General features: G+C 43.4%; 56 protein-coding genes and 1 pseudogene (1 of these 57 running past the window's edge). 22 read left to right on the top strand and 35 right to left on the bottom strand.

Annotated elements, in window-relative coordinates:
- On the bottom strand, positions 1 to 455 hold the 5' portion of the coding sequence (locus tag BIY37_RS00645) for a transposase (RefSeq protein ID WP_070065917.1). 106 nt of this gene lie to the left of the window's left edge; 455 of the gene's 561 nt are visible here — the first part of the coding sequence; it begins with the start codon at positions 453 to 455; its stop codon lies off the left edge, out of view.
- 375 nt (positions 456 to 830) lie between these two features.
- Here BIY37_RS00645 and BIY37_RS00640 point away from each other — a divergent pair, with 375 nt between their 5' ends.
- The 8 genes from BIY37_RS00640 to rsfS all read left to right on the top strand — a co-directional run bounded on the left by BIY37_RS00640 (position 831) and on the right by rsfS (position 9032).
- Positions 831 to 2309, top strand: a complete 1479-nt coding sequence (locus tag BIY37_RS00640; protein WP_070065938.1) for a B12-binding domain-containing radical SAM protein — start codon at positions 831 to 833, stop codon at positions 2307 to 2309.
- A gap of 38 nt (positions 2310 to 2347) precedes the next feature.
- Entirely contained in the window at positions 2348 to 2680 is a 333-nt protein-coding gene (locus BIY37_RS00635; protein ID WP_070065916.1) for a hypothetical protein, read from the top strand.
- Positions 2681 to 2805: 125 nt separating this feature from the next.
- Entirely contained in the window at positions 2806 to 3651 is an 846-nt protein-coding gene (locus BIY37_RS00630) for an ABC transporter ATP-binding protein (RefSeq protein WP_070065915.1), read from the top strand.
- Positions 3652 to 3678: 27 nt separating this feature from the next.
- A complete protein-coding gene (locus BIY37_RS00625) occupies positions 3679 to 4959 on the top strand; it encodes an ABC transporter permease (RefSeq protein WP_070065914.1) in 1281 nt (426 codons plus the stop codon).
- 3 nt (positions 4960 to 4962) lie between these two features.
- Positions 4963 to 5778: a hypothetical protein gene (locus BIY37_RS00620; RefSeq protein ID WP_070065913.1), complete on the top strand. Its 816-nt coding sequence runs from the start codon at positions 4963 to 4965 to the stop codon at positions 5776 to 5778.
- A gap of 72 nt (positions 5779 to 5850) precedes the next feature.
- A complete protein-coding gene (locus BIY37_RS00615; protein ID WP_201789363.1) occupies positions 5851 to 8280 on the top strand; it encodes a sodium-translocating pyrophosphatase in 2430 nt (809 codons plus the stop codon).
- A gap of 121 nt (positions 8281 to 8401) precedes the next feature.
- Positions 8402 to 8659 carry a zinc ribbon domain-containing protein gene (locus tag BIY37_RS14200; protein WP_143299107.1) on the top strand — a complete coding sequence of 86 codons (258 nt, stop codon included), beginning with the start codon at positions 8402 to 8404 and terminating at the stop codon, positions 8657 to 8659.
- Positions 8631 to 9032: a ribosome silencing factor gene (gene rsfS, locus BIY37_RS00610; RefSeq protein ID WP_230402399.1), complete on the top strand. Its 402-nt coding sequence runs from the start codon at positions 8631 to 8633 to the stop codon at positions 9030 to 9032. Before BIY37_RS14200 ends, rsfS begins: the two co-directional genes overlap by 29 nt.
- Here rsfS and rpsU read toward each other — a convergent pair.
- The gene (rpsU, locus tag BIY37_RS00605; RefSeq protein ID WP_070065912.1) at positions 9029 to 9298 is read right to left on the bottom strand and encodes a 30S ribosomal protein S21; all 270 of its coding nucleotides are present in this window, start codon (positions 9296 to 9298) and stop codon (positions 9029 to 9031) included. The two genes, rsfS and rpsU, sit on opposite strands and share 4 nt — an antisense overlap.
- Before the next feature lie 129 nt (positions 9299 to 9427).
- Between rpsU and trpD the strand changes: the two genes are divergently transcribed.
- The 3 genes from trpD to BIY37_RS00585 all read left to right on the top strand — a co-directional run bounded on the left by trpD (position 9428) and on the right by BIY37_RS00585 (position 11844).
- Positions 9428 to 10450 carry an anthranilate phosphoribosyltransferase gene (gene trpD / locus BIY37_RS00600; protein WP_070065911.1) on the top strand — a complete coding sequence of 341 codons (1023 nt, stop codon included), beginning with the start codon at positions 9428 to 9430 and terminating at the stop codon, positions 10448 to 10450.
- A 351-nt stretch (positions 10451 to 10801) separates the two neighbouring features.
- Positions 10802 to 11314: a helix-turn-helix domain-containing protein gene (locus tag BIY37_RS00590; protein WP_080324748.1), complete on the top strand. Its 513-nt coding sequence runs from the start codon at positions 10802 to 10804 to the stop codon at positions 11312 to 11314.
- Between the two features lie 35 nt (positions 11315 to 11349).
- Positions 11350 to 11844 (top strand): IS630 family transposase, encoded by a 495-nt coding sequence (locus BIY37_RS00585; RefSeq protein ID WP_230402394.1) that lies wholly within the window; start codon positions 11350 to 11352, stop codon positions 11842 to 11844.
- A gap of 113 nt (positions 11845 to 11957) precedes the next feature.
- Here BIY37_RS00585 and BIY37_RS00580 read toward each other — a convergent pair whose 3' ends face one another.
- The 14 genes from BIY37_RS00580 to BIY37_RS00520 form a co-directional block, all read right to left on the bottom strand.
- Positions 11958 to 12191: a hypothetical protein gene (locus tag BIY37_RS00580; RefSeq protein ID WP_201789362.1), complete on the bottom strand. Its 234-nt coding sequence runs from the start codon at positions 12189 to 12191 to the stop codon at positions 11958 to 11960.
- 160 nt (positions 12192 to 12351) lie between these two features.
- Entirely contained in the window at positions 12352 to 12618 is a 267-nt protein-coding gene (locus BIY37_RS14195; protein ID WP_420886175.1) for a group II intron maturase-specific domain-containing protein, read from the bottom strand.
- Positions 12619 to 12739: 121 nt separating this feature from the next.
- Positions 12740 to 13123: a hypothetical protein gene (locus BIY37_RS13620; protein WP_070065906.1), complete on the bottom strand. Its 384-nt coding sequence runs from the start codon at positions 13121 to 13123 to the stop codon at positions 12740 to 12742.
- Positions 13124 to 13383: 260 nt separating this feature from the next.
- Positions 13384 to 13809: a VanZ family protein gene (locus tag BIY37_RS00570; RefSeq protein WP_070065905.1), complete on the bottom strand. Its 426-nt coding sequence runs from the start codon at positions 13807 to 13809 to the stop codon at positions 13384 to 13386.
- Entirely contained in the window at positions 13793 to 14464 is a 672-nt protein-coding gene (locus tag BIY37_RS00565; RefSeq protein WP_070065904.1) for an NYN domain-containing protein, read from the bottom strand. Before BIY37_RS00565 ends, BIY37_RS00570 begins: the two co-directional genes overlap by 17 nt.
- Positions 14458 to 15744, bottom strand: coding sequence for a dihydroorotase (locus BIY37_RS00560; protein WP_070065903.1), 1287 nt, complete (start codon positions 15742 to 15744; stop codon positions 14458 to 14460). The genes BIY37_RS00565 and BIY37_RS00560 overlap by 7 nt, the downstream gene beginning before the upstream one ends.
- A 60-nt stretch (positions 15745 to 15804) precedes the next feature.
- Positions 15805 to 16449, bottom strand: coding sequence for an endonuclease III domain-containing protein (locus BIY37_RS00555; RefSeq protein WP_070065902.1), 645 nt, complete (start codon positions 16447 to 16449; stop codon positions 15805 to 15807).
- A complete protein-coding gene (locus tag BIY37_RS00550; protein WP_070065901.1) occupies positions 16442 to 17413 on the bottom strand; it encodes a GSU2086 family protein in 972 nt (323 codons plus the stop codon). The genes BIY37_RS00555 and BIY37_RS00550 overlap by 8 nt, the downstream gene beginning before the upstream one ends.
- A 26-nt stretch (positions 17414 to 17439) precedes the next feature.
- Entirely contained in the window at positions 17440 to 17610 is a 171-nt protein-coding gene (locus BIY37_RS00545; protein WP_070065900.1) for a 4Fe-4S binding protein, read from the bottom strand.
- Positions 17611 to 17622: 12 nt separating this feature from the next.
- A complete protein-coding gene (lpxK, locus tag BIY37_RS00540; protein WP_070065899.1) occupies positions 17623 to 18642 on the bottom strand; it encodes a tetraacyldisaccharide 4'-kinase in 1020 nt (339 codons plus the stop codon).
- Between the two features lie 124 nt (positions 18643 to 18766).
- Positions 18767 to 19402 (bottom strand): HNH endonuclease, encoded by a 636-nt coding sequence (locus BIY37_RS00535; protein ID WP_070065898.1) that lies wholly within the window; start codon positions 19400 to 19402, stop codon positions 18767 to 18769.
- Positions 19403 to 19524: 122 nt separating this feature from the next.
- Positions 19525 to 20358, bottom strand: coding sequence for a bifunctional hydroxymethylpyrimidine kinase/phosphomethylpyrimidine kinase (gene thiD, locus BIY37_RS00530; RefSeq protein WP_070065897.1), 834 nt, complete (start codon positions 20356 to 20358; stop codon positions 19525 to 19527).
- Positions 20355 to 21194 (bottom strand): MBL fold metallo-hydrolase, encoded by an 840-nt coding sequence (locus tag BIY37_RS00525; protein ID WP_070065896.1) that lies wholly within the window; start codon positions 21192 to 21194, stop codon positions 20355 to 20357. Before BIY37_RS00525 ends, thiD begins: the two co-directional genes overlap by 4 nt.
- 188 nt (positions 21195 to 21382) lie before the next feature.
- Entirely contained in the window at positions 21383 to 21799 is a 417-nt protein-coding gene (locus BIY37_RS00520) for an EamA family transporter (protein ID WP_070065895.1), read from the bottom strand.
- A gap of 363 nt (positions 21800 to 22162) precedes the next feature.
- Between BIY37_RS00520 and BIY37_RS14190 the strand changes: the two are divergent.
- The 10 genes and pseudogenes from BIY37_RS14190 (at position 22163) to BIY37_RS00470 (ending at position 37875) form a co-directional block, all read left to right on the top strand.
- Positions 22163 to 24948 (top strand): annotated as a pseudogene (locus BIY37_RS14190) (type I restriction endonuclease subunit R).
- A gap of 4 nt (positions 24949 to 24952) precedes the next feature.
- Positions 24953 to 25090 (top strand): hypothetical protein, encoded by a 138-nt coding sequence (locus BIY37_RS13280; RefSeq protein ID WP_179129180.1) that lies wholly within the window; start codon positions 24953 to 24955, stop codon positions 25088 to 25090.
- 379 nt (positions 25091 to 25469) lie between these two features.
- Positions 25470 to 26858: a restriction endonuclease subunit S gene (locus tag BIY37_RS00510; protein WP_070065894.1), complete on the top strand. Its 1389-nt coding sequence runs from the start codon at positions 25470 to 25472 to the stop codon at positions 26856 to 26858.
- Between the two features lie 415 nt (positions 26859 to 27273).
- Positions 27274 to 27735, top strand: coding sequence for an IS200/IS605 family transposase (tnpA, locus tag BIY37_RS00500; protein ID WP_070065892.1), 462 nt, complete (start codon positions 27274 to 27276; stop codon positions 27733 to 27735).
- A 634-nt stretch (positions 27736 to 28369) separates the two neighbouring features.
- Positions 28370 to 29860 (top strand): type I restriction-modification system subunit M, encoded by a 1491-nt coding sequence (locus BIY37_RS00495; RefSeq protein WP_070065891.1) that lies wholly within the window; start codon positions 28370 to 28372, stop codon positions 29858 to 29860.
- A 108-nt stretch (positions 29861 to 29968) separates the two neighbouring features.
- The gene (locus BIY37_RS00490) at positions 29969 to 31225 is read left to right on the top strand and encodes a DUF2130 domain-containing protein (RefSeq protein ID WP_070065890.1); all 1257 of its coding nucleotides are present in this window, start codon (positions 29969 to 29971) and stop codon (positions 31223 to 31225) included.
- A 60-nt stretch (positions 31226 to 31285) separates the two neighbouring features.
- A complete protein-coding gene (locus BIY37_RS00485) occupies positions 31286 to 32728 on the top strand; it encodes a PD-(D/E)XK nuclease family protein (RefSeq protein ID WP_070065889.1) in 1443 nt (480 codons plus the stop codon).
- Entirely contained in the window at positions 32700 to 34784 is a 2085-nt protein-coding gene (locus tag BIY37_RS00480) for a PD-(D/E)XK nuclease family protein (RefSeq protein WP_179129189.1), read from the top strand. The genes BIY37_RS00485 and BIY37_RS00480 overlap by 29 nt, the downstream gene beginning before the upstream one ends.
- Positions 34785 to 35491: 707 nt before the next feature.
- Positions 35492 to 36718, top strand: coding sequence for an MFS transporter (locus BIY37_RS00475; RefSeq protein WP_420886176.1), 1227 nt, complete (start codon positions 35492 to 35494; stop codon positions 36716 to 36718).
- A 455-nt stretch (positions 36719 to 37173) separates the two neighbouring features.
- Positions 37174 to 37875 (top strand): DUF2959 family protein, encoded by a 702-nt coding sequence (locus BIY37_RS00470; protein ID WP_070065886.1) that lies wholly within the window; start codon positions 37174 to 37176, stop codon positions 37873 to 37875.
- 28 nt (positions 37876 to 37903) lie between these two features.
- Here the strand turns inward: BIY37_RS00470 and BIY37_RS00465 are convergent, their stop codons facing one another.
- The 15 genes from BIY37_RS00465 to BIY37_RS00395 all read right to left on the bottom strand — a co-directional run bounded on the left by BIY37_RS00465 (position 37904) and on the right by BIY37_RS00395 (position 53375).
- The gene (locus tag BIY37_RS00465; RefSeq protein ID WP_070065885.1) at positions 37904 to 39367 is read right to left on the bottom strand and encodes an NADH-quinone oxidoreductase subunit N; all 1464 of its coding nucleotides are present in this window, start codon (positions 39365 to 39367) and stop codon (positions 37904 to 37906) included.
- 224 nt (positions 39368 to 39591) lie between these two features.
- Positions 39592 to 41154: an NADH-quinone oxidoreductase subunit M gene (locus BIY37_RS00460; protein WP_080324744.1), complete on the bottom strand. Its 1563-nt coding sequence runs from the start codon at positions 41152 to 41154 to the stop codon at positions 39592 to 39594.
- A 65-nt stretch (positions 41155 to 41219) separates the two neighbouring features.
- Positions 41220 to 43148: an NADH-quinone oxidoreductase subunit L gene (gene nuoL / locus BIY37_RS00455; protein ID WP_070065883.1), complete on the bottom strand. Its 1929-nt coding sequence runs from the start codon at positions 43146 to 43148 to the stop codon at positions 41220 to 41222.
- 7 nt (positions 43149 to 43155) lie between these two features.
- Entirely contained in the window at positions 43156 to 43458 is a 303-nt protein-coding gene (nuoK, locus tag BIY37_RS00450) for an NADH-quinone oxidoreductase subunit NuoK (protein WP_070065882.1), read from the bottom strand.
- 1 nt (position 43459) lies between these two features.
- Positions 43460 to 43969 carry an NADH-quinone oxidoreductase subunit J gene (locus tag BIY37_RS00445; protein WP_070065881.1) on the bottom strand — a complete coding sequence of 170 codons (510 nt, stop codon included), beginning with the start codon at positions 43967 to 43969 and terminating at the stop codon, positions 43460 to 43462.
- Between the two features lie 134 nt (positions 43970 to 44103).
- Positions 44104 to 44529: a NuoI/complex I 23 kDa subunit family protein gene (locus BIY37_RS00440; RefSeq protein WP_070065880.1), complete on the bottom strand. Its 426-nt coding sequence runs from the start codon at positions 44527 to 44529 to the stop codon at positions 44104 to 44106.
- Between the two features lies 1 nt (position 44530).
- Positions 44531 to 45526, bottom strand: coding sequence for an NADH-quinone oxidoreductase subunit NuoH (gene nuoH, locus BIY37_RS00435; RefSeq protein ID WP_070065879.1), 996 nt, complete (start codon positions 45524 to 45526; stop codon positions 44531 to 44533).
- Entirely contained in the window at positions 45523 to 45807 is a 285-nt protein-coding gene (locus BIY37_RS00430; protein WP_070065878.1) for a hypothetical protein, read from the bottom strand. The genes nuoH and BIY37_RS00430 overlap by 4 nt, the downstream gene beginning before the upstream one ends.
- A gap of 26 nt (positions 45808 to 45833) precedes the next feature.
- The gene (locus BIY37_RS00425) at positions 45834 to 48473 is read right to left on the bottom strand and encodes a molybdopterin-dependent oxidoreductase (protein ID WP_070065877.1); all 2640 of its coding nucleotides are present in this window, start codon (positions 48471 to 48473) and stop codon (positions 45834 to 45836) included.
- A gap of 1 nt (position 48474) precedes the next feature.
- Complete coding sequence (locus BIY37_RS00420; protein WP_070065876.1) at positions 48475 to 50322, bottom strand: NADH-quinone oxidoreductase subunit NuoF; 1848 nt, start codon at positions 50320 to 50322, stop codon at positions 48475 to 48477.
- A gap of 5 nt (positions 50323 to 50327) precedes the next feature.
- A complete protein-coding gene (gene nuoE, locus BIY37_RS00415; RefSeq protein ID WP_070065875.1) occupies positions 50328 to 50837 on the bottom strand; it encodes an NADH-quinone oxidoreductase subunit NuoE in 510 nt (169 codons plus the stop codon).
- A gap of 29 nt (positions 50838 to 50866) precedes the next feature.
- Complete coding sequence (gene nuoD / locus BIY37_RS00410; protein WP_070065874.1) at positions 50867 to 52021, bottom strand: NADH dehydrogenase (quinone) subunit D; 1155 nt, start codon at positions 52019 to 52021, stop codon at positions 50867 to 50869.
- A gap of 35 nt (positions 52022 to 52056) precedes the next feature.
- Positions 52057 to 52563: an NADH-quinone oxidoreductase subunit C gene (locus BIY37_RS00405; RefSeq protein WP_315850098.1), complete on the bottom strand. Its 507-nt coding sequence runs from the start codon at positions 52561 to 52563 to the stop codon at positions 52057 to 52059.
- A complete protein-coding gene (locus tag BIY37_RS00400) occupies positions 52564 to 53031 on the bottom strand; it encodes an NADH-quinone oxidoreductase subunit B (protein WP_070065873.1) in 468 nt (155 codons plus the stop codon).
- Positions 53022 to 53375 (bottom strand): NADH-quinone oxidoreductase subunit A, encoded by a 354-nt coding sequence (locus BIY37_RS00395; protein ID WP_070065872.1) that lies wholly within the window; start codon positions 53373 to 53375, stop codon positions 53022 to 53024. Before BIY37_RS00395 ends, BIY37_RS00400 begins: the two co-directional genes overlap by 10 nt.
- A gap of 217 nt (positions 53376 to 53592) precedes the next feature.
- Here BIY37_RS00395 and BIY37_RS00390 point away from each other — a divergent pair, with 217 nt between their 5' ends.
- Entirely contained in the window at positions 53593 to 53886 is a 294-nt protein-coding gene (locus BIY37_RS00390) for a hypothetical protein (RefSeq protein WP_070065871.1), read from the top strand.
- Between the two features lie 101 nt (positions 53887 to 53987).
- Here the strand turns inward: BIY37_RS00390 and BIY37_RS00385 are convergent, their stop codons facing one another.
- The 4 genes from BIY37_RS00385 to BIY37_RS13735 form a co-directional block, all read right to left on the bottom strand.
- A complete protein-coding gene (locus BIY37_RS00385) occupies positions 53988 to 54563 on the bottom strand; it encodes a transposase (RefSeq protein WP_070065870.1) in 576 nt (191 codons plus the stop codon).
- The gene (locus BIY37_RS00380; RefSeq protein WP_143299105.1) at positions 54553 to 54741 is read right to left on the bottom strand and encodes a hypothetical protein; all 189 of its coding nucleotides are present in this window, start codon (positions 54739 to 54741) and stop codon (positions 54553 to 54555) included. The genes BIY37_RS00385 and BIY37_RS00380 overlap by 11 nt, the downstream gene beginning before the upstream one ends.
- 475 nt (positions 54742 to 55216) lie before the next feature.
- Positions 55217 to 56950, bottom strand: a complete 1734-nt coding sequence (locus BIY37_RS00370; RefSeq protein ID WP_070065867.1) for a carboxypeptidase regulatory-like domain-containing protein — start codon at positions 56948 to 56950, stop codon at positions 55217 to 55219.
- 526 nt (positions 56951 to 57476) lie between these two features.
- Positions 57477 to 57671, bottom strand: a 195-nt coding sequence (locus BIY37_RS13735) for a hypothetical protein (protein WP_230402390.1), incomplete at its 5' end; no start/stop codon positions are given.

Here is a 57671-nt window from a genome sequence, read left to right as displayed (position 1 = left end):
CGTATCCAGAGCAACAAGTTATAGATCAGTTGTGCGCACAACTGATACACTCCGTTTGCAAGAAACTCGCCTGCCGGAAGGTGGCCGGAAAACTTATTCGTAAACTGGCAAATTCTTTTCTCATTCGTTCCCCGCTTCGCATGGGTCTTCATAAGCTTCTGCCAGGCATTCTCAGTCAGTGCCTCAAGATAGCTTCCCCCTACAAAGGTGTTGGCAGAAAGAGCCAGAATATACCCAGGTTCTTGATTCCCATACTCTCTTTCCTTGACACGAATATGATTATCCAGTATCTTGTATATGATATAAGCCTCTGCCATCACGTAATGAGGCAAAAGTTTTGTGTGGATGATCAAGGACTCATGGGTCACTTCCAACCGTATCATACGACCAGGCCGAATACTCAGGTGAAGACCCTTTTTAAGCTTTTTCGAAATCTCAGTTTTCACCTTTTGCATGAATTGGCCTTCTATGGATTAGCACCTGTCTTTGTCAATAAATGTATGCCTTCCATGCTTTTTTCAATTATTATTTTCAAGTTATGTCTTCGGCTACAGGGTGGCATGGACAAACTTGTTTGTCCATGCCACCCTGTAACCCGCTTAAGTAAAATGAAAATTCCTATACAATAAATTTATCGTTGGATCAAGGTCACGGCTTAACAAGAAATTTCCCGAGCGGATAAAATTCAGAAAGAAGTGATTCGTGTGCCAGTTACACCATAGAACAAAATCATGAGGCGTTTGTTTACGGCCTTCCACGGAGACCGTTTTTATAATAAAGCAAAATTTTTTTTACCGCTCATTGCTGGGCGAGAATGTGAAGGAAGCATAATGAATGTACTATTGATATACCCTGAGTTCCCGGATACATTTTGGAGTTTCAAACACGCACTTAAGTTCGTACGCAAAAAGGCCTCCTTTCCGCCACTGGGTCTTCTGACTGTCGCCGCGATGCTGCCGGCAGAGTGGTCAAAGCGCCTGGTTGATGTCAATGTGGCAAGGCTCACGGATGAGAATCTGGCATGGGCGGATTATGTGTTTATCAGCAGTATGGTGGTGCAAAGAACTTCGGCGCAACACATCATTGCACGTTGCAAGAAAGCTGGCGTCAAGGTGATTGCCGGCGGGCCTTTATTCACGAGCGAGCACGAGCAATTTAAGGATGTCGATCATTTCGTACTTAATGAGGCAGAGCTAACCCTGCCACCCTTTTTGGAAGATCTAAGTAATAATTGTGCCAAGCGTGTATACAGCACATCCTGTTTTGCTGATATTCGCGAGACACCGGCACCTCTTTGGGAGCTGGCCAACCTGAAACAATATGCCTCGATGAGTATACAATACTCGCGGGGTTGTCCATACCACTGCGAGTTTTGCAATGTAACGGCCTTGTTTGGGCGAAGTCCGCGCACCAAAACTACGGAGCAAGTTATTGCTGAGGTGGACAGTTTCTATCGCCTGGGGTGGCGCGGACCGGTGTTCTTCGTAGATGATAATCTCATCGGAAACAAAAAAAGACTCAAGGACGAATTGCTTCCCGCTTTAATCAAATGGCAAAGCGAACATGTGCCGATACCATTTAACGCGGAAGTCTCCATCAACCTGTCCGACGATGAACCTCTGATGCAAATGATGTCCGAAGCGGGCTTTGATACGGTTTTCGTCGGAATTGAAACGCCGGATGCTGATGGCCTGGCAGAATGTAACAAAAAGCAGAACAAGAACCGCAACCTCGTTGAAGACGTAAGGCGTATTCAGCGGGCGGGACTGCAGGTACAAGCAGGCTTTATCGTGGGCTTTGACAGCGACACGCCATCCATTTTCCAGCGGCAAATTGATTTTATCCAGAAAAGCGGAATTGTGTCGGCAATGATTGGTCTGCTTCAGGCCCCGGCGGGGACAAAGTTATATGAACGTCTGAAGCAAGAAGGACGATTGCTTGGACAGATGTCAGGGGATAATGTAGATGGCACAACAAATATAATTCCTACTATGGATGCCGATATTTTGAGGGATGGATATAAAAGGATTTTGAGACACATTTATTCTCCTGAAAGCTATTATCAGCGTATAAAGACCTTCTTCCGGGAATATAAGGCGCCTAAGATTAAAGTTCGATTTACATTTAATCATATACTGGCCTTATTTCGTGCCATCTATCATCTTGGTATTGTTGGTAATGGGCGCACCCAGTTTTGGAAACTCTTGCTATGGACGTCCTTTCATCGTCGTGAATTATTACCACTATCCGTTACCCTCGCAGTTTATGGATACCATTTCCGCAAGGTCAGCAAATTACATGTCCTTTGATCCTAAAAGGTTCGGCCTGATTCGGAGATGTAGAATGAATGCAAAAAGAAAGTAGACATTGCGGGCGAAGCAAAGCAATTCAGGTGCCGGGGATTGCTCCGGACTGTCGCCCTGGCAATGACACTTGCATGTATACGTATCTGTTACGTTTATCATCGATCGCCTGGTACGATTTATATCGGATTTGTGTTGATTTGAAAGCCGATTACCTTGATGACGGGTACGATATCTGCCACGTTGGCTTCATGACACCCGTACATCACACGGATGAACATGGGAGAGAATGTCTTTTCCGTGAGATAAAACCAAAAATCAAAAACCTTGATCCAAACACCGCCACAAAACGCATCTTCGGCTCACATTTTTATTGAGTTTGAAATCCCTTAACTTTAAATATCATTTGACTTATCCACTACTTTTGATTACATTAGCGTAGCGTTTATCCTATATTTTAATAAATACGTATTATTTTTTAAGGCGGGAAATTAAGAACTCTTTGGATAGTTACGCAATTAGGGCAGAAGGACTTACAAAGGTTTATAAAGATTTCTGGAGACGCAAAAGTACCTCCGCCTTAACAAATCTTAACTTAACGATCGAGAGGGGAGAAATATTTGGATTACTTGGTCCTAATGGGTCGGGTAAAACAACTACGATAAAATTATTTCTTGGCCTCCTCTTTCCCACCAGCGGCAAATCCTGGGTGTTGGGCTACCCTTCGGGTAATTTAACGATTAAAAGGAACATAGGTTTTTTACCGGAGGAGTCGTATTTATATAAATTTCTCACCGCCGAGGAAATTCTCGATTTTTATGCAAAGCTCTTTGATATTGAAAAAAAAGAAAGAAAACGGAGGATTGACGCATTAATCCATGAGGTAAAGTTGGATCACGTTCGCAAACGGCCACTAAGTCAATACTCAAAGGGAATGTTGCGAAGAATAGGGCTTGCGCAAGCCTTGATCAATGATCCGGAATTAGTAATATTGGATGAGCCGACGAGTGGTTTAGACCCCATGGGTAGCCGGCAGATGAAGGATCTTATTCTGGATTTTAAACGGCGAAAAAAAACCGTTGTTCTTTGTTCTCATTTATTAGCTGACGTGCAGGACATTTGTGACAGGATCGCCATCTTCAATAAGGGTGTTTTGCAAGTAGCAGGAACCGTAAGAGAGCTATTATCCCAAAACGATGCTATCGAATTTGTGATTAAAAATCTTTTTAATGACGACATTGAGGCAGTAAAGGCTTTTATTGAGAGTAGGAAGGGAACTGTTTTGTCCATCAAACATCCGTCATCTACCTTGGAAGATTTATTTATAAGCATTATTCAGCGTCGTTGACAGATAGCTCTTTACCCTGAAGTTCTGATGATTCGAACCATTGCTATCCATACACTTCGAGAATCATTTCGAAAGAAAACGCTCCACGTCCTGATTGGGCTCGGTATTCTTATTATGGCAATTTTGCCGGCTATCCCAACGACGGATGAGCCGGATGCAAGGATTAAAATGGCCATGGTCGTGTTCTTTCAGGTGGTAGTGCTCTTATGCATTACAGGAGTAATCCTTCTTTCTGCCACAGCATTACCGCACGAAATAGAGGACAAGACCATCTACGGTATTTTATCAAAGCCTGTGTCACGGTTAAAACTTGTTGCGGGCAAAATAACAGGCTTTGTCCTGTTATCCGCGCTCCTTTTGGTAATTTTGAGTTCGTTCAATCTCGTTTCTATTCAATACCGTGCATCAAATGTGCCGGAAGAATACCGCGGTATATTAAAGGCGAGGACGGAGTTTGCCGCATCGCATTTTTCTATTCAGGGCAAGTTGCACCATGCACGCCAGGGAATCGCATGGATTGCAGGGGGAAGGTCTGGGGTTGCACTGTGGAGTTTCTCTGATATTAAGAAAACCCATACGAATACTTCCGGTCTTGATGTAGAGTGTAATCTAAAACTCGAAAGTGATCGGGGGTTCATTGACACGATCCCCTTGATGATAACGGTAGAGGATGGAATTGTAGGTTGCGGAAAAACGGAAGTCAGATCCGCTCAGATCGATAAACCATTTGTATTGAAAATAGATCCTGAACGTGTCCTGAAGAATGATACTCTGAATATTTCGATTTTCCCCATCCTTCCCACGGATTATATTGGTGCTACACAAATGGATGTTAAGGTATTTTCGACCCAACAAGGTTTTGTGTCGAATTATGGAAAAGCCGTTATTATTACCTTTTTGAAATTTTTGCTGATCATATCCATTGCGGTAATGGGATCGACCTATCTATCGGCTCCGGTGAGTATTGCAGCAGCGTTTGTTGTGTTCTTATGCGGGCATATACTAGAATTTATCAAAGACTTCTCCTTACTCATTCAAGATCATCATGCGCATGAACATGCCGTACCCGGTGCGCTGAAAACCCCCAATATTCTTCTGGTTTATGTGGATCACCTTATCAAAAAACCTTTGGAATGGATTTGCTTAATTTTACCAGATTTTAAAAGATTTGATGGCTTGAAGTTTCTCTTAAAAGGCATCAACATCCCTTTAGAAACTGTTGTAGTTTCTTTTGGGTATGCTGTCGTATATGCCGGTATTTGCCTTTTTCTGTCCGCTATTATTTTAAAAAAAAGAGAGTTTTTCTAAACCTTGGGTCACCAAAAGAGGAACGTTTTTTTATTGCTTTTGCTGTGTGGTATTTTTTTGGTAAATGTATGGACTGCTTCTTTCCGCAATACATCGGGAGTCAGCAGGCCACGTTACGATCCAACGGAAAGCATTCCATTGCTTCTCATGGGAGGTTTTCGGGGAATTGCGGTAGATTTTCTCTGGGCAAGGGCCATTGCCCGGCACGAAGAAAAAAAATACTATGAACTTTTAACCGTGAACAATCTTATCGCCAAATTACAGCCGAATTTCCCCGCGGTTTGGGTTTTTCAGGCATGGAATATGGCATATAATATTGCCAGTGAATGGGATGCTCCGCAAAGCAAATGGAAATGGATATATTTAGGCTTAAACTTTGCAAAGAAAGGGGCTGTAAAGAATCCCGATAACGGAGACCTTTTCTTTGAGCTGGGGTATATGTATTTCCATTTATTTGATCAACGATTTTTCAAATATGCACCGTATTACCGTGAACAGTTAAAGAAAGAGGCGGGTGAAGACAATTACGAAGAGGCTCTTTATTGGTTACGGCAATCTCTTTTGCATACCCAGAAATTACGTAATGTTCTGGCAGTAGAAAGAACCATTTGCCATGTCTTGTGGCATGCGGCATTATGTGCTGAAAGGGAAGAAAACCTTGACATGGCGCTTCAATATTGTGAGTCAGCCATGCAAGAATGGAAAAAATATCATACCAATCATCCGGAAGATGCCTCGACCAATATCCCCGAGTTGATTCACATGATTGAGAAGAAAAAGGATTTTCTCCAAAGCATGTCAAAAAAAGACACGTGGTAGGAGTTATGGATACCTTGTAACTTAACAGAAAAAGATATAATTAGAAAACAGAAAGGAGAATGATGTAAGCTGATGAATAGTTTTTTACATAAACCGATTTTTAAAAATACCAGGGTTAGCATTATCATGATACTGTTAATGTTAACGACCTTGGTCTGTGGAGTATCAAAGTCGGGGTTATTATCCCGCAGCGCACATGCCCAAGGCACCGTAAAGAGTGACGAAAATAAACCTCAGTTTGATCTTGGAGAAGCTACTCAAAAAGAAAGACCGTTGTTTGAACTGGAAGGTACGGCGGCCTACAAGAAAACGAATGAGCAAGCCCATGCCATACCCAAATTGTGGTGGATTGCACCGATTGGCGCACTGTTCGCCCTCTTTTATGCGAGGAAGTTTTACAAGGAAGTTATGAAGTCGCCCGATGGCAATGACAAAATGAAATTGATCGCCGGGCACGTCAGAGAAGGCGCCTATGCCTACCTGAAGCAACAATACAAAGTTGTAAGTATATTCTTTATCGGCGCTTTTCTTGTTCTTCTTTTAATCTCCTTTGGATTGCATGCCCAATCGAAGGTTGTTCCTTTTGCTTTTCTATCCAGCGGTTTTTTGTCGGGTCTTGCCGGTTTCCTGGGTATGAAGACCGCCACCAGCGCAAGTTCAAGGACCGCAGAAGGCGCACGAAAATCGTTGAACCAGGGTCTCCAGGTTGCATTTAGAAGCGGCGCTGTCATGGGACTTATCGTGGTTGGTATGGGACTACTTGATATTTCTTTATGGTTCTTTGTCTTCCGCAAATTTACCAACGTTTCGTTGCTTGACATGGCCATGATGCTGCCATGCTTTGGCATAGGCGCCAGTTCCCAGGCCTTGTTCGCAAGGGTAGGCGGCGGAATATTCACCAAAGCTGCCGACGTGGGAGCCGATTTGGTGGGTAAAGTAGAAGCAGGTATACCCGAAGACGACCCAAGAAACCCTGCCACCATTGCAGATAATGTAGGCGACAACGTCGGCGACGTAGCGGGAATGGGAGCAGATCTGTATGAATCCTATTATAACTCCATGTTGGCCTGTGCGGCGCTGGGTGTAACTGCTGGTCTCGGTATTGCCGGGATGGTTGTTCCTATGATTTTGGCAGGACTCGGCATCTTCCTCTCTATTATAGGAATTTACGCGGTTAAAACAAAGGAAGAGGCATCCCAGAAAGAACTCCTGAAGGCGTTGGGAAAGGGAATTAACCTCAGTTCAATTCTGATTCTGATTTCATCCGCCGTAGTTATCAAGGTCATGCTGCCCCAAAATTTCGGCGTATGGGGTTCGATTGTGACCGGGCTAATAGCGGGTGTTATCATTGGCAAGGGTACAGAATACTACACCTCTTCCAATTATTCACCAACAAAGGGTATTGCCGGACAAGCAAAGACGGGCCCTGCAACAGTGATTATTGACGGCATCGCCACTGGCATGATGTCTACAATTATCCCCGTCATTACCATTTCTGCAGCAATCTTATTAAGCTATGCCTTTGCTGGCGGTTTTTCAAATATTTCACTTGGCCTTTACGGTATCGCCATTGCAGCAGTGGGTATGCTTTCCACCTTGGGATTAACCCTGGCAACGGATGCGTATGGACCCATTGCTGATAATGCCGGCGGTAATGCGGAAATGAGCGGTCTTGAGCCTTTTGTCAGAGAGAGGACAGATGCACTCGATGCATTAGGAAATACAACGGCAGCAACAGGAAAAGGTTTTGCAATCGGTTCTGCTGCGCTCACGGCCATGGCGCTGATTGCCTCCTTTGTCGAACAAATAAAGGTGGGACTGGAAAGATCAGGGGTCACGGTCATCCAAATTGCTGGTACATCAATGGATTTAGCCAGTGCAAAATTATCTGACCTCATGAATTACCTGGATGTTACCTTAATTAACCCAAAAGTACTTATCGGCTTATTTATTGGCGGTATGTCGTCGTTTGTCTTCAGTGCCATAACAATGAAGGCTGTAGGCCGTGCTGCAGGTAGCATGGTGGAAGAGGTAAGAAGACAATTCAGAGAAATCGCCGGAATCATGGAAGGAACGGGAAAACCCGATTATGCAGCCTGTGTGGCAATCAGTACGAAAGGAGCACAGCGTGAAATGTTTGTCCCTTCTCTCCTGGCCTTGCTGGTACCTATTGTTTCTGGCTTGGTGTTGGGTGTGGCCGGAGTGATAGGGCTTTTGGCTGGCAGTTTGACAGTAGGCTTCCTGCTGGCAGTCTTTATGGCGAATGCCGGCGGGGCTTGGGACAATGCGAAAAAGTACATTGAAAGTGGTGCCGGAGGCGGAAAGGGCTCATCTGCGCACAAAGCGGCTGTTGTTGGTGATACGGTGGGAGATCCCTTTAAAGACACATCAGGTCCGTCCTTAAACATTCTGCTGAAACTTATGTCCATTGTGTCGGTTGTCTTTGCGGGAATTATCATTAAATTTTCACCCAAAATAGGCGCCTTTTTGCACATTCCTTAGTAAAAGAAAAAACAGGTTGCAGAAAACGCAACGAGTTGCAGGTGTGGGGTGAACTGCCGTTCACCCCACATGAATGGCTGTGGTCAAGGTTTGAAAATACCCTTTTCAATGGGAGGTTCTTATGTCTGGTAATATGGTTACAGAACGGGATGACAGAATATGTCCTAACACAAATTGTCAATTTGATAATCATGTAAAAGGAGCAAATTTTTGTATTCTTTGCGGCACCCTTTTATACCATCGGTGTGAAAATTGTCTTGATGTGAACCCCAGATACGCGAGATTTTGTTACTATTGCGGAAGCAGTCTGTCAGAAATAAAACCCTCAATGCAATATGAGGCAGATTTTGGTGAAAGTTTTGACACAAAACAGCGATAGGCGCCCCGGAGGGATAGATACCATAGATCCTAAAGAAATTGCAATCCTTTGCGCTAAAACTGCAGATGATAAAAAGGCGTCAGATATTTTCATATTTGACGTGCAAGGTTTAACCTTTATTACGGATTTCCTCGTTATTTGCAGCGGTTTCAACGAACGCCAATTACAGGGCATCGCAAAGGAAATAGAATTAAAACTGCATAGCTATGGTATCCATTGGATGGGTATGGAAGGGTATCAGGAAGCCAAATGGATACTCATGGACTATGGAGACGTCATTGTTCATCTTTTTGATAAAGAGATGCGTCATTTTTATGATTTGGAACTCTTATGGGGTGATGCGCAGAAATTACCATGGAAGGCTGATATTTAAAATGACGAGTATTTGGAATACGTATTCTTTGAATAGGTATTCTTTTGAGTACGGGTAGGACTTGCCAAGCCTGAAATACCTAATTTTTGCGCCCTTTTAATATTTTTAATCCTCCGGCTTTCCTCCCGGCGTTTTTTTTCTGAAGGTTTTTCGAAATAAGCAATACGTTTTGATTGATTAATAATGCCTTCTTTATCACACATCTTTTTAAATCTTCTTAATGCTTCCCGTATATTTTCGTCGGACGTTATTTGTATTTTTGCCATAAATAAGCTATTTATCCTTTCTTCAAAATGATATGAAAAATTGTTATTTTCAAAAATCAAAGATGAATATTCTAACTTATATCATATTTTACGTCAAGGGAAAACTCCTTTTTCATTTTTTATATCGGTATGCCAGTAAAAAAAGCTATATCCAAATTGGTGAGTAGCCAGCATCTGACCATGGAAGAAAGCCTGGCGGCGATGGCACACATTATGGATGGGAATGCCACCGATGCACAGATCGCATCTTTTATTACTGCCCTACGTATGAAGGGTGAAACGGTAGAAGAGATTACCGGATGCACCATTGCTATGAGAAAAAGGGCGATAAAAATAGAGACAGGAAATGATATCGTGGTCGACACCTGCGGAACGGGTGGTGACGCCAGAAATACCTTCAACATTTCCACTGCTGCCGCTTTCGTTGTTGCAGGCGCCGGACTGAAGGTTGCCAAGCACGGCAATAAGGCGTTTTCCAGCCGATGTGGAAGCGCAGACGTCTTGATGCGATTAGGAATTAATCTTGAGGCCGATGTAAAAACGGTGGAAAAATGTCTTGCCGTCGTCAACATCGGGTTTCTTTTCGCGCCACTTTTGCATCAGGCAATGAAGTACGCCCTTGGTCCTCGAAAAGAGATTGGGATTCGTACGATATTCAATATCATTGGCCCTTTAGCAAACCCTGCCGGGGCCACCCATCGCGTCCTTGGGGTATACAGTGAGCACATGACGTTTATCATGGCAGAGGCGCTAAAAATGCTGGGAGATAAACACGCATTTGTTGTACATGGATTAGACGGTCTGGACGAGATAACTACAACGAATAAAACAAAAATTTGTGAGCTCGTTGGGGGTACGACAAGAAGTTATTATTTTAATCCGGAAGAATTTGGCATAAATAAATCGAAGCTATCGGATTTAACCGTTAATACTGCCGAAGAAAGTGCTACAGCAATCAGAGAAATACTGGAAGGTATTCACAGTCCTAAAAGGGATATAGTGCTCGTAAACGCAGCCGCAGCAATTATTGCAGGAGGATTGGCAAACGATTTTACCGAAGGAATAGAAATTGCCTCACGGTCTATTGACACGGGCAATGCAAAAAGTGCACTAAAGAAGTTAATCGAAATCAGTTGGCAATCGACGGAATAAATAATAGTATTTTAAGACTGGCAAGAAAAATTCATTCATCGTTTTTTCTGAATGGCATTTTTTATAATGTAACAAGAATTCATTTACTTCTGGATATTTTGAAGGCATGTTATCATCAACTTGGTTCCTGCAAGTTATGTCTGCGGCTACCGGGTGGCACGGATAAACTCGTTTATCCGTGCTTGTTTGAATTCACACATTGGTATAAATGACAAAACATGGACAAACAGACAGATTGTGCTTTTTGCGCATCTGTTGGATGAATTTTGAATGTTTATACGAAGTTGCATTCAAACACAAACTAATATATAATATCTTCCAGATAAACTTACTTATTTATTGGAGGATATTATGAGAACGCCTAAAGCAATAAGCGATCAGCAACAAGAATCATTAAGAAACCTACTGGGTCAAACTAAAACCAAGGCTGATTTTCAGAGAGTTCAATGTCTTTGGTTAAGAGCGGCCTTGAACATGAATCCTGTTGATACGGCCAAGGCTGTTGGGTGGAGCCAGAGCACGGTCAAAATTATTCAGAGCCGTTATCTCCGGGAAGGCGAGAAAGTCTTACTGGGTAAAGGGCGTGGTGGCAGGAGATATAGTAATTTAACAATCAACCAGGAGAAAGAGCTTCTCGACTCTTTTTTAGAAAAGGCTAAATCCGGTGGAGTTCTGGTAGTCGGCGAGATAAAAATCGCCTATGAGGAGCTTTTTGGCAAGAAGGTGCCAAAATCCACTATTTACCGGATGTTGGCTCGACATGGCTGGCGTAAGATCGACCCTCGTTCGAAGCATTCGCGTACGGACTTTGCCGCTCAGGAGGAATTTAAAAAAACCTCCCTGCCCTCGTCCAGGAAGAAGTAAAATGCCAAGCAGCGCAAGGTAGAAAGGTGCGGTTGATGTTTCAGGATGAAGGCCGGTTTGGCCGAATCAGCGATCCGCGGCGGTGCTGGGCGCCTTCGGGCCTGAGACCTGATGTCCCGACGCAAGTCGTAAGGGAGTATACCTATGCCTTTGCAGCGGTAAGCCCGCATGATGGGACAATGGATTCTTTGATCCTGCCGGAGGTAAACGCCTGCATGATGTCGATGTTCCTGGAGGAAGTAGCTACTCGTCATCCTGGTGATTTGATTCTCATGCTTATGGATCAGGCCAGCTGGCACAAGGCCCAAGAATTGAAAATTCCTCAAAACATGAGATTGATTTGGTTGCCCGCTTATAGTCCACAATGCAATCCTGTGGAACATATCTGGGATGAGATACGCGAGAAGTGGTTTGCGAACAAGATGTTTGATAGTATGGCTGCAGTTGAGAACATACTCATGGACGCTTTGGTGACACTGGAAAATGACAAAAAAAATCGCCGGGATAGCTGGCTTCGACTGGATTGTTAGTATTCCTTTGAATACATCTTAGTATTATCATTTCAGACTGCTGAAAACAATAAATCAAGCTAAGCGCGGATAAACAAGTTTGTCCATGCCACCTTAAAACCAGCTTAATCAAATTAATCATCTTCTATCATCGAAGCAAATTTAATCTCATCTTTTTTCAGGACAGGTCTCTTTAATGCGGCGAAATAATATTCCAGGGCATCCTTCAATTCTTCTAAAGTTTCGCCTTCAGGCGCAATTGGGTCTTCTGAAATGGCTGTTATTTCTCCTGCATCGTTGTAGTAAACCTCATGAATCCTGAATTTTCCTTTATCCTCTATTACTCTATAATTCCATGGCATATTCATTTACCTCTTAGGCAATCCAGCCCACAACGTTCAGATTTTTGGTATCAATTTCCAAGCACAAAGGGCTTTCGGTATATAGCAGCCGGGATAGGGGTAGAAAGGCTTTCACCTCCCCTCCCTCCAAACCGTACAGGCGGGTCTCCCGCATACGGCTCTCCAGTCAGTGGTTACCCTTTCGGGATTGACAGACTAATGTATGGGCTGCGGCTAATGTGAACAACCCAAGATTCGCAAAGTACGCATTTGGCCATCTCTGATGGTCTGCACCTCGGCCTCTTCCTTTACCTCCGTGACGCTTTCTCAGGATACTCCTCAGTCTCATTCGTATCCAACTATCTATTCTTGGAAATGTCGTTTTGTGGCTGTGTTGAAAGTATTCATACCAGCCCCTGAGTCTTTTGTTGAGTTCTCCTAGGATACATTTCATGCTCTCTCCTGATGTTCGTCTCGTCTTATGGCGGATTGCTTCTTTGAGCTTATTCATACTCTTTTTGCGTGGCCATCTCATCCCCCGTTCAAAGGGGTACCCCAGAAAGTCAAATCCTCCCTTATGGATTGCATCTACTATTTTGGTCTTCTCTGGATGCAGCGTCAACCCTGTTGTTTCCCGCTCTGAGTATCTTCTCTAATTCCACAAGATTCTTTTCCGCTTCTTTCTCATACGCCTCGATGCTCTGTCGGTCTACTCCTGCTGCACCTCCGTTCCTTCTCACCTTCTCCCATGACGCTCTCAGGTTCTCGCTTGAGTACACCTTGTCCACCAGACTAAGCCATTTGCCTCCTTTCATTCCTTTTTCCAAAGCCGTCAACATCCGTTCCGTCCATACAGAAGGTTCTGTCCATCTCCACCTCTCCCGGAGCTGAACTTCTCCAGATTGCTTAGGATTTCCTTCCACTCCCGCTGGTCTTTCTTCCTTCTCTACAGTCTTCACTCATCCACCTTCCTGCCTCCCTTTGCTCCCCACCCCATCTCACGATGACGCAGTTACGGTCGGTTACAGGTCTGGAAAGCATTTTCCCTGAAGGGGACTTTCACCCCTCTGGCATTGTGCACTTTCAGGCGCAGTAGGGGCAGGTTTCAAACCTGCCCCTACTGCATTTAATATCCGGTTTTCATGGGAACTTTTCAAAAAAATTAAATTGTTATCTTTCTTTTAAATCAGTTGCAAAATTTAGGGGTTTTAATTTCCTGCTACATCTCAACCGGTCTTTTTTCCATTGCAAGAGATCTCTTCTTTATCCGTCTCCTATGAGTTATTATATGCCATAAAAAACCGGCAACAACGGCGCCAGTTGTATCCGCTACCCAGTCAAAGATGTCTACGGAACGGTTCGGGGTAAAGAATTGGTGGAACTCATCTGATGCACCATAGAGGGATGTGATCCCAATTGCCAGGATAGTTTTAGATATCCATTTGCTTCGTATCGTGAAGGAAGAAAGCGTCCAGCAGAGCATGAGGCATAACAGTCCAAACACAAAAAAATGAATGAGTTTGTCACTGTGTGATGGGAGGGAAACAGAAGATGTGTCTGTAGAAGATTCGTAGTATATTAAAGAGGCATAAGCTACCGTTAAGATACCTTTATAAATCCAATGCACTCTAATCCTGATGTTCATTCGTTCCGATTTCTTTGAAGATACGAACCCAGTATTGTGTCTCATCCACAGAAGGTCCCTGGTATTTGCAGTGCGGTTCGTTTCCGTGCGGTGGTGGCGTCTTTTTCCTCTTTATCTTTGACGTATCTGCCTTTATTACACAGGATTTTAGCTCTTCATCGGGAACGTCTTTAAAAATATCCTTCCAATATTGTGCATCACTTTCCGATGGACCTTTCTGCTTACTTTCCGGTTCACCAGAAATATTTTTTTTACTTGTTAAAATTTCCTGGATTTCCCGGTACATTACTTTGGGCTCGATAACATGACAACCACATTTCCTGACATGTCGTTTTATTTCATTGTCATAGGTTACGATGTGGACATCTGCTGGATTTTGGCAAAGACTGGTAATATTTTTTATTTCCGTATCTGCGCTGATACCTGATTTTGAATAAATGACGGTAATGCCCGAATAAGTTTGTTTCTTCGGTAAAGCAGCTTGTGTATAATTACCATCAAACACAACAGTCACATCATAATGTTTTTTTTCTCTATATTTTGAAAACAGGGATATTACATAGTCACGTACGGGTTCAATACGATTTGTCCCCACGTGCTTTTCTATAGCGGGTACGGTAAATATAAAGTTATAGCCGTCTATGATGATTAACATACGATTTTCCCATTATCAACGATTACCTTTCCACCAACAATGGTGGAAACGACCTGTCCCTTTAATTTCCATCCTTGAAAAGGACAGTTCCTGGACTTTGACTCGAATTTTCCCGCTTCAACGGTCCATTCTTTATCCATATCAATGATGGCAATGTCTGCTGGCATACCCACTGCCAGACTGCCTCCGGGAACATTGAATATCCGGGCAGGATTCGTGGACATTTTCCGAACAACCTCTTTCAACGATAAAATGCCAGGATGTACTAGTTTTGTGAGAATAACGCCAAGTGCATTTTCAAGTCCAATAAGACCCGAAGCGCCTCTTTTTATATCATCCTGGGTATGCGGTGCATGGTCGGTAGCAATAACATCAACCACACCATTTAATAAACTTTTCTGCAGCGCCTCTCTATCTTCTCTGGTACGCAAAGGGGGATTCGTTTTCGGCACATTTCCGTTTGCATCCCTGAAAGTTTCGTCCAGAAGTAAATGATGTGGTGTAACCTCACAGGAGATCTTTGCAATATTTCTTTCCTTTGCTTGTTTAATTGCCTCAAGGGTGCTCTTCAGACTCACATGCGAAACATGCAGCCATCCTCGTGCCTGTTCCGTACATTTGATTTCTCTCAGGACAAAATCCGTTTCGTGGCAAAATGGTTTTCCGGGAAAGTGGGCAACCTGGGTATTTTCTTTCGCTTTCTCCAAAGAGATTTGAGAATCTTCGCAATGCGGACTTATAACAAGCTTATTCTGCGATGCGAGCTCGCAAGCCTTTTTCATCAACGGTTCATAAAACACGGGATTCCCGTCATCTGAGAGGGCGCGCACCCGTTTATCTGTTGCCAGTCTGTCTATGTCCGTTAATTCTTCACCCAACAATCCCTTTGTAATGCATGCTTTCGTATAGATATGTACCACACTTTTCCGATACACTCTTTTCATGAAAGATTCCACCATTTCCAGTGAATCAATGGGAGGGGCGGTGTTTGGTTCACAGATCAGCGTGGTATAACCACCTATTGCAGCGGCACGGGAACCCGTCTCGATAGTCTCTTTATGTTCCAGTCCTGGTTCCCGAAGATGTACATGGCAGTCAATTAAGCCCGGAATCACATATTTCGAGGTTGCATCGATAACCCTTGTACCGTTACTTGCCTCAATATCCTTTGAAATTGTTTGTATCTTGCCACCTTTGATCAAGATATCCACACGACCATCGAGCCCGATTGCAGGATCCACGACATGTCCGCCTTTTATTAATACTTCGCCATATACCATTTTACTACTCCAAAAAAAACCTTGATTCCTCCCTTTACAAAAGAAAGAGATCTGTGAAGTTTACAAAAAATCCCTTAAAGGGCACGGTTCACAGACTTTTTTGGGTTTACAGAATCTCTTTCCGATGTTCACCAGTAAGGCATGGTATTCGTTAAATAGTTTTACGTCTTTGGGAAGATTTTCTTCAAAGAAAGACTTCATCTCATCGTAGGCGCTTTCTTCGGAAACATAACCATGCCGTGAAAAAATCCTATGGGTATACGCATCTACAACGAAGGTAGGCATATTTCCTGCATACAGCAAAATAGAGTCTGCTGTCTCTGGCCCGATACCTTTCACCGAAAGCAACTCACCCCGAAGCGTTTCCAAATCCTGGGCAAACATTCTGGAGAGATTGCCTTCATATCTCGAAAATAGCCAATGAATAAATGCCTTGACACGCTTTGCCTTAACGTTAAAAAAGCCGGAGGGGCGGATAAGCTGCGCCAACTCAGACATAGCCAATTCGTGAATTCCGGCGGGAGAGAGTTTTCCGGCAGTCTTAAGATTTTTGATAGCCTTTTCAACGTTAGACCAGTTGGTATTCTGTGTTAATATAGCGCCAATGATAACTTCAAAGGAGGTTTCTCCCGGCCACCATTGTTGTGGTCCCAGAGTATCAAGCATCTTTCGATACATTTTTAATAGGGTTTTAGCCTTACTCATCTCCTTTACCAAGTTTTGTGAGAATACCCATCCTTAAAAGAGGCAACATGATTTCATGATGACCGGTAATCGCATATCCGTGCTGAGTTGGCCTTCTTAAAACATTGGTCTGAGGTCTATAGTGCTGAATCATATCCATGTTCACCGTCACAAAATTTTCAACCTTATACCCAAGATTCCTTGCGATGCAGATTGCCTTCAGGAAGACCTCCGGCATAATGACGGCTGAGCCCACGTTGAGCCACACTCCTTCTTCTAATCTGGAAATCACGTTGGCGAGAATTCTAAAATCCATGTGGCTGGACTCGCCCAAATCCCTTCCCGATACATTCGGATGCATGTGTATGGTATCGGTTCCCATGGCGACATGAACCGTGGTTGGTATATTAAGTCTTGCACCCCAAGCGAGCAGACTCAGGTCATTATAGGCATTCGCTTCTTCAATCATTTTATTACCCAGCGCATGCCCAAGTCCCTTGCCATCTTTTATCCCCTGCGCAGAAGCAGCCTGGAAAGCCTCTGCCGTCTCCTTTGCCATACCAAAACTGCCGTCTTTTAGACTAACTGCCACGTCCTCGGAGGTTGCCCCAATGAGCGAGACTTCATAATCATGAATTGCAGCAGCGCCATTCATGGCGAGGGCGGTTATGATACGACGGTTCATGAGATCGATAATGAGCGGGGATAAGCCGCACTTGATAACATGAGCGCCAAGCGCCATAACCACCTGGCATTTTTTCTGATATGCAAGAACTATCGCATCAATTACCTTCCGTAAATTTGCTGAAGCCAGAATTTCCGGCAGGGATTCAAAAAAGGCATACATTCCATCTGCAGGCAAGACGGGCTTGGCGAACAGGTTGATATTTGAAAGATTCTTTCGTTCTTTTATTGAATACGTCTTAATTTTGCAGAGATCTAGTGGTTTTAAAAGATCAATTTCATCCTCGCGTTGTCTTGTCATACCGGCCTTTTCCTTGAAGGATATTCTTATGGGGCAAGAATTGCCTCAACGGGACATACCGTTACACAATTTCCACAATCCGTACAGGTCCCTGCGTTAATAATTCTCTTATCGCCGGATTCCGATATCGCACTGACAGGACATTCACTTTCACATGCACCACAATTAATACATTCATCCGTAATTTTATGAGCCATCTATTTCTCCTTTCAATTCAGAATAGCATTGATCTTATTTTCAAAAATTTCATTACCCCTCACAATACGAATTTCTATCTTTAACGTCCATACAGGGAAATCCCACGATACACGAACATTTTTTATTTTGACACGATCCTTTTGCGTAATCATGATTGCCTCCGACCCGACACGTTGTGCCTCTGCATTCAATGTCTGCAATTCAGATGCGGTATATATATGATGATCTGGAAACGCATGAAACCCCAGCACTTTTCCCCCTGCACCATCAATGCTCTTCCTGAATGATTCAGGATTGCCGATCGCACAAAACGCAAATACCCTTTTTCCCTGTAACACTTGAATATCGGCTGTTTCATGATCCTTTAACGATTCTAACCAAAGGGGTTTGTGAACCGTTTCTACCACCGGAACATGCCCGGCAATTTCTCGCAACTGATCAATGATTGCTTGAATTTCATCCAGACCGCACTGATCCACATGTGTTAGCACAAACAGATCTGCTCGTTTTAGTTCTTTCAAAGGTTCGCGTAACATACCGCGAGGGACGATATGTCCCAAACCAAACGGATTCAGTGCATCAATAGTTACAATATCCATATCCCGTGCCAGACGGAGATGCTGAAAACCGTCATCCAATAATAAATATTGGGCTTGAAATTGCCTGATCGCATGAAGTCCGCTTTTCGCTCTGTCCTTGTTTAACAGATGAGGGATATCCGGAATATTTTCCTGGAACACGAGATACTCATCATTGCATATGTTTTTGTTTAAAGAATCGCCTTTTTGTTTTATGGCAGCAGTGTAACCTCTGCTGAGGATAACAACCTTTTTGCCTTTTTTTTGTAAATACCGTGCAACATACTCAACAACCGGCGTCTTGCCCGTTCCCCCCAGGGTAATATTTCCTACACTAATAACAGGAATAGGCAGACGAACGCTCCTGAGAACGCTTTTTTTATAAAAAAAAATACGAGTTTTAACGACAAACCCGTATATCTTCGACAGAGAATAAAGAGACTTCAACAACATTCTGGAATATATACCCGAAGTCTCCTCTTCTGTAACTTTAAAAAAAATTTTTCTTAAATAGTTATTAATAAATGCAAAAAAAGAAAAAATTCCTTCAGAAACCTTAGCCTGCCCGGAACAGATTTTATTTCAACGGAACAGACCAATATGCCTCATCCAAAAATTGCTTCCAGGAACGATACCGGTCTGAACGAAGTTTAAAGCTTAAAATGGGGTTGTGCTTCGGTCTGACCGGCTTGCGCATTAATTTCATATTCGCCTCGTCCGGGGTTCTCCCCCCTTTTAATTTATTGCATTGCGTACAGGCACATACGATGTTTGTCCAGGTAGTTTTTCCGTTATACGCCTTTGGTACAATATGGTCTAAACTCAGCTCAAATGTTGGAAACCGACGGCCACAATATTGGCATTTGTTTTCATCCCGTGCAAAGATATTTCGCCTGTTAAATTTTATATTAGACTGCGGATGCTTATCATAGAATAAAAGACGGATAATCTTTGGCACCTCAATTTCAAAGGAGACGGTCTTAATCCAACTCGTGGTATCCTCTTCGGGCAAGCCGGATTTAGCCCTGTAAAGGGAGACATCCTTCCAACTGTCAAAATCATAAGAGTTGAATTTTCCATCATCTACAGAAACGATTTCTGCCGTTTCTTTACATAATAAGACAAATGCCCTCTTTGCTGAAATTACATGGAGCGCCGTAAAAAATTTATTTAACACCAGCACGCTCAATTCCAATGATGCAATGTGTTGCATTTCAGCGCATACCCCCAATTATAAAAAAAATATAATTGCAGAGAGAACACAGGAAATACCTAAAAAGCCTAAAAAACCTGAGAAGATTTTACCCCGAAGTATATCACTATGCCAAGTACAATTCAAGGGAATTGTACGGCGCGGTAATGGTCTAATGTCCCGTATCCTTTGCCAGTCCCGAATGATTTCTGAATAGCCGTGGTAACAAACCTCTTTGCCTGAACAACGGACTCCATAAGGCCGTTTCCTTTCGCTAAAAATGCGGCTATCGCTGAGGCATAGGTACAACCTGTGCCGTGGGTATTGTGTGTTGAAATATATTCGCCCTCAATATATTCAAAAGTTTTTCCGTCGTATAAAATATCGATCACCGTGTTTTTGTTTTTCGTACTCCATGATCTTCCGGCATGTCCGCCCTTAATAAGCACATTGGATGTGCCCAATTGATAGATATCCCGGGCAGCATCTTCTGCATCAGATACGCTCCTTATCGTTAAGCCGGTGATACTTTCTGCCTCAGGAATATTTGGTGTCACGATAAAAGACAAAGGAAATAATCGGGAAGTAAGGGCATGGACGGCATTGGTCAACAATAAATTCTCGTTATTTTTTGACAACATGACCGGATCAACAACCAGGGATTTGATGTCATATTTTTTGATCTTCGAACACACCACGTCCACAATACCCCTGTTCAGCAGCATCCCCGTCTTGACGACATCCGTACCTATATCCATCATAACTGCATCGATTTGTTCGCCTACAAAGGAGTCCGTCACCTCAAAAACGGAGCGCACCCCCAGAGAGTTCTGTGCGGTTAATGCAGTAACAACGGTTGTAGCATAGCAACCAAGCGCTGTAATTGTCTTAATATCTGCCTGTATGCCAGCGCCTCCTCCGCTATCAGAACCGGCAATGGAAAGGACTTTATATAACGATGGTACCTGTTTCTTCATCTTACTTCTTCAATCTCAAACCGTTCATTCCCTTTCTTAAGGTAGCCCATGTGCACCTTTATGTCGTGCTGAAAGATCAGGAGCCAGTGTTCTTCAAAGGCCTGTTTTAATATTTCTTTTTTGTTTTTCAGAGTTTCCAAAGGAAATAAATCGTATCCTGAAATATAAGGATACCGCAGATGCGCTGCGGTGGGAATCAGATCACCCAGGAAGAATGCCACATGCCCCTCTGATTCAATTTTTACACCTTGATGATGTTGGGTGTGACCTCCGGTTTTTATAAGGGTAACACCTTTATCCACTTCAATAATGTCTTCATCTACAAGGGAAAGATACTGAGGGCTATCAAGAGGTAAAAAGTTTTCAGTTAAATAACTTGCCCGTGTCCTTTCATTGGAATTTATAGCAGCCTCCATCTCTCCTTTCTGCACAAAATATCTTGCCTTTGGAAATGTGGGGACAATCTTCCCTGTTTCACTCAGAGCAGTGTTTCCACCAGCATGATCAAAATGAAGATGCGTATTGATGACGAGATCGATATCTTTGGGCTCATAACCAAAACGATGCAAGGATTTCAAGAGGTTTGATTCTTTACGAATGCCATAAATCTGACAGAATTTTTCGTTATGTTTTGTTCCAACACCGGTATCGATCAGGATCTTGTGTCTCCTGGTCACGATCAGAGGACAATGAAGAGATAGCGGTATCCTGTTTTTCTCGTCCGGAGGATACTCCTTTTCCCATAAGATACGGGGCACAATCCCAAAAACTGCCCCACCATCCAGATACATAGTGCCATCATTTACAGGATAAATCTTGAATGCGCCCAGCTTCATCTTTTCCTTTCTATCTTTTCATGTGTTGAACCTCAGTCCTGAATACGTCATATTATAACAAATACTCCAACCGATTTGTAGGGTGCGGGAAAAAGAGAGCCGATTGGTTTTTAAAATAGAAGTGAGCAAAAGAGAGAGAGAAAAAATCGTCCTGAAAAGAAGTATTTTACGCGGTAATACTGTAGCGTCTATTTCAAGAGCAATATCCCACCCAAAATAAACAACATACCTGCTATTTTAGATACCGTTATCTCCTCACCCAGGAAGATCCAGCCTAAGAGAAATGAGAATAGAGGATAACAGCTTGTAACGGGGATAATCCTTGAGATCTCTCCCGTCTTGAGCGCCTTGTAAAACACCAGTTGTGCAACAACTCCCGCCAGCATACCAGCAAGGACAAGAAAGAAGACAGATTTAATCCCCATCTTCGCAAAGGATGGAAACTGAGGGGTAAAAGCTATAAGGATTCCGATACCCAGAAAGATGCCCGAACATCGCACCAGATAAGCCGCAGTTGGTTCGACAGACGAGAGCCCTATCTTTTCCAAAAAGGGCACAAATCCCCAGATAAAGGCGGTAAGTAAGGCAAGAAAAAACGCTTCCAAGAAATTACTCCAAATATTTTTAGTAACACTTTAGTTTTTTTAAAAACCCTCTATATGAATCATGTTGCCTTGTCGGGGCAGGTTTGAAACCTGCCCTTAGTGCATTTAATACCCGGTTTTTATGGGAAATTTTCAAAAAACTAAAGTGTTACAATTTTTAAAAAACACACTGTAGAGTTTTACCTCCGTTACTTATAATAAAACCGGACGTAACATTCTTTACCCATGTTTTCATACTATTTTCAGGGCTTTTCCGGTGCCCTGATGTGTTTTGCCTTTTTTTGATTTTATCAGTATTTTTAAGGTATTCAAGATAATTTGATACTTGTATGTTTTTATCGATTTTGATATGTTTTTATGGCAATGAGTAATCAAACGCCCGAACAAATAGCGCGAGACCGTATTGATAAGCAACTCAATGTCTGCGGTTGGCTTATCCAGGATAAGAACAGGATTAATCTTCATGCGGGAATTGGGGTTGCGGTTCGTGAGTATCTGACGGATGCGGGAGTAGCCGACTATGTCTTGTTTGTTGGTGGGAAACCCGTTGGTGTTATTGAAGCCAAGCGTGAGGAAGGAGGACACCGCCTCACCGTTCACGAGGCACAATCTGAAGAATATGCCTCTGCAAAACTCAAATACTTACATAACGAAACACTTCCCTTTGTTTACGAAAGCACCGGCGAAGTTACCCGGTTCACCGACTTCAGAGACCCCAAGCCGCGCTCAAGACCCGTATTTTCTTTTCACCGTCCGGAGACCTTCCGTGAATGGCTGAAGAGATCAAAATCACTTCGCGGCAGTTTGCCTGACCTGCCCGCGCTGCCTGTTGAAAGACTGCGTGACTGTCAAATCAAGGCCATCAACAACCTTGAAACATCCTTTAAAGAAAATAGGCCGAAGGCATTGATTCAGATGGCAACGGGTTCCGGGAAAACCTATACCGCCATCACAGGTATATATCGTTTACTGAAATACACCCATGCAAGGCGCATCTTGTTTCTGGTTGACACCAAAAATCTGGGCGAACAGGCGGAACAGGAATTCATGGCATATCAGCCAAATGACGACAACCGCAAGTTCTCCAAGTTATACGGGGTACACCGTTTGAAATCAAGCAATATCCCTTCTGACAGCCAGGTTTACATCAGCACCATTCAGCGTTTGTATTCCATTCTGAAAGGAACAGAGCTGGGCGAAAGCGCCGAGGAAGAAAATCCGAACGAGAGGTGGCAGCCGAAAGAAGTCCCGCCGGTTGAATACAACAAAAAACTACCAATTGAATTCTTTGATGTAGTGGTGATTGACGAATGCCACCGCAGTATCTACAACCTGTGGAAGCAGGTGCTGGAATATTTTGACGTGTTCCAGGTGGGATTAACCGCAACACCTGACCAGCGCACCGTGGCTTACTTTGACCAAAACCTGGTCTCGGAATACTCCCACGAAATAGCCGTGGCCGACGGCGTAAATGTGGGTTATGATGTATTTCTCATTGATACACGAATCACCCAGCAGGGCGCCACTTTCTGGAAAGGCGTATACGTGGAGCACCGTGAACGATTGAGCAGGAAGAAACGGCTGGAGTTGCAGGATGAAGATGAGGCATACACCGCACAGCAGTTGGACAGGGACGTGGTGAACCCCAATCAGATCCGCATGATCATTCGCACATTAAGGAACATCTGCCGGAAATATTTCCCGACCGCTACAATGGACAGGACGAATTTGAAACGCCCAAGACGCTTATCTTTGCCAAGACCAATTCCCACGCTGACGACATCATTCAGATCGTTCGTGAGGAGTTTGCCGAAGAAAATCATTTTTGTAAAAAAGTGACTTACAAGGCCATAGAAGACCCGAAGTCGGTGCTGTCACAATTCCGCAACGAGTACCATCCGAGAATTGCCGTTACGGTTGACATGATTGCCACCGGCACGGATGTAAAACCACTGGAATGCCTGCTCTTCATGCGCGATGTAAAGAGCCGAAACTATTTTGAACAGATGAAAGGCAGGGGCACACGAACCGTTCCCTTTGATGACCTGAAAAAGGTGTCGCCTTCGGCCAAATACACCAAAGACCATTTTGTAATTGTGGACGCTATCGGCGTTACAAAAAGTCTGAAAACCGACAGCCGTCCTCTGGAAAAGAAGCCCGGAGTGCCCTTAAAAGACTTGCTGGCAGCCATTGCCGTAGGAGCTCGGGAGGAAGAGTTGTTCACTTCTGTTGCCAACCGCCTGACACGACTGGAAAAACAAATTACCGACAAAGAGAAGATACAATTTTCTGCAAAGGCCAACGGCAAAAGCGTTTCGCAGGTGGTGAAGGGTTTGCTGAATGTCTTTAATCCTGACACCCTGGAAGATTTGCGCATGAAGGTAGAACAGGAAAATCCCGGCGCAGCGCCCGTTGAGAAGGAAGAAAAATTCAATCGCCTGAAAACTGAATTGCAGGACAACGCAGCCAAGGTATTTACCGGTGAGTTGAATGAATACATTGAAAACGTCCGCAAGGCGCACGAACAGAAGATCGATATGCAAAATCCCGATACCGTAATCAATGTGGGCTGGGACAAAGACAACAAGACAAAGGCAGAAACCCTGGTGCATGATTTTAAGGCATGGATAGCGCAACACAAGGAAGAAATCACTGCTTTGCAGATTTTTTATGCGCAGCCGTATCGCAGGCGTGAACTTACCTACGCCATGATGAAAGACGTGTTGGAAAAACTGAAGGCGGATAAGCCCGTGCTTGCCCCCATGCAGGTGTGGCGTGCCTATGAGCAACTGGATGCTGTAACAAGTGCAGCAAGAGGTAGTCCACGGAATGAACTGATTGCCTTGGTCTCTTTAATCCGTAAGGTTTCAGGCGTGGATAAAACGCTGACGACTTACGACAAAACCGTGGACAAAAATTTTCAGAACTGGGTGTTTAAGAAACAGGCAGGCGCATTGAAGTTTACGGAAGAGCAGATGCAATGGTTGCGGATGATAAAAGACCACATAGCTACCAGCATCCACCTGGATGCCGATGACCTGGATTACACACCCTTCGATGCCGCAGGCGGCAAGGGAAAGATGTATCAGCTCTTTGGCGACAGGATGGATGAAATTATAAACGAGCTAAATGAGTCATTGGCGGCATAAATAAATGAGCAACACGGACATTAAATTTCTATTGCAACAACTATTGAAACTTCCGAAGGAATCGGCGTGGTTAGAGTTCAAACACAATTTTCATTCACCGGAAGAAATCGGTGGATTGCTTTCTGCATTATCAAAATCGTAATACTTTAATATTTTGAAAAAAATACCGTGAAAAGCTCCGTTAGGAGCGATATGTTTATAGATAAACCATTATGCCACAATCAAGCTCCATAGGAGCGGCATGTGAAACACAGAAACAACATGCCGCTCCTATGGAGCTAAAATAGTGTATATCACGTTTTTCTATAAACATTTCACCCCTACGGGGTTATTTTTCAAAAAGCTAAAGTGTTGGTCAAAATCTTATTTGATGGTTATTTGATAGGCAGGGATTGTTTCCATCATAACTCTTTAATTGACAACCATTTTTTATTTGACGGTTATTTGATAGACATCCCGTATTGGTTCCATATTAATTCCAATGCTTTATCGGTGATTATCCTTAAAGAAAACGTCATAATATGATTGATAGAAACAAAATACCTCCAAGTTGGGAAGTGGTGAAGTTGGGGGAGCTAATTTCTGCTTTGGAAAGTGGCAAAAGACCTAAAGGTGGGGTGCAAGGAATTGAGACAGGTATTCCCAGTGTTGGAGGTGAACATTTGAATAATAATGGAGGATTTGATTTTTCAAAAATCAAATTTGTTCCGGTTGAATTTGCCAATTATATGATAAAGGGGAGAATCGCACCTCAAGATATTATCGTTGTAAAAGACGGAGCTACAACTGGGAAAACAAGTTTTGTTGGAAGTGATTTTCCCTATGAAAAAGCCGTGATTAATGAACACGTTTTTATTGTTAGAGTGAAAGAATGTCTATTGCCCAAATACGCTTTTTATAAATTGTATTCTCAGGCAGGAAAGAATGAAATTCTGCACGACTTCAGGGGTGCGGCACAAGGTGGTATAAGCTCAAAGTTTGTTATGTTTGTTCAAATCCCTCTCCCCCCTCTCCCTGAACAGCACCGCATTGTAGCCAAAATAGAAGAACTCTTCAGCGAATTAGACAAAGGCGTTGAAAGTTTAAAAACCGCCCAGCAGCAACTCAAAATCTACCGGCTGGCCGTGTTGAAGTGGGCTTTTGAAGGAAGGTTGACGCATGAAGATGTGAAAGAGGGTGAATTACCAGAGGGATGGAAACTTCTAAAATTAAAAGATATAACAAAGGAGAAAGATGGATTAAGGAGAGGACCTTTTGGAAGTGCAATTAAGAAAGAGTTTTTTGTTGCTGATGGATACAAAGTTTATGAGCAAGGAAATGCAATAAATGACGATCCATACAGAGGGAAATATTTTATTGATGAAAAAAAATATCAAGAACTAATCAATTTCGAAGTAATTCCTGGTGATTTGATTGTTAGTTGTTCAGGTGTCACGCTTGGAAGAGTTTCAGAAATACCTGAAGATGCAAAACCTGGAATTATAAATCAAGCATTGCTAAGAATAAGATTGAAAAATGATATTATTGGGAATAAATATTTCATTTTGCACTTTCGTACCGCATTTTTTCAAAAGAAAATATTCGACCAATCACAGGGAACTGCAATGCCTAATTTAGTTGGAATTAAAGATTTTAAAGAAATTGAATTGTTTGTTCCACCAAAAGAAGAACAACACCAAATCGTTCTGGAAATAGAAACCCGCCTTTCAGTATGCGATAAATTGGAAGAAACCATAACAACCGCCTTGCAGCAAAGCGAGGCCCTGCGACAAAGCATTTTGAAAAAGGCATTTGAAGGAAAGCTGGTAGAACAAAACCCCAAAGACGAACCGGCATCAAAACTCCTGGAGAGGATCAAGGCAGAGAGTGAGAGTAATGGGACGTTAAAGAAGAAAATCCCGAAGGGATGACATGATTATAGGGAAAAAACCGTAACACCAAATTCAACCCCGAAGGGGTGAAATAGAACGGCAATAACGACAATATGCCACCCCTTCGGGGTTATAAAATAATCGCGTAACGATATGCTATAATAATGTCATCCCTTCGGGATTAAAAGCCATTGCTTGAAATATGTGATAACGCTATGCCGTTAACAATATATTGGGAAGAAACTATCCCAACCGCCTTGCAACAAAGCGAAGTCCTGCGGCAGAGCATTTTGAAAAAGGCATTCGAAGGAAGGTTGGTTGCGCAAGACCCAAAAGAGGAACCGGCATCAAAACTCCTGGAGAGAATGAAGGAAGACAAGGGAAAGGATATGCCGAAGACACCATATGCAAAAAGACAATCCCGAAGGGATGATATGATTATAGGGGGAATACTATGGCAGGCACATTTTCACAAATTTACATTCAGGTTGTTTTTTCTGTACAAGGACGGGGAAATTTTATTTGTAAGGAATGGAAAGATGAATTGTATAAATACATTGCCGGAGTCATCAAAGGCAAAGAACAAAAGCCAATCATTGTCAATGGAATGCCTGACCATATCCATGCTTTTGTCGGATTGCGGCCTGCCATGGCTATTGCGGATTTGGTTCGTGACATCAAAAACAATTCATCTAATTTTATCAATGAGAAAAAATTGGTAACAGGGAAGTTTTCCTGGCAGGAAGGATACGGCGCATTTTCATATTCTCATTCACATATTCAAAATGTTTACGATTATATATTGAATCAGGAGGAACATCACCGCACGAAAACCTTCCGGGAGGAATATATTGACTTTTTGAAAAAATTTGAAATTGAATATAATGAAAATTATTTGTTTGAGTGGATGGAATAATATTTCCACCACTGACTGAGTTACGATGGATTATAGATATGAACCGTAAAATACCACACAAACCAGAAGATGTGTAATAAAATGACGATAGCGATAATATATCACCCCTTCGGGGTTTAGAAATAATTGCACAATGATATTGCTATAATAATTACATCCCTTCGGGATTAAAAAACCATTATTTAATAAACGGGAAGACGCCACTCCGGTTGCGATAAATTTGGAAGAAACCATTGTTCACAACTTGCAGCAAAGTGAAGCCTTGTGGCAAAGTATTTTGAAAGAGGCATTTTAATGGAAAGCTGGTAGCCTAAAACCCCAAAGACGAATCGCCATCAAAACTTTTGGAGAGGATAAAGGCAGAGAGGGAGAAGAATGCGGTATTGAAGAAAAAATCCCGAAGGGGTGGCATATAACGGCAAAAACAATACTATATCACCCCTTCGGGGTTTACATGGTGGTGGCGATTGGTTTTCTATAATAATCACACCCCTTTGGGGTTAAAACCATTGGATGAACAGGAAAATCCCGAAGGGATGACATGAGTATAGACCATGAAAATGTTTAATGAATGGTTTGAATTTTCTTTGTTTACTGCGGTATTAGACACTCAGAAGGGCAAGATTGAAAAGATATGAGCGATAACACTTCGTCAATAATCAGCAAAATATGGAACTTTTGCCATACCCTTCGGGATGACGGCGTAGGCTATGGCGATTATTTAGAACAACTCACCTATATGCTGTTCCTGAAGATGGCAGATGAGTTTTCAAAGCCGCCGTACTACCGCAAACTTCCTATACCGAAAGAATATACCTGGGAAAGTCTGACGGAAAAGAAGGGCGCAGCGCTGGAACAGCATTACACCACATTGCTTCGTGAGCTTTCGCAACAAAAAGGAATCCTTGGACAGATCTTTACCAAGAGCCAAAACAAGATTCAGGACCCTGCCAAACTCTACAAGCTGATTGACATGATTAACAAAGAGCGGTGGAGCACCATGGGCACAGACGTGAAAGGACAGATTTACGAAGGACTTTTAGAGAAAAATGCTGAGGACACGAAAAGCGGCGCCGGACAATACTTCACGCCAAGGGCGTTGATTAAAGCAATGGTGGAATGTCTTCGTCCGGAACCCGGCAAAACCATTGCTGACCCCGCTTGCGGCACGGGCGGGTTCTTTTTGGCTGCTTATGATTTCATTGCCGGCAACCCTTCGCTGGACAAAGAGCAAAAGCAGTTTCTTAAATACAAGACATTTTTCGGCAACGAGATTGTCGCCAGTACCCGCAGGTTGTGTCTGATGAACCTGTTTCTGCACAACATCGGTGATATTGACAGCGAAAATGTGATTTCTTCCACCGATGCGTTGGTTGCCGATGATGGCAGGCGGTACGATTATGTCCTCACCAATCCGCCGTTCGGAAAGAAGAGCAGCATGACATTTACGAATGAAGAAGGAGAACAGGAAAAGGAAGACCTTACTTACAACCGGCAGGATTTTTGGGCAACCACGAGCAACAAGCAACTCAACTTTGTCCAGCATATTCACACTATGTTAAAAACGACGGGACAGGCGGCCGTTGTGGTACCCGATAATGTATTGTTTGAAGGTGGGGCTGGAGAAACGGTGCGTAAGAAACTTTTGGAAACCACAGACCTGCACACAATCCTTCGTTTACCAACAGGGATTTTTTATGCGCAGGGCGTAAAGGCAAATGTGATCTTCTTTGATGCAAAACCCGCAGGGAAAAAGGCATGGACGAAGGAAACATGGATTTACGATTACCGCACCAATATCCATCACACACTGAAGAAAAACACCTTAAAGCTGGACGATCTTAAGGATTTCATTACCTGCTACAATCCAACCAACCGTAACAAACGAAAGGAAATATATCATGCAGAGACTACTCCAGAAGGCAGGTGGAGAAAATTCACGTATGATGAAATCATCGGCCGTGACAAGACTTCGCTTGATATCGCGTGGATAAAAGATAAGTCCCTGGCTGACCTTGATAACTTGCCCGATCCAGATGAATTGGCCATGGATATTATTGAAACTCTGGAGGCCGGTTTGGAAAGTTTCAGGGAGATTATGCAATCCATCAACGGCAGGAAATAGCTATGTCAGAGAGTTTGACAGCCTGTCCTTAATTTTCTTTTTGGATAGTCATGGTTTCTGGGATAAAATAAAAAAAACAATAATATGTACCTACTATAGGATAACGATATGTCAAATCAAACAATAGCATGCCCTTATTGCGCCAAAGAGATACCATTAACCGAAACGCTTTCACATCAAATAAAGGAAGAACTTCGGAAAGAGTTTGAACTGAAAGCAAAGGAAAGGGAATTGGAAATTGCAAGGCGTGAGAAGTCCCTTGCCGAGGAGATGAAAACGCTTGAAGATGCCAGGAAAACGATCGATCAGCAAGTCTTCCAGAAATTACAAGCGGAAAAGGAAAAGTTGAAGCGAGAGTCCAGGAAAGAGGTTGAGGATGCCATCCGGGTAGAGTTAAAGGACTTGAAGGACCAGAATGTGGAAAAAGAACGGAAACTTGTGGAAGCGCAAAGAGTAGAGTTGGAATTTCGCAAGAAGGTGCGCGAACTGGAAGAACTGAGAAAGAATCAGGAACTCGAAATTACCAGAAAGCTCGATGAGGAGCGAAAAATTATCTCTGAAAAGGCCAGGAAAGAAGCCGAGGAAGAGATGCGCCTCAAACTCCTGGAAAAAGAAAAACAACTCGAAGACACCAAAAAGGCCCTTGATGAAGCCAAACGCAAGGCACAGCAGGGCTCCATGCAGACCCAGGGGGAGGTGCTGGAATTGGACCTGGAATCTCTCTTAAAGGCACAATTCCCAACCGACACAATCGAACCGGTTCCCAAAGGGATTAGGGGAGCCGATATTCTCCAAAAAGTCCACAACAAGAGCGGCCATTATTGCGGCGCCATGATATGGGAATCAAAGCATACCAAGGCATGGAGCGACGGTTGGTTATCAAAACTCAAAGACGATCAGAGAGAGGTAAAGGCGGAGATTGCAGTTCTGGTGACGGAAACCATGCCCAAAGGAATAGAAGGTTTCGCACAAATAGAAGGCGTTTGGGTCGCGGACTATGCGTTGTCAATTGCCCTGGCATCGGTTTTACGGACGAGTTTAATGGAACTGGCTCAGCATAAATTATCACTCGTTGGTAAAAGTGAAAAGATGGAGGTGCTTTATAATTATTTGTCGGGACCAGAATTCAGGCAAAAAATAGAAGCAATCGTTGAATCCTTTAAATCCATGAAAGAGGATCTGGATCAGGAAAAAAGGGCTATAATAAAAATATGGGCAAAAAGAGAAAAGCAAATAGAAAAGATAGTTAATAATACTGCCGGTATGTATGGCGACATGCAGGGTATTATCGGAGCAACCTTGCCGCACATTAAGAGTTTGGAACTGACAGACGGTACAGAGCCTCCTGAGACGGATGATACCTAGTATTAAATTGCATAACGTGGTAAAAAAAACTTAAAGAAAGAAGTTTTACAGGACACCATAATGTTAACCGTAAAAATTGGACATTATCACCCATCCCTTGAAGACTCCTTCGTAGAGACGGTACATACGTTAAAAAGGGATGATCCCATGGCGCCTCTTGCCGTTGTGGTGCCTACGAACTGGATGCTCAACCGGCTCCAGGAGCGCCTTGTCCAGGAGCAAGGCGCATCTTTCATGAATCTCTCCTTTATGAACTTTTATGTTTTAGCAAAGGAGATTTGCAGGCGCTCGGGAATTGAAGTGGGTCAGATTATCCAGCAGCCCGTTATTTACGAAGGCATCATTGCAGAATTGCTGAAACAACATCTATCAACAAATCCCATATTTAAAAATGTACCGTCTCTGACAACCCTCGCTAGCGCCCTCTTCCAGGTCATACAGGACCTTACTGATGCAAATGTCCATGCCGATGATTTAAAAGAAGCAGTTCGGGAAGGATTTGTTGAAGGTATGGAAGTACAGAAACTACAAGGAGTCATACAGCTCTATGATCTGTTCAGGCAGAGATTAAAAAGCACGAATATTTCCCACTATTCGGATATCTATCGCATGGTCACTTCCTATATAACGGACTCTGAATTCCTCAGGAGATTTAAATACATCCTGGCATATGGCTTCTATGACCTTACCGGGGTTGAGCAGGATTTTTTCGGAGAAATATTCAGGGCTTATCCAACAATACTCTTCCTGCCCTACCAAAAGAAACATCCTGGTTTTGCTTACGTAAAACCTTTTTTCGAATCATTCGTGCTGGGTATGGCACGTGACATAGAGGAATTGTGTCCTGATGTCAGCACTGGGTTCTCGTACCTCATGGATTCAACATCCGAAGGTACACCTGTTGTGAGCTGCCAGCCGCTGGTTACGGACCAAAAAGTAGACACACATTTTATAACTCATAACGAGAAATGTGAAACCAGAAATCAAAAACTTGTTATTATCAATGTCTCTGGCAGGCACGACGAGGTCTGGACGGTTGCAAAGGAGATCCTGAAATTGACGGATGCAGGGTATGCTATGGAAACGATTGGTGTGGTTGCACGGTCGCTTGAACCGTACACCGATACCATCAAAAAAATATTCCAGGAAAACAGCATCCCATTTGCCACCAGCATACAGGAGCCCATGGAAAAGTATCCCCTGATAAAAGCCATCCAAAACATTCTTTTGCTGAAACGGGAAGATTTCTACCGTCCGATGGTCATGGAGTTATTTGGATCACCCTATTTCAAAATACCGTCGTGCGACTCCACGGAACTTATTCCGCATCCGGATCTCTGGGATGCCCTGAGCAGAAGATTAGGTATTCGCAGCGGTATCGAGTGCTGGTTAGCAAGGCTTGAACAAGAGAGGAGAGTATTGACAGAATTAGTTGTCCACGACAATGAAGACCCCTTATCAAGAGAAGACACATTTGTTGAAAAAAAAAACTCTTACTCATAAACCCCCATATGAAAGAGAGGAAACAGAGGGAAATAATAGCTCATTAGACGATGAAGAGACAATAAGGCATGTCCATATCTCCGCAGGCCAAATCGATATTTTAAAAACCATCCTACGCACCTTATCAAACGACTTGTTGCTTCTTCCTGAAAAGGCATCATGGAAGACGCTATCTGCAAAAACGATCCACCTTCTCCTGAATTATATTCAGATTCCCTCAGAAGGGAATCCGGAAGATATCGAAAGAGATCACCTGATACTGAAAAAAACAAAAGAATTGTTGCAGACCCTATGCGCCCTGGACTGTATGGGAGAAGAGGTGTCCCTGGACCAATTTATCGATACATTCACAGATGCATGCCGGCATGAAACTTTACCCATCGGATTGAGAAACGGCAGAGGCGTAAAGGTGCTTGACGCTATGTCGGCCCGGGGTATTCCTTTTCGCGTCTTGTTTGTATTAGGCTTAAACGAAAAGATGTTCCCCCGTGCTATCTCCGAAGAGCCATTCCTGCGGGACCACGTGCGACGCAGACTGTCTGAAGTACTGGGAAACTTTATTTCCGAAAAACTCCGGGGATTCGACGAAGAGCGCCTGCTCTTCTCCTTCTTATTAAATGCCGCAAGGGAACAACTCTATCTCCTTTATAAACGTTCGGATGAATCGGGAAAACCGAAGATTCAATCCCATTATCTTATTGATATCCTTCAAACGTTAAAAAAGCTGTTCCCACCCACAAAGGATTCCGGAGAAAAACCGCCATACGAAATTTACGTTCCACGCAGTATTAAGGAAAAACTTTGTAAGCAGGAACTCTTGTTGCTTACACCAAAAGAGGCCGGCATCCGGATGGCGCTCGACCGAATAGATCCTACCGGTCTTATGAAGGCTCTTGGAAACAACCAGGATGTCTTTAAACGTTCACAATCAGCCTTAAGTTTTAACGAAAGCCGCGATCATCATTTAACGCCATACGACGGAATCGTTGGTGATATGTCCACGTGGTGGAACGGGGCGGCATATCAGAGCATTAGTCCTACTACATTAGAGACCTTTGGGACATGCCCGTTTAAGTTTTTTATGAGAAAAATCATGGAAATAGAGCCCCTGGAAGAGCCAGAAATGTCTGAAGTGATAGCAGCCGTGGACCTCGGTGCCCTTTATCACAACATCCTGAGGGATTTTTATAATACCTTGATAGAGGAAAGATACTTTACCACAAGTACAAAAAAAATAAATACGAGAGAGCTTTTACACAGTATCGCACAAAAATATTTCACAAACATAGAACAGCAGACTCCTGTTCCATACCCGATCATATGGGAAATTGAAAAGGAGGAGATACTCGTTCTTCTCACACAATTCATAGCGTGGGACCTTGAACAGATTGAAAAAACTGGTTACATTCCCACTTACTTAGAAAAAACGGTAAAGCTTCGTCTACAAAATGACTTGCACAAACTTATCCCTGAGTCCTTTAAACAAGGAGAGAATTTAAAGATAGTATTTAATGGGAAGATCGATCGCATGGATATAAAAAAAGAGAAGAATGCAATTAGCTTGCGTGTGATCGATTACAAATCCGGGAAATTTTTAAAAGAAAATATCATGAGATATGCCATTCGGGGTCAAAAGTTACAACTCCCCTTTTACATCATCATGGCAGAACATCTGCTATCGGAAAAAATTAAGAAGGGTCACATTCCTCAGGGACAAATTAAAATAGATGAGGCATCTTTTGTTTATGTAGCAGAACACACCAGGGAAAAGACAGGACAGACATCTCCACAAACAAAGACCCTCGATAGTGATAATTGGATGAATTACAAGGAACAATATTGGGACACCCTGCGGGAATTTCTGAAAATCATTCGCGAAGGTATCTTCCCCGTTTCACCGTCAGAAGATACACAAAAGTGCGAATGGTGCGAATTCGCCACCACATGCCGCAGAGGTCACCAGCCATTACGACTTAGACTGGAACACGATGTAAGGCTGAAAAAATATCGTGAAATTATACATCTGAATATTAAGAATGCGTCTGGTAAATCTTGAGATACTTCCTATGTTAAAAAATGTTGTATTTTAATTACTCTGTTGCATAACCAATACAACGCGAATGGAGAGAGAAATGAATAAAGTAAAACAATTTGGTGGGTTTTTTAAATTGCACAGGACAACCATCAAAAAATTCTAAAACAGCTTTGCGTTGAAAATGGATTGGACCAGCAATATAAGCAAATTAGAACGAGGTTTACTATCACCACCTCAAAGCAGAGAAAAACTTGATGAATATGCCAGCTATCTGAAAATCAGGAAAGGTTCAGAAATCATGTAAATTATTTTTTAAATAATACCATCCGGGCATTTCGCCGTAAGAAAACTGGGATTTTGCGCAGGATTAACCGCTGCCTCTATCCGTAACCCTTAGATTGGCATATGCTACCTTTTCAACGATAAAGAAAGAAATTGCTTCTTTAAAAGTATTGCCTTATATACCATCATTGAGCGTTGAGGGTTTATCTAAAATATCCTTCTATCTATTAGCAACTTTATTGTGAGATCATTCGATCGAACGTTGAAAATAGCCCAACAATTTTGCTATGATATCGCTCTAGTAATTTTCCATCAAGCGGCGCTTTTAAAGCTTTGACTACGGCGGAAGTGTCGCTCAGATGAGAATCTAGGAGAGAAAGGTACCGGAGAATGAACAGCAAGATAATTGAGATGAAATGAAGCGTACAAAAGCGTTTAAAAGAAGGTTGAAAAAGTTGAAGAATAAGAGATCTAACGGATCTGTATTTTCTATTTTATTTTCGTTAAGTACCGCCCATTTAATAAACGATTCTCTGCAATCTGTATTCCCGTCTATTTATCCCCTTCTCAAGGCGAATTATAGTCTGAGCTTTATCCAAATAGGTCTGATAACTTTATCTTATCAGCTAACAGCTTCAATCCTTCAACCAGTGGTGGGATGGTTTACTGATAAGAAGCCGCAGCCCTACTCATTGACGATTGGAATGTGTTTTACATTAACAAGCCTGCTGTCTCTTGCCTATTCGAGGAGTTTTGCCGGTGTCTTAATTTCCGGGATATTAGTAGGTATCGGATCATCGATATTTCACCCGGAATCCTCGCGTATAGCGCGTTACGCTTCCGGTGGACGTGCAGGCCTTGCACAGTCCATTTTTCAGATGGGCGGTAATGCGGGAATGGCCATCGGCCCCCTTTTGGCAGCCTCTATTATCGTGCCTTTTGGTCAGCGTTATATTGCCTTTTTTTCTATACTAGCCTTTATCGCTGCAATTATCTTATGGAGAACAGGAAGTTGGTCAAAAAGACAGAATTTTCAAAAAAAGAGGCTGACTAATCTGTACAGACAGAATATCAATAATATATCAAGATATAAAATAGCGCTGGCCTTGGGAATTTTGATGGTTTTGATGTTTTCCAAGTTCTTTTACATGGCTTCGATGCAAAATTACCTTACTTTTTATCTGATTCACCATTTCGGGGTATCTATTCAAAGTTCACAGATATTTCTCTTTATTTTTCTCATTGCAGTAGCCTCCGGAACAATAATTGGCGGTCCGCTCAGCGATAGATTCGGGATAAAAATGGTGATTTGGATATCCATAATAGGTATAGCGCCTTTTGCCGTTCTTTTGCCTTATGTGAATCTTGTCTGGACAGTAGTTTTGACGGTATTCATAGGTATCATATTGGCTTCCGCTTTTCCAGCCATTATCGTATATGGTCAGGAACTTATTCCTGAGAAATTAGGGATGGTGTCTGGCTTATTCTTTGGTTTTGCTTTTGGGATGGGAGCTGTTGGTTCTGCGGCATTGGGCGCTTTAGCAGATAAAATAGACATCGAATTCGTCTTTAAAATCTGCTCTTTCTTACCATTACTCGGCTTGTTTGCAGGATTTTTACCAAACATTGAACACTTTTCAAATAATGGACAAAAGGTTTTAAAAAAACCCTAACATGATTATGTCTGAAAAACTGAAGTTTTAACGTATCGGCAGTATTATCTTTCTGGCCTTTAAAGGTATTAATGTGACCCAGTTAGATATGTTTTAAAAAGCAAAAGGTTTTTTCCGCGGTAGCATCAAAAAGATTTTTGAAATCTTCAAAAATCTTTTCAATAGCCACAGGAGAACTAGCATGAAACATGGGAAAGTTTTCATAATAATCTTCAGCCTTTCTACGTTGTTACAGTTCTCCGAAAGGGATTGTTGAATAGAGACAGACATGTTCGGGTGAATACTTTTCCCAGTTATTCTCTAAAAAAAAGGTAAAGACATTCTATTATTTTTCATTATAATATTCCTTTATAACATCTTTTTTTGCTAAGTTTTTTCGCAACCCGCATCACCCTAAAGTGGAATTAATTGCGGTTTGCTGCGTTATGATAATAATTTTTACAGGAGCATGGAATATGAAAAAACAAACAGCCGAATGGTTAAAAAAGTATAGACAGGAAAAGAGGACAATCACATGGAACGCACTTGGTCTTCCAGCAGTCTTCATTCTATGGGGAGCACAGGCTTTTTTCCCTGGTTGTGCTACAACTGGCCTGGAAAAAAAGCAAAAGGCTGTATCGAGCATTGAGGAATTCCATAAAGAGCTGTCAAAGAATCTTAACCAGATAACCGAAACACTTACAGCGCTGAACCAAATTGAAAAAACCGACGGAGGAGATCTGTATAAGCCGTATCAGAATTTTGTAAAACAACTGAACCGTACAACAGACAACTCACGCAGCATGAGCAGACATGCAGAAAGTATGTCAACCAAAGGGAAAGAATATTTTGATACCTGGGAAAAAGAGTCATCAAACATCATGAATTCAGAATTGCGCGCAACAGGGGAGGAACGACGCGGGGAATTAAGCAAAATCTTTCAACATATCACGAGTCTGGCACAGGAAGTCCAGATAACGTATCAACCTTTCATTATTGATTTGACGGATATAAAAACTGCACTTGGCAATGACCTTACCACACGAGGGATGCTATCGATAAAACCTTATGTCACTAAGGCAAATGAAGATGGGAAAATCGTCACAGGAAAACTCCAGGCACTCGCTGACGAGGTGGATCGCGCTACCAATGCCTTGTCGTCAAGAGTGGGACTCTGATGCTGTCTTTTTCTGTTTCTGAATAGGCTTATTTCAACATGAGCGTAGCTTGTTGAGCAATTTCCATAACTTTAGAAGGGAAAATGCCCAGATGAAGTGTGCCAATCACCGAGATAGCGATGGCGGCAACGATCAGGGGTGAAATAGTGAGGGGGGCGAATTCCCTTGTGGGTTCTTTCATGTACATAATTACCGTGATTCTTAAGTAGTAATACACAGAGATAACACTGTTAATTACCCCAATAACGGCAAGCCCGATATAACCCGATTTTATAGCAGCGCTGAAGATATAAAATTTTCCCACGAAACCTGCCGTGGGCGGTACACCCGCCATGGAAAACATAAAAAGGGTCATCGCAAGGGCAAGGAGCGGATGTTTAAATCCCAATCCGGCATAGTCATTGATTTGGATGAATTCGTCACCTTTGCGGCTCAGTACAATAACAATAGCAAATGCCCCAATATTCATAAACGTATACGCCAGCATATAAAATAGCGTTCCCGATACGCCCATATCATTTGCTGACACCAGAGCAATAAGAAGATAGCCAGCATGGGCAATGCTGGAATAAGCAAGCATGCGCTTGATGTTTGTCTGGGCAATGGCAATGACGTTTCCTGTCGTCATGGTCAAGATGGCGAGGATGTAAATAATCTTTTGCCATTCGTCATGAGCCGAGCCGAAAGCGGTTATGAGAATTCGCAAAAAGGCGGCAAAACCCGCGGCCTTTGGCCCAACCGACATGAAGGCCGTAATTGCGGTGGGCGCTCCTTCATAGACATCAGGCACCCATGCATGAAACGGTACGGAAGCAACCTTGAATCCGAGCCCAATGATAATCAGCCCCATTCCCATGAGCAACACGGGGTCTGAAATGCCTCCCTTACTGGCAATAAAGCTGGCGATCTGTTTCAGATTGATCGCACCTGTAGAACCATAGACAAGGGAGATGCCATAGAGTAAAAAGCCCGTGGCAAACGCACCAAGCAGGAAATATTTCAAAGATGCCTCATTTGAGATGAGCTTCGAACGTTTAAACCCCGTCAGGATGTAAATACTAATGGACATAACCTCAAGACCGATGAAAATATTCAGCAAATCAGCGCCGGCCGCCATGAGCATCATCCCAATGGTAGAAAACAGAATGAGGGCGTAATATTCCCCGTGATTAATCTCCTCACGTTTAATATAACTGTGTGATATCAGAATTGTGAGTCCCGTGCTGAGCAAGAAGATAAAATTAAAAAAGAGGGAATAGTTATCGATTGCAAAGGACTCATTGAACGAGAAGAGGGTCGTCCCGGCAGGACTTCTGGCGAAGATAGCGGCAAGAATAATCCCTATTAAAGATATGTAAGCAAGAAGATTCTTTTCCCCCAATCTCCTTGAAGATAAAACGTCGACGAGGAGTACGATCATTCCAAAACCCGACAGGATCAGGATCGGCAAGATACTCAGGATATTAAACGTCATGATGGAAACATTTGTCATAAACGACCTTTTAAAGTTTTCTCTTTTAGCAAGCTTCTTTAGTCTCTTAACAAGAGGGGTTTCGCACGTATTACCCTTTGCTAAGCAGAAATTATGTTACGGGTTTACTGCATTTTAATATTACCAATATAAAATCTTTTTTATAATTCTTTTTGCTCCCCCCAAAAAGATGAAATTTGGTGCTACTATGCTGCGCTATGAATTTCCTGCCTTACAGGTACCTATCATTCCCATTCTGTTTTGGTTTCTGAAACGATGTCAATCTGTGGCATTGTCTGTTTATTTTGTTTTTGGAGACGGGAAACGCTGTTTACCCCTTCGCCCGTCTGTCTTAAAAGGTGGTTTACCGATGCATCCATCTTCCGTAGAAACGAGCTAGGATAGATGCCTATCCAGAAGATGACTATGATCAGGGGAAGTAAGATGGCAAATTCCCGCTTACTCACATCCGTTAACTTCTTATTCTCTTCATGGGTGATTTCATGAAACATGACCCGCTGAAACATCCAGAGCATATATACCGCAGCAAGGATAATACCCGACGTTGCAATGGATGCATACAGGATGCGTGACTTGAATGTACCCACGAGAATAAGGAACTCTCCCACAAAGCCATTTAAACCAGGTAATCCGATGGAAGACAAGGTAACGATCATAAAGAAGGTGGCAAAAACCGGCATCTGCCTGGTTAACCCCCCAAAATCCGCGATCATTCGTGTATGCCTTCTTTCGTAGAGCATTCCAACCACAAGAAAGAGGGCCCCGGTGCTTAGTCCGTGATTGATCATTTGGGTAATGCCACCCTCGATCCCCTGGATATTAAAGGCAAAAATGCCCAGCATGATGAAGCCTAAATGACTTACGCTGGAATAAGCAACCAGTTTTTTCAGGTCGTCTTGCACCATAGAGACCAATGCGCCATAAATGATACCAACAATTGCCATCCAGGAAATTACCGGGATGAAGGCGTGGCTTGCCTCCGGAAACAGTGGCAGGCAGAATCGCACAAAGCCATACGTCCCCATTTTTAAGAGCACCCCTGCCAGGATAACACTTCCGGCGGTGGGTGCCTCCACATGTGCATCCGGCAGCCAGGTATGAAAGGGAAACATAGGAACTTTTATAGCAAAGGCAAGCGCAAAGGCAATGAACAACCAGAATTGAACGGCAAACGAGAGTTCCAGACGGTAAAATTCCAGAAGATTAAACGTATAATTGCCCGTTGCACGGTAATTAAGAAAATACAAGGCAATGATTGCCAGGAGCATAAAGACGCTGCCGGTCATAGTATAAAGGAAGAATTTTATCGCCGCATAAATTCTTCGCGGTCCGCCCCAGATGCCAATGAGAAGATACATGGGAATCAACATAAGCTCCCAGAATACATAAAACAAAAACAGGTCCAGCGAAATAAACACGCCAACCATACCCGTCTCAAGCACGAGCATAGCAATCATATATTCCTTCACATGCTTCGTGATATGCCATGAGGCCAGGATAGAGATGGGCATGAGAAAGGTAGTCAAAAGAATAAGAAAAAGGCTTATTCCATCTACTCCGACGTGATAGTTGATTCCAAAGGAAGGTATCCACGGCAATTTTTCAACAAACTGCATCTCATACGCATGGGCATTGAAATTGAAATACAAAGGAAGGGAAAGGACAAACACCACAATTGAAACCAGCAGAGTGGTAACCCTGACAAGTTCCTTTCTCCTAGAATCCATGAAAAGGATAAAAAATACCCCGATGACCGGGAAAAAGGTTACGAGTGAAAGCATAGGCATAGATATTCAGTTATGAAAAGGCCAGCGTTAAAAGACAGTTTTTCGGTAAGCAATACCTATCCTGCTTACCTGCCAAACACAGCAAGTACAATAATAAGGATGCAGCCCACAACAATATAAAAGGCATAATTACGGATATATCCTGTTTGCAAGTGACGCAAAACACTCCCGATTCTTCCTACAAGCCAGGCGATACCATTTACCGAACCATCAATCATCCTGACATCAATCACCTTCCATAAGACTTGGGTCGAGATTTTTTTTGTCGGGTTAATAAAGATGGCATCGTAGATTTCGTCAACATAATACTTGTTCAACAGGAGTTTATGGATAAGCCGGAATCGTTCTGCCAGTTTTTTGGATAACCCCGGTTTCTTGATATACATCTGGTACGCAAGGAATATCCCGACAAGGGCGATTGCCGTCGAAATAACCATCATCAGATAGGGAAGCCATGCGCCGTGATGCCCGGCTGACACTGCCCCGCGAACCTCAGTATGGCCGTGTCCGCCCAGTACAGGCGCTAAAAAGTGTTCCAACGCATTTGCGCCGGGAATACCAAAGAATCCACCGACAAAAGAAAGCCCCGCAAGCGCGACGAGAGGCAAAGTCATATTTTTTGGAGACTCATGGAGATGTTCCATCGCATGGTGATCAACCCGGCATTCCCCATGAAAAGTCATAAAGAGTAAACGGAACATATAAAAAGCTGTTAACAAGGCGGCAAAGGCTCCAAGCGACCAGTAAATGAAATTCCCACGGACGAGCGCTTCTAATAAAATTTCGTCTTTGCTGAAAAACCCTGCAAACGGAGGAATACCAGCAATAGCAACTGTACCAATCAAAAAGGTCTTGTATGTGACAGGAATGTGGGGTTTCAGCCCGCCCATCTTCCTTATATCCTGCTCACCGGACAGAGCGTGAATGACACTTCCTGAAGCAAGAAATAACAAGGCTTTAAAAAATGCATGGGTCATCAGGTGAAAGACACCCGCTGTAAATGCACCCACACCGCAGGCCAGAAACATATAGCCGAGTTGGCTGATAGTGGAATATGCCAGCACCCGCTTGATATCATTTTGCACCAGACCGACGGATGCAGCAAAAAGCGCCGTTATTACGCCAATACTGGCCACCACGGTCATTGTGAACGGAGACAACAGATACAGGGCGTTGCATCGGGCGATCATATAAACGCCTGCCGTTACCATGGTTGCCGCATGGATGAGTGCACTGACCGGCGTTGGGCCTTCCATAGCATCTGGCAGCCACGTGTACAAGGGTATCTGGGCTGATTTACCCGTTGCCCCTATGAACAAAAGCAGGGTGATCATCGTCACCGTGAAACTGCCCTTCTCGAAATTCCCGTGAGAAACAGCGCTGAATACTTCCGTAAAATCGATACTGTGAAAGGTCAGAAAAATCAGCATAATGCCGAGGGCAAAACCAAAATCACCGACCCGGTTTACAACAAAGGCCTTTTTGGCTGCATCAGAGGCCGATTTCTTTTCAAACCAGAATCCGATAAGCAGATATGAACATAATCCGACTGCTTCCCATCCGATAAACATGAGGAGGAAATTATTACTGAGTACCAGCAGGAGCATGGAGAAGACGAATAGGTTGAGGTAGCAAAAATACCGGTGATAACCCTTATCATGGTGCATATAACCAATCGAGTAGAGGTGGATAAGGAATCCGACACCGGTAATGACCAGGATCATCACCACGGACAGGGGGTCTACCTGCAAGGCAGCCGCCGATATGAATGAGCCTGATTCGATCCAGCGAAAGAGGTGTTTTTCAAACAGACGTTCGTCGGGTGGCAACTGGAGCAGTCCGATAAATACCATAAATGAAACGAGGAATGACAAACCAATTGCCCCGCAGGCAAGGTATCCCACCGTTTCCTTACGCAATCTTTTTCCTGCAAGGCCGTTGATAACCGTCCCGATTAACGGGAATAACAAGATTAGTGCTACGAGATTGAGCATGAAATTCCTACCATTTCATGATATTGATATCGTCAATGTTTATGGTTTCTTTATTCCTGAATACCGCGACAATGATTGCCAGACCGACGGCAGCTTCAGCAGCGGCAACGGTCATAGTAAAAAATACAAACAACTGGCCTTGCATGGAGTTGAGGTAATGGGCACACGCCACAAAGGACAGATTTACCGCATTGAGCATGAGTTCTATGCACATAAAGATGATGATGGCATTCCTCCGGATCAGAACACCAATAACGCCCACCGTAAACAGGATTGCGCTCAATACCAGATAGTGCGTAATCGTAATCATCTTATAATTTCCTCTTTGCCAGCATAATAGCGCCAATGGCCGCTACAAACAACAATATAGAGGTTATTTCGAATGGCAGCAGATATTCCGTGAACAATAAATTACCAATGAGTTTTGTATTTCCAACGCCTTGAACAAACGCCGTTGTGTATTGATCCTGCTTTCCTTGCAGGAGCTTTGACCTGATAACAATACAAATAATAGTGAACAATGCAATCCCCATGAGAATCGCGGGTATCCTTTGATAGGGCAAGGCATTCTTTGTCTCTTCCCCGATATCAAGGTTTAGTAACATAATTACGAAGAGGAAGAGCACCATAATGGCTCCGGCATATACGATGATCTGGACGGCAGCAACAAACTGCGCCTCAAGCAGTATGTAGAGAACGGCAAGAGAGACCATTGTCTGAATAAGATACAGAGCGCCAAAAACGGGATTTTTCTCAAAGATAAGATAGACCGCAGTGGTTACCGTAATTGCAGCTACAATGTAAAATAAATATGCTAACATTCCCCTAACCTGAATGAGTCAGAAAAGATAAAATCCAAAGCATAAAATCGCATGCCAAACCTCTCAGAGTTTTAAATCCTAACAGGATTAATTCCATTCATAAATTGGAGATACCATTATCACGATGGAGATATTTATCGCGGCAAATTTCTCTTCCTCGTGAGATCTAATAATTTTTCCTTATCAAAGACGTCTTTCTTCTCATACGTTGCCAGTTCAAAGGTATCCCTCAGGATGATAGCCCTTACCGGACACGCTTCTTCACAGAACCCGCAGAAAATACAACGGAAGGCGTCCAATTCATAGGTTTTTGGGTATCTCCTGTGCGTTTCATCCTCCGCGCCTTCAATAGAAATGCACTGCGAGGGACACACCTTGGCGCATAACCCGCAAGCAACACACTTTTCCCTGCCATCTTTTCCGATCTGCAGTTCCGGTAACCCCCGGAATCTCGTGGAAAGTTTTGGCCGTTCTTCAGGATAGAGTTCTGTTGCGCATGTCTTCGGATTGAGAAATCGCCTAAGAGTAAGCGCCAGTCCTTTCAATAAGGGTAAGATCATATTATCCTTTTATTACTATGACAAGTCCGGTAATTAATATATTAAAAAGCGAGAGCGGCAACAGGAATTTCCAGCCAAAATGCATCAACTGATCATATCTGAGCCGTGGGAACGTCGACCGTATCCAGATGAAAAAAAACAGACACCCCGATAACTTGAGCAGGAACCATACTACCGGAGGCAAAAATGGCCCTTGCCATCCGCCCAAAAAAAAGGTTACTGCAATGGCCGATACGGTGATCATGTTGGCATATTCAGCCATGAAAAACATCGCAAACTTCATACTGCTGTACTCGGTGTGGTATCCTGCCACAAGTTCTGATTCCGCCTCCGGCAGGTCAAACGGACACCGGTTGACCTCCGCTATTGCACTCGTGAAATAGATAAAAAAACCGATTGGTTGCAGAATAATATTCCATAATTTTGCCTGGGCATTAACAACGTCTACCAGACTCAAAGACTCTGTCATCATGACTACTCCGATCAGGGACAGCCCAAGGGTTAGTTCGTAGCTGATCATCTGTGCTGAAGACCGAATACCGCCCAGCAAAGAGTATTTGTTGTTCGATGCCCAGCCAGCCATGACGATACCATAAATACCCAGGGAGGATACGCCAAAAATATACAGAAATCCTATATTAACATCAGTAATTACCAGATCTACCTTGTACCCAAGAATTTTTACCGCGTCTCCGAAAGGAATAACGGCAAAGGTGAGCATTGCCGGAACCATTGCCATAGCCGGTGCCAGGACAAAAAGCAGCTTGCTTGCCTTTTCAGGAATAATATCTTCCTTAAAGAGGAGCTTGATACCATCGGCTATAGGTTGCAGCAAACCATGGGGACCAACACGCATCGGACCCAGCCGCACCTGCATGTGTGCCATAATCTTTCTTTCAAGCCAGATCATGGAAATGACCATAAGCTGAACTACGCCAAATACAAGCAGGATCTTAACACACACAATAACGAGATACACAAGGAATTCTTTATTCATTTCGCTGACGTTTCCCCAATCCGCTGCATTCTTTGACCGCAACATTCCAGGATACCTGTCGTTTCGACAATAACATCTATCTGCTGTCCGCATACGTTACAGTGGAATTTTACCCCATCTACAGGTTTATGATGGACTGCTGTCCAGGTGGCCATCATCCCCCCGGCATCGGCTGAACGCATTTCCTGGCCGCAACATACCAACACCCCGAAGCCTGCTTTCGTAACGACGACTTTTTGTCTGCAAATCTCACAAAAATATGTCTGTCCTTTTTTTGCCATACCATTACCCTCATATGTTCATCATTCTACTCTGTTTCTTTATAGATTTTAACCGGGGTATATATCTTATTGCGAAGCAGATTGACCGGTACCCACTCATAATCTTCCGGAATAAACACGATCCCTTCGGGTATCCTGTCCGTAACCTTTACTTTCAGCTTTATCTTGTTTTGCAAGGATTCAATTGTTACCGTATCTCCGTTCAAGATACCCGCATCCTGTGCAACCTTTCTGGATATTTCCACGAAACATTCCGGAGCAATTGCGATGAGCGCCTTTGCATGCCGGGAAAAAGAGCCATGATGATTCAAACTAGCCCCGGTAAGCAACAGATACGGAAAATCTTTTCTCTTTACTATAGCGGCAGATGGAGGGCGAATAATCTCAAAGGTATACGGCGCCCGAGGATTTTTATCATAGAAGGAAGATATCCAGCGAAATTCTTTTCTTTTCAAGCGGTCGTACTGAATACCGGCATAGATGGGAGACAAGCTTCCAATTTCCTGCAAAACCTCCTTCACAGAAAGATAAGAAAAAGAATATCCCATCTTTTTCGCAAGTTCACAGAGAATTTCCCAGTCCTGCCTTGCTTCTCCCGCGGGTTGGAGTGCCCTGTTCAGCCGCTGCACGGTCATCCCCATATTGGTAAAGGTTCCTTCCTTCTCAGCAAAGATTGCTGTCGGAAGGACAACGTCTGCCATTTGCGCCGTTTCCGTCAGAAAAGCATCCTGAACAACCAGGAAATCGAGCTTTTTGCATGCCTCCCGAACGTCTTTTCCATACGGGTAGGTCATGACAGGATTTTCTCCTATAACGTACAATGCTTTTACTTTGCCATTGAGCATAAGATCAATAACATTTACAGAATCTTCCTTCACCACATGCTCCGGCAGTTTCCTTCCCCATATCTTTTTGACCCTTTCCCTATGGGATGCATCATTTAAATCAAGATACCCGGGGAGGAATTCGGGAACAACCCCCATATCATTTACACCCTGAGAATTATTATGAGATCTTGAGAACAAAACCGAAGCCCGTTTGTCTTCATTGTTTCCAAGGATATTGAGCAGGGCACAGAGGTTCAACAAGGCTTTTACAGCGACTTCACCGGACGGGTCCTCTTCAATGTCCTTACCGCAGATAATATGGCATCTTCCCGGTTTTGCTAATATTCGCGCCGCATTTCTGATAGTTTCCTCAGGGACGCCTGTTTGCTGAGACGCCTCGCTGACCGTAACCATATTCAACGCGGAGCACAATTCGTGAAAATGGTTTGTCGCCGCTTCTGCCTTCTTTTCATCAACCAAACCTTCCTCGATGATAACTTTCATCAGGGCATTTATGAGGATGATCTGGCTTCCTAACGTATAGAACAATCGAACATCGTTTTTGGCGTTGCTATTGAACTGGACGTCTCTGACATTTGCGATGACGAGATTCGCATTGTTCAACCTAATAGCTTTTCTGGCCATACTGCCGATCACGGGATGTGCCTCTGTTACATCAGCGCCAAAGAAGAAGAGAGTATTTGCCTGTTCTAGTTCTCGGAGAAACGGCGTCGCAATTCCATTCACCACCGATTGATAAATCAGCCGGTTGAGATAGGGCGATTTCATATTCGATATATTGTCGATAACGTTCGTACCCAGGACAGCTCTGCAGAATTTTTGAAAGAGGTAATTGTCTTCATTGGTACACCTTTCAGAACCAATCCCACCAATCGATGTTCCCCCATATTTCTGGATAATTTCCTGGAACCGTTTCGATACATAGTCAAGAGCGTCATTCCAGGTTGCCGGAGAGAATTCACCGTTGCGCCTGATTAACGGAGTTTTCAACCGTTCAGGAGAGTGGATAAATTCGTGGCCAAACCTTCCCTTAACGCAGAGATTGCCTTCATTTATTCCCAAGCGATCATTGGATACGATCCGCCGTACGTTCCCTGCTTTTGTATCAACAACAACCGTGCATCCAACAGAACAGTAAGGACAAATCGTAGGCGTACTGGTAAATTCCCATGCTCTGCCTCTGAACCCTAAGGTTCTGTCCTGCCATGCGCCGGTCGGGCACACAGCAACGCAGCCGCCGCAGAAACTGCACTCCAGTGGCCGATCAAAGGCGGTACCGACTACCGTTTTAAAACCGCGGTTCTGAAAATCAATGGCGCTCAATCCTTCAATTTCCTTACAGGTGCTTACACAGCGGCCGCACAAAACACATCGGTTGCGGTTCAGTTCCAATACAGGGTTATCCCGGATCACCGGATAGTGCATTCTTACCGTCCTGAATCTGCCGGGAGCCAAATTTAGTTCATAAGTAATGTTCTGAAGTCCGCATTCTCCCGACTTGTCGCAGGTAGGACAGGAGAGTTCGTGATGCGCCAGTAAATACTCCATAACCGACTTGCGGTATCGAACGACTCTTGGAGTATTCACTTTCACCACCATTCCTTCTGACACGGGATGAGCACAGGCAAAACGGTGACCAGTCCTTTTCCGTTCCGTGATCTCAACAAAGCAAAGCCTGCAGCCCCCGAATTGTGAGAGTTTCGGATGATAGCACAGTCCCGGAATGTAAATGCCGTTGTTCATCGCTGCATGGAAAACATTCGTGCCTTCCGGAGCGCTGATAGGTTTGTCATCTATAACCAGTTGTACGATATTCATTTTATTTTATTGCCAGAAAATTACATTTTTCGTAACAAAGATTGCACTTGATACATTTTTCTTTATGAATGAAAGCAGTTTCCGCAGCACTGCCGCTGATTGCCTTAACCGGACAATTACGAATACATGCCTGACACCTGGTGCATTTTTCCGGGATCACCTCATACTTGTGGAGGGCAACACACGTGGCCGTTGGGCAAATTTTATCACGGATATGTGCTACATATTCATCCCGAAAATACCGGATGGTAGATTTTACCGGATTTGGGGCTGATTGACCAAGACCGCAAAGAGACATCACCTTCATCTCGTCACCCATCTGTTCCAGTATCTCTAAATCTTTATCTTCACCTTGTCCCATGGTAATACGGGTGAGGATTTCCAGGATAAGGGTAGTGCCAATCCGGCAGGGTGGGCATTTTCCGCATGATTCATTAGCACAAAAATTCATAAAGAATCTGGCCATCTCTACCATGCAGGTAGTCTCGTCAACAACCACAAAACTTCCTGAGCCCATCATTGCACCTGCCCCGACAAGCGATTCGTAATCTATGGGTGAATCCAGCAGGGATTCAGGAAGACAACCACCAGACGGACCTCCGATTTGCACCGCCTTAAATTTTTTTCTTTTTGGAATTCCGCCGCCCATATCGAAGACAATTTGTCTGATCGTTGTACCCATAGGAACCTCAACAAGACCAGCATTTTTTATCTTTCCGGTCAGGGAGAAGATTTTTGTTCCCTTGCTCTTTTCTGTACCAATTCTGGTATACCAATTCGCACCCTGATTTATAATAAATGGTACGTTAGCAAAGGTCTCTACATTATTCAAACACGTAGGTTTATGCCATAGGCCGGCCTCTACAGATTGCGGCGGCCTCGTGTGGGGCATACCTCGTTTGCCTTCAATAGAGTTTTGTAATGCAGTTGATTCACCGCAGACAAAGGCACCTGCCCCCTCTTTTATATACATTTCCATGCTGTATCCGGTTTTTAATATGTTTTGTCCCAGAAAACCATGCTTTTTTGCCTCTTCAATAGTATGTTTTAGCCTTTTGACTGCCAGAGGGTATTCGGCACGAATGTAGATGTAACCAGCCGTGGCATTAATAGCATACCCGGCAATAATCATACCCTCTAAAACAGCGTGAGGGTCTCCTTCCAAAAGACTCCTGTCCATGAAGGCGCCCGGATCGCCCTCATCGGCATTGCACACGACAAATTTTTCGTCAGCAGAATACTTGGCACAGGATGCCCACTTTTCACCTGTTGGAAAACCACCACCACCACGGCCCCTGAGACCTGATTTGCTTATTTCGTCAATTATCGCTTTAGGTGTCATGGACTTGAGGGCTTTTTCAAGAGCCGTGTATCCGCCCCGCTCAATATATTCATTGATGCTATCGGGGTCAATATATCCGCAATTCCTGAGGATATATTTTTTTTGACCTCTATTCATCTCCAGATCATCAAAAAAGGGTAACCCTTCATAAGGAATGACTGTCTTGTCGTCCAGGTACATCTGTGACATAACGTATTTCTTTACTGCCTCTCCCCTTCCCACGTGTTCTTCTAGGATTTGTGGAATCATTGTTGCTTTTACATTTCCGTAAGTAACACGCGTGCGGCCGGGGAAGATCACGTCCATAAGCACCTCGTATGCGCACATACCAATACAACCTGTATGTACTATATCCGCATCGAGCTTTTGTCTTTCCAGCTCGTGTTCGATACTTTTCAGCACATTTCTTGCACCAGCACCCAAACCACAAGAGGCCATACCGATAAGTATTTGTGGTTTTTGCGGATTGGGTTTTTGTTGCTGAATTATCATTTCATTACTATTCATAAAAATTACTTGGGAATTCCCGCTTCTTTTATCTCTTTTATGACCGTAGCAACCGTATCCGGCGCTAGTTTTCCATGGAGATCTTCATCCACCATCATAACAGGCGCCAGTGAACATGCGCCCAGACAGGCAACTTCCTCCAGCGTGAATGCGTTATCCTTTGTTGTCATACCTGTGGGAACCTCTAATGTTTCGCTCAGTTTCTCCATGACCTTTTTTGCTCCTTTTATATGGCATGCAGTCCCGCAACACACCTTAATGATGTGCTGTCCGCGCGGTTTTAAATGAAACTGAGCATAAAAAGTAGCAACCCCGATTATTTCATGAACACTAACATGCAATCTTTCTGAAATACGATCGATAACTGGTTCCGGCAGATAACCATATTCCGTCTGTACCATCTGCAAAATGGGAATTACTGCCCCTCTTGCGTTTTTATATTTTCCCAGTATCTTTTCTATCTTTGAAAAATCTACCGTATTGCCTTGCGCAACTTGTTCTTTTGCGGTATTCATTTTTACTATATCATCGTGATATTCAAATTTTAACGATCAATTTCTCCCAAAACGATGTCAAGACTTCCAATTGTCGCGACAACATCAGGAAGCATACGACCTTCTATCATCTTCGGCAACGCCTCGAGATTGACAAACGAAGGCGGCCGTATCTTAAGACGGTAAGGATGGCTGGAGCCATCGCTGACCAGATAAAAGCCTAACTCGCCTTTCGGCGCTTCAATGCTGGCATAAACCTCACCCTTTGGCGGATGAATACCATCCGTAATCAGTTTAAAATGAGTGATCATCGACTCCATGATCGTTTCAACGTCTTCTTTCGGCGGCAGAGTGACGTTCGGTATCCTGGCCAGATAATCTCCCTTGGGAAGGATATTGAGCGCCTGCTGAACGATCCCGTTGCTCTGATGCATCTCTTCAATTCGTATCCGATATCGGTCATATACGTCGCCGTTCTTACCCAGCGGGACCACAAATTGGTATTTATCATATTGGGAATAGGGTTCCGCCTTTCTGATATCCCAGTTGACTCCCGATCCCCGCAAACTCGGGCCACTGAGCCCATAATCGATGGCGTCTTCTGCAGAAATAATGCCCACGTCAACCGTGCGTTTTTTCCATATAGGGTTTTCCGTAAGGAGTGTCTCGTATTCGTTGAGCCGGGAAGGAAATTCCATAACAAATTTATGAGTTCTCTCAGCAAACCCACCGGGCAAGTCCCGCGATACGCCACCCACCCGAATATAGGAGGTATGCATCCGCGCCCCCGACACCATCTCAAAGATGTCATAGATTGCCTCACGCTCTCTGAAACAATAGAAGAATACGGTCATGGCGCCGATATCCAGCGCATGAGTCGCAAGCCACAGCAGGTGGGAAGCAATCCTCGTGAGTTCGCAAAGAAGTACGCGAATGTGTTGTGCCCTTTCAGGAATTTCAATGCCGAGCAGTTTCTCAACGGTAAGGGCGTACGCCAAATTATTTGAAAAAGGGGCAACATAATCCAGCCGGTCGGTGAGGGGGATACACTGATGATACGTTCTGTATTCCGCAAGCTTTTCCACACCCCGGTGGAGGAATCCGACATGCGGCACTGCCTTTGTGATCGTCTCGCCGTCCAGTTCCAACAAAAGCCTCAAAACGCCGTGTGTGCTGGGATGTTGCGGACCCATATTGATTGTCATCAAATGGGTCGTAGTTGTGGTTGTTGACGCCTCTGTCACGCTTCATCCTTTCGATAAATATCCCGGAGCGTGGCTGGCTGTCTTCCGTCCAGGGGATAATCTTTTCGTAATGGATGTCCTTCAAAGTCTTCCGGAGTAAGAATTTTTCTCAAATCAGGATGCCCCTCAAACGTAATACCAAACATATCGTAGGTCTCCCTTTCATGCCAATTTGCCGTCTTCCAGACACCGGTTACTGTTGGCAGGCTTGGCGCGTCTGGTGAGACAGACGCCTTAAGACGCAGACGGTGATTTTTTGAAAGAGAATAGAGGTGGTATACCACATCAAAAACATTATCCGTTTCAATCCGGTCAACTCCACACAGATCAGACAAAAAATTAAAATCGAGGGCTTCGTTTTTCTTAAGAAATTGCGCAATTTCGGCAACAGCGTCTTTTTTCACGGTAAGCGTCAATTCGTTCCGAAATGAAGCTATGCTCATAATTGCTTCAGGAAATTTTGTTTTTATTAATGCGGCCAGGTCTTCATTTTTCATGGGCATTTACAACGATTCCTTTTTAATCTTTTTTTGTATTTCCATAATGGCATGGATCAACGCCTCCGGTCTGGGCGGACATCCGGGAAGATACACATCTACGGGTAAAACCTGGTCAAGACCCTGAACAACGCTGTAGGTATTGTATACGCCGCCAGAGACTGCACATGCACCCATTGCAATAACCCACTTCGGCTCCGGCATCTGGTCGTAAATTTTTCTCGCCACGGACGCCATCTTGTAAGTAAGCGTGCCAGCGACAATCATCAGATCTGATTGCCGTGGTGAAAAGCGAAAGACCTCTGCGCCAAACCGCGCAAGATCATAGCGGGGCGCAACTACCGCCATCATTTCTATGGCACAGCAGGCCAGCCCGAACGGCATTGGCCAGAGAGAAGACTCGCGCGCCCAGTTTATCATGGTGGTTAAGGTTGTTGTAAGAATATTGTCACCGAGGTGACTTTCTAATCCCATTCCAACCCCCCTCTTTTCCAGATATAAAAATAACAAATGAGGAGTATGCCAAGAAAGATAAGCATTTCAATAAAACCAAAGAGACTAAGCGACTTAAATGCCACCGCCCAGGGGTAAAGAAAGACCACTTCAATATCAAAAATAACAAACAACATGGCAATAAGATAAAACTTTACCGAAAAACGTTCCCGTGCCGAACCCACCGGATTAATACCGCACTCATACGGTGAGAGTTTTTCTGCGGTGGGTTTGCGTCTTCCCAAAATCGCCGAAAGCCCGATATTGGTAACAGCAAATCCTACAGCAACAATAAATAATATTAGTATAGGTAAATAATGTATCATAAAAAAATCATTATAAAAGTATTTATAAAAAAGTCAAAGAGATTTGCACAATAAAAATCCTTTGGCTGGTATTAAAGGCAAGATAAAAGTACAAGGAGAATACCCTGTTTTATAATGTAGAGAATACGCCATTTTTGGGCGAAGACTTATAAACAGGGGTCGAGTAAACGGCAGAATTACTGCACACGGCTCTTCAAACAGATTCATTGATTAGTGTTTGAACGAAAACCAGCCGAAGGCAGATAATACAAAGTGGAGAAGGAAAAGACATTCGATAGAAGACGAGAAAGAGACCTGTACTGAGTCAATCGAAGTATTTGAGCAGCAACAGGAGTTTGGCATCATACCCATTTCTGCGGTACAATCGCCAATCAGGCAGATTCTTGGGGTAGAGACGACGTTTGGAGAGGGCAAGAGATTTTCAAGGCAGGGTATCAAGGACAATGTAAGTTTATTGGATGAGGAGACCATCAATAAAACCAATAAGGTAGTGGTAAGAAAGGCAGCTTAAAAACTACAAGAAGCAGCATGGCAAGGGAGATACTATCTCCAGACAAGTCTAAAATGAAGGGAAATGAGTAAGAAATACTTATTCCTGCCAGAAGTCTAACATCAAATTTTATGAAACGATTTTAGTAAGCGTAAAATCGCCCTGATACTTTTCAAAAATAAGATGTTTTCGTTCAGACACGAAATAGCTTCAAGACGCTTCTTGAGTGGTTCCTCTCTCATGCTGGTAATTCTTCTTCCTTGCCGCGAAGAGGTGCAAACGCAGAAATGAGGACATTTCCGGCAATCTTTGCCGTTTGCCTTATAAGTCATTTCACGGGCTTTAGCCGAATAATACGAGAATCTCTTTCCTCCGGGACAACCATATTCGCCTTGGGAAGAATCATACCGGAATTGCCCTTTGACAAATGGTTTTATGGGTGGATTGCCATTCTCCTTTTGTGCTTGTTTTTGTATAGGCATGACAACCATACTGTCTTCTTCCACCTGATTGAGGTCCTCAAGGCTATAATATCCAGAGTCACTACAGACTACCTTGGGTTTATCTCCTATGACCTCGCTGGCTTGTCTGATCTGGCGGTGGAATTGATTGAGATCGTTATTTTCACTTGCCACCTCGCTTGAGACAATCAAGCCATGCTTTTTGTCAACTACCATTTGAGCATTATTATGAGGCATGGGTTCCCTGACGTCCTTTCGCTTTCACACAACCCTGATCAGCGGTATTGATTGAGGACTTCTTGATCTCCTTCAGGGTTTTTGCGATATCCTGAATCGTTACCTGTAATTTCTCCAGACCACGAGTTCCTTTTTTATCTTGACCCAGCCGGGGAGTTTGTCCGTGTGATATATTCAAAAACAACATGGACAAACAAGTTTGTCCATGCCACCCTATAACCCGCTTAAATAAAATGAGAATCCTATACAATTAAATTAAAAAATATCACCTGCCCCGCTCCAGGTAACAAAAAAGCATGGAAACAAATAGCTCCTGGCTAGAAGACCCCTGGTATGACATTCTGGATTGACATCTTTTGTGTCGCCCTATAAAATCTTGTTCTACCTTGAGCCCTTTATTGGTTCATGAGTTTTATCTACCAACTCTTTTGTATCCAATCAGGGTTCTTCTTTAAAAACTCAATTTGAACAAAAAGGTGTACCACACAAATGCCTGTTTTGCTTTTTACAACGAGAAGAAAACTTCGCAAGATAGTTCCTGCAAGAGATAAACTCCTTAAAAAAGAAGGAACGGTTTGTATCTGTTGAATATACAGAGACCAAACACGCATATTCTTTCTCATCACCGTTTGTAAAGGCTAGTTTGTTTTCTGTTAATCGCCGGTGGAATCTTTTACTTCTTTTTTATCTTCTTCTCTGCTTTTTAAGGTAATCTCCATCTTTTTTTCCTCTCCGTCTTTCAGCTCTACGGTCTGGGTGACAGTCTCCATATTTGTTTTTGCTGCGATAATATCATAGGTGTCTGCGTCTAAATTATCAAATGTGAAAAATCCATGTGCATCAGAGAATATCATATGGAAGCCCTTTTTCCTTGCCTTTGTTCCCTTGAGCCGTAATTTCGCAGATGCTATCGGTTCTCCTTTTGCAAAGGAGACGGCTTTCCCATAAATCTTGCCTTTCAGAGGCAGCGTTGTAAACGTCATTTCAGTTCCAGAGGTCGCACCTGCGCTATTTTGCGCTACCAATCGGTAATAATACGTTGTTCCTGATTTCAATCCGCTGATCCGGTTGCCTATTGGTATATCATGCTCAATATCTTCACTATCTTGGATTGGCGACATGTTGCTGTAATGTCCGCTGCTCGTACCGTATTGAAACCATGCCGTTGTTGGTAATCCCATTGCATGTACAGTTCCATTCAAAGTAGCCAATTCCGCGGTTACACTCGTTGCAACGCCTGTTTTTACCACGGGCGTGTTGTTGTCGGTGGTATACGTTATCGTTATTTTTGCTATTCCTGTATTTCCCATACTATCCGTAGCCTTTACGGTTATCACATTATCTCCCCTGGCCAGTTCGATATGGGGAATAATCCAGTCGAGCGTGTTTCTCTCTGTTTCTTTCTTTCCTCTGCTATTCGTCCACACGATACTGCTTATTTCCGTTAAATTGTCTGATGCGTTTCCGCCTATACTAATGGTTTCGCTGGTAGTTGTATAGGCGCGATCAGAAGTTGGCTGCTGAATTGTAACTACAGGCGGCGTTATATCCACGATGACAGAACTACTGGCGGTGTCCGATATGTTTCCGGAAGCATCCTTATACCAGACGTACACAGTGTTCCTGTCATCACCGTTTGTGAAAGTATAGGGGACGTTCTCCCTGTAATCCGTTGTTTCAGGTATCGATTTCCAGCCGACGGAATATGGTGAGGGCGGTATAGCACTTGCAGAAAGATAATAACCTGTTACCCCGGTATTGTCCGTAGCAGAAAGGTTTAATGTAACGGTTAAAGAGTTTGTACAATTATTTCCACCATTGATTTTTACGGAACCATTGGGTGGGATTATTTCTGTTGAAATTGATGAATTTATATCGACCGTTGTAAATGACATTTCTCTCCCATATGACGTGCCTGCGTCGTTCTTTGCCACAAGACGATAATAATACGTTGAGGCTGGAAGCAGTTCAATTATCCTGACACTTATTTCTGAATCGCTTGTTCCAATTACGGTTTGTGTTGTACCGGTACTCTTCGATGCTCCATTGACAATTCTGTATTGAAGCCATACCGTTGTTGATAACCCGCGTGCATTTACTATCCCCTGAATTGTTGCCGAATCGTATGTTACCCTGGAGGCTGGTCCGGTTATGACGATAGGTGCGTTAGCAGCGGATTGCGAAGGGGAGACTTCGGCTTGAGAGTAATAAGGCACCGATCCCGTAGTCTGATGATATATCGTCTCGTCTGAAAAAAGTGTGTGTGAATTACCGACAAACCAGCTAAACACGAGGACTGCCGGAAATAAAAATCTGACGAGACAGAAGAAACAAGATGCAAATTTCAACACCATGTCTGCAAGAAAACGATGTTGTATGTTTTCCATAATATTTTCTCTTCCTGAAAATGGCTGACAGATCATCCGTTATGCTTGCCGTATCAAGGTACAGCATTAATACACGAGATGACTTGGGCAGCGCTTTTCATCTCCCTTTGATGGGTAGGACAAGCGGGGAAGATTGGCCTACCGGGTATTTCATAAATATTTGCATACCCTCCTTACTCCCCTTTTTCCAGAGGGAAATCACACCAAGTTAACATTTTTGCAACAATCTTGGCTTTTTGAATAAGGCAACGCCGGTCGTTCGACTGAGCTCACGACGAAGACCCTTGTGGTTGGTTTGTGCGGAGGACTTCGCCATGGGCTCAGCCGAACGACAAACCACAAGCGCTACATATTTTGTTTCGCACGGATTACCGACAACGGCAAAATTTTTTTAAAAACCTGTATTGTCCCAAATTATTAAGTTTATGTTAAGCTTTCTCAGCAAACAGCGACGAATAGGGATATTTTTGGGATGGTTAGCGCAATACGTTAATATTTGCTGAGCAAACTCAATAACCATCAATTATTATGTCTCAAGGTACATCGTTTGAGTATCAAATGCAACAGAGATTTTATAAAGACCCGATAAGAAGCCCATCCAACACGTAAATAAAAACTGGCTCCGGGTGTGATGGTAATCTCTCTCGTTCTTATTTTCAAAAACCGAGTAACTATTCAGCGAAACTGATGGTGAGAGAGAATATTTTCTCAGAATAGTTAG

It is taken from the genome of Candidatus Brocadia sapporoensis (assembly GCF_001753675.2).
GTDB lineage: Bacteria > Planctomycetota > Brocadiia > Brocadiales > Brocadiaceae > Brocadia > Brocadia sapporoensis.
The sequence above is the reverse complement of the archived record's forward strand: the minus strand, read 5'-3'. Positions and strand labels throughout refer to the sequence as shown.

Coding starts and splice junctions, on each gene's coding strand:
- BIY37_RS00615 (WP_201789363.1), top strand. CDS start 5,851: ATGAATAGTTTTTTACATAAACCGATTTTTAAAAATACCAGGGTTAGC.
- BIY37_RS13280 (WP_179129180.1), top strand. CDS start 24,953: ATGAGCAACACGGACATTAAATTTCTATTGCAACAACTATTGAAACTT.
- nuoD (WP_070065874.1), bottom strand. CDS start 52,021: ATGACAATCAATATGGGTCCGCAACATCCCAGCACACACGGCGTTTTG.
- BIY37_RS00490 (WP_070065890.1), top strand. CDS start 29,969: ATGTCAAATCAAACAATAGCATGCCCTTATTGCGCCAAAGAGATACCA.
- BIY37_RS00495 (WP_070065891.1), top strand. CDS start 28,370: ATGAGCGATAACACTTCGTCAATAATCAGCAAAATATGGAACTTTTGC.
- BIY37_RS00560 (WP_070065903.1), bottom strand. CDS start 15,744: ATGGTATATGGCGAAGTATTAATAAAAGGCGGACATGTCGTGGATCCT.
- rpsU (WP_070065912.1), bottom strand. CDS start 9,298: ATGGCAAAAATACAAATAACGTCCGACGAAAATATACGGGAAGCATTA.
- BIY37_RS00465 (WP_070065885.1), bottom strand. CDS start 39,367: ATGACAAATGTTTCCATCATGACGTTTAATATCCTGAGTATCTTGCCG.
- BIY37_RS00570 (WP_070065905.1), bottom strand. CDS start 13,809: ATGAACATCAGGATTAGAGTGCATTGGATTTATAAAGGTATCTTAACG.
- BIY37_RS14195 (WP_420886175.1), bottom strand. CDS start 12,618: ATGAAATGTATCCTAGGAGAACTCAACAAAAGACTCAGGGGCTGGTAT.
- BIY37_RS00555 (WP_070065902.1), bottom strand. CDS start 16,449: ATGAGTAAGGCTAAAACCCTATTAAAAATGTATCGAAAGATGCTTGAT.
- BIY37_RS14200 (WP_143299107.1), top strand. CDS start 8,402: ATGTCTGGTAATATGGTTACAGAACGGGATGACAGAATATGTCCTAAC.
- BIY37_RS00385 (WP_070065870.1), bottom strand. CDS start 54,563: ATGCCTCATAATAATGCTCAAATGGTAGTTGACAAAAAGCATGGCTTG.
- BIY37_RS00370 (WP_070065867.1), bottom strand. CDS start 56,950: ATGGAAAACATACAACATCGTTTTCTTGCAGACATGGTGTTGAAATTT.
- BIY37_RS00525 (WP_070065896.1), bottom strand. CDS start 21,194: ATGAAGCTGGGCGCATTCAAGATTTATCCTGTAAATGATGGCACTATG.
- BIY37_RS00420 (WP_070065876.1), bottom strand. CDS start 50,322: ATGAATAGTAATGAAATGATAATTCAGCAACAAAAACCCAATCCGCAA.
- BIY37_RS00430 (WP_070065878.1), bottom strand. CDS start 45,807: ATGGCAAAAAAAGGACAGACATATTTTTGTGAGATTTGCAGACAAAAA.
- BIY37_RS00550 (WP_070065901.1), bottom strand. CDS start 17,413: ATGACAAGACAACGCGAGGATGAAATTGATCTTTTAAAACCACTAGAT.
- BIY37_RS00510 (WP_070065894.1), top strand. CDS start 25,470: ATGATTGATAGAAACAAAATACCTCCAAGTTGGGAAGTGGTGAAGTTG.
- BIY37_RS00535 (WP_070065898.1), bottom strand. CDS start 19,402: ATGCAACACATTGCATCATTGGAATTGAGCGTGCTGGTGTTAAATAAA.
- BIY37_RS00440 (WP_070065880.1), bottom strand. CDS start 44,529: ATGATCTTACCCTTATTGAAAGGACTGGCGCTTACTCTTAGGCGATTT.
- lpxK (WP_070065899.1), bottom strand. CDS start 18,642: ATGTTGTTGAAGTCTCTTTATTCTCTGTCGAAGATATACGGGTTTGTC.
- trpD (WP_070065911.1), top strand. CDS start 9,428: ATGCCAGTAAAAAAAGCTATATCCAAATTGGTGAGTAGCCAGCATCTG.
- BIY37_RS00445 (WP_070065881.1), bottom strand. CDS start 43,969: ATGTTAGCATATTTATTTTACATTGTAGCTGCAATTACGGTAACCACT.
- BIY37_RS00400 (WP_070065873.1), bottom strand. CDS start 53,031: ATGGGATTAGAAAGTCACCTCGGTGACAATATTCTTACAACAACCTTA.
- BIY37_RS00590 (WP_080324748.1), top strand. CDS start 10,802: ATGAGAACGCCTAAAGCAATAAGCGATCAGCAACAAGAATCATTAAGA.
- BIY37_RS00545 (WP_070065900.1), bottom strand. CDS start 17,610: ATGGCTCATAAAATTACGGATGAATGTATTAATTGTGGTGCATGTGAA.
- BIY37_RS00470 (WP_070065886.1), top strand. CDS start 37,174: ATGAAAAAACAAACAGCCGAATGGTTAAAAAAGTATAGACAGGAAAAG.
- nuoK (WP_070065882.1), bottom strand. CDS start 43,458: ATGATTACGATTACGCACTATCTGGTATTGAGCGCAATCCTGTTTACG.
- BIY37_RS00565 (WP_070065904.1), bottom strand. CDS start 14,464: ATGTTAATCATCATAGACGGCTATAACTTTATATTTACCGTACCCGCT.
- thiD (WP_070065897.1), bottom strand. CDS start 20,358: ATGAAGAAACAGGTACCATCGTTATATAAAGTCCTTTCCATTGCCGGT.
- BIY37_RS00585 (WP_230402394.1), top strand. CDS start 11,350: ATGTTTCAGGATGAAGGCCGGTTTGGCCGAATCAGCGATCCGCGGCGG.
- BIY37_RS00635 (WP_070065916.1), top strand. CDS start 2,348: ATGCAAAAAGAAAGTAGACATTGCGGGCGAAGCAAAGCAATTCAGGTG.
- BIY37_RS00580 (WP_201789362.1), bottom strand. CDS start 12,191: ATGAATATGCCATGGAATTATAGAGTAATAGAGGATAAAGGAAAATTC.
- nuoH (WP_070065879.1), bottom strand. CDS start 45,526: ATGAATAAAGAATTCCTTGTGTATCTCGTTATTGTGTGTGTTAAGATC.
- BIY37_RS00640 (WP_070065938.1), top strand. CDS start 831: ATGAATGTACTATTGATATACCCTGAGTTCCCGGATACATTTTGGAGT.
- BIY37_RS00485 (WP_070065889.1), top strand. CDS start 31,286: ATGTTAACCGTAAAAATTGGACATTATCACCCATCCCTTGAAGACTCC.
- BIY37_RS00425 (WP_070065877.1), bottom strand. CDS start 48,473: ATGAATATCGTACAACTGGTTATAGATGACAAACCTATCAGCGCTCCG.
- tnpA (WP_070065892.1), top strand. CDS start 27,274: ATGGCAGGCACATTTTCACAAATTTACATTCAGGTTGTTTTTTCTGTA.
- nuoE (WP_070065875.1), bottom strand. CDS start 50,837: ATGAATACCGCAAAAGAACAAGTTGCGCAAGGCAATACGGTAGATTTT.
- BIY37_RS00625 (WP_070065914.1), top strand. CDS start 3,679: ATGATTCGAACCATTGCTATCCATACACTTCGAGAATCATTTCGAAAG.
- BIY37_RS00395 (WP_070065872.1), bottom strand. CDS start 53,375: ATGATACATTATTTACCTATACTAATATTATTTATTGTTGCTGTAGGA.
- BIY37_RS00405 (WP_315850098.1), bottom strand. CDS start 52,563: ATGCCCATGAAAAATGAAGACCTGGCCGCATTAATAAAAACAAAATTT.
- BIY37_RS00460 (WP_080324744.1), bottom strand. CDS start 41,154: ATGCCTATGCTTTCACTCGTAACCTTTTTCCCGGTCATCGGGGTATTT.
- nuoL (WP_070065883.1), bottom strand. CDS start 43,148: ATGCTCAATCTCGTAGCACTAATCTTGTTATTCCCGTTAATCGGGACG.